This is a genomic window from Nostoc sp. (assembly GCF_036917155.1).
Taxonomy (GTDB): domain Bacteria; phylum Cyanobacteriota; class Cyanobacteriia; order Cyanobacteriales; family Nostocaceae; genus Nostoc.
On the sequence record NZ_JBALDZ010000039.1, the window covers coordinates 1 to 46220 of the forward strand.

Below are 46220 nucleotides of genomic sequence, written 5' to 3' on the forward strand. Positions count from 1 at the left end.
TGAGGGGGATGAGGGGGATGAGGGGGATGAGGGGGATGAGGGGGATGAGGGGGATGAGGGGGATGAGGGGGATGAGGGGGATGAGGGGGATGAGGAGGATGAGGAGGATGAGGGGGATGAGGAGGATGAGGGGGATGAGGAGGATGAGGGGGATGAAGATGGATAAGATATTGCTTCCTTATCTCCCCTATCTCCCCCATCTCCCCCATCTCCCCTATCTCCCCCATCTCCCCTATCTCCCCCATCTCCCCTATCTCCCCTATCTCCCCCATCTCCCCATCCCCCCGTCTGCTTCAACGCCAAAAAACATTTGGCATAAGGGAGCTGTTCACCAAAAATTCTGAGGAAACATTGCACCCGTTGTTCTTTGTGGGGTGCTAGAGACTGAAGTACTTCCTCAACAACTGTAAAAATTAGTTGAGTGTCAACTATTACATCTGATGCGTGTTGCGTTAAAATCATTAGCTCGTCTTTATTGACGGCACACTTAACCTCGAAGACTTCAGCCGTTGAAACTTCTACAAGTAATTGTTCCTGCAAAGTTTTGGCCAAAAGCTGTAAATCTTCCTGCTGGACTGCTACTCTCATAGAGCTTTCCCGCTGAACTTCTATATTGTTTTGATTATTTTTAAGGGGATGGAACGAACTTTCTCGGTTTGTTGAATGCAAATGCACAGTTTAACCAACTACAGCCTGAAAATCTGAACGACCAACTTTCTAACACAAATTCTGACTTTTCACCAAAAATTAAAAAAGCAGTTATTGTTCGCGGCGCTACATTTTCGGGTTCATAGATGAAAAATTAAATAATCTGTCTTCAGATATAAATTACAAATAAAAAATGGGAATAATAGAGTGTTTGAGTATTTTCACTGCATTATTTCGCGACAATTAAATTCATAGGAGCTAGTGTCCTACAAAATTCTAGTTGCAGAGCAGTTGTTACCAAATTATCCAAAGGTTAAGAAAACGATGCTATGTCAGAGGGTTTTGACAGAAATGCTAGTTATCTTCTATGCTGGGAAGCTTGCTGAGGATATTAATTATGTGTTGTAAACGGGTTGGCTATCGAAATTAATGTGCCTCATTTGGTGAATTCGATAAAATTGACCCGTGAAAAATAAATTTTTATAGCTGCCAAAAGCTTCATTCTGCAATAAAGGTGCTGCAAAATATTAAGACAGCAATCAGCAAAAGCTTGGAAAGTGTCAATACAAGGTGTATCAATGGATTTATTAGAGTACCAAGTTAAAGAATGGTTTGGGAAGATAGGCATTCCGGTATTGCCTTCCCAGCGAATTGACCATCCTACAGATTTAAAACGTTTAAAAATTCGCTTTCCAATTGTACTGAAATCTCAAGTACACGGAGCAGAACGAGCAAAAGCTGGTGGAGTCAGGTTTGCTCAAACGACTATCGATGCGATCGCAGCTGCTCAAAATATCTTTAGTTTACCAATATGGGGCGAATTGCCAGAAGTTGTGCTGGCAGAATCCCAATACGACGCTAACCAGGAATTTTATCTAGCGGTGGTTTTAGATACTGCTGTCTGCCGACCGGTACTTTTAGGTTGCAAAGAAGCGGACATCGATTGGGAATCCGCTGGCGAAAAAATGCACCATGTTGTTGTAGAACAAGAATTCTCGCCATTTTATGCCCGACGACTAGCTTTGAAAATGGGTTTGCAAGGAACGCTGATGCAGTCGGTAAGCAACGTTGTGGAGAAGATGTACCACTTATTTGTGCAAAAAGACCTGGATTTAGTTGAAATCAATCCCTTGGCAGTCAGTGCTACTAGTCAAGTTATGGCTCTTAATGGTAAAGTCAGGGTCAACGAACGGGCGATCAAGCGTCATCCCGATCTTGCCGAGATGGCGGCAAAAATTATCAGCCGTCATACCAGTACTGAAATCAACGGTATTTTAGGCGACTGGGATGGTGTAGCAATGCATGGAAAAATCGGTATTTTAGGTAATGGTACTGGTTCGGTGATGGCAACTTTGGATTTAGTCGCTAATGCTGGTGGTAATCCGGGTGTTTGTTTGAATCTACGTCATGCTTTCCTTACAGATACTACACCAACCACCTTCCGCGATCGCCTAGAAATGGGTCTGAAAATGCTGGAGGCTGATAAAAGTATTCAAGTAATATTAATTAACTTTCTAGGTAGCATTCCTCAAATTGAGGAAGTAATTGAAGTGATAGCCAGAGTTGTGCAGCCAGATAATAGCGAACTTCAATCACAAATTATACGTTCTAATGGTAATAAAGTGCGGCGAGAGCTTAATTTTCCATCTTTAGTTGTCCGCCTTGCTGGTTCTGAATTTAGTACTGCAAGAAAATATTTGACAACACTAAAAACCCACAGCGACGCGCTTCTCGTGGTAGAAAATTTAGATGAGGCAGTGGATGCAGCAGTTCGTCTTGCTAAACCAACGGTTAATAAAAAGTAGTGAGCAATAAGTAGATGGGTGTCAATATTTGTCGTTGGGATAAGGCAGGGGGCAGGAGGCAAGAGGCAGGAGTTATTTCTCCTTCATCTCCATCACTCACTACTCAGCACTCACTACTCAGCACTTTCATGTCCCTTTCTTCAAGCCCAGTAGTTCAACTCACTGGCTTGGCAAATCTAAGGTAATTTATTATGAACTTAACGCCAGAAAGTAAAGTCTTAATTCAAGGCTTTTGTGAATTTATATCAAGCACCTATGTTGCTCAAATGAAAGCTTATGGGACGAATTTGGTAGCTGGTGTCAATGCTGGATGCGGCGGACAAGAACTGCATGGACTGCCAGTATTTGATTTAGTAGAGGAGGTAATAGAAAAATTTGGGGCAATTGATACGACAATCATTTGTGTAGATCCTTATGACGTACTAGATGCGGCATTAGAAGCGATCGCATCTAAGATTCGCCAGATTATTATTATCACTGCTGGTGTGCCGCCTTTGGATATGGTGCAATTACTCCGCAAAGCCGAAGCCTGTGAGACTTTGGTAATTGGACCAAATAGTCCGGGGATCATTGTACCGGGAAAAATTCTCTTAGGAACTCAACCCAGCGAATTTTATACCCCTGGGACAGTGGGGATCGTTAGTCGTAGCAGCACCCTCACCTACGAAATCGCCTACGAATTAACAAAAGCAGGTTTGGGGCAGTCGATTAGTGTCAGTATTGGTAGTGATGCGATCGTTGGTTCCTCGTTTCTGCAATGGCTGCAAATTCTTGATGAGGATGAAACCACAGAGGCGATCGTTTTAGTCGGTCAACCTGGTGGTGGTAGTGAAGAAGCAGCAGCCCGATACATTGCTGAGGCAATTGATAAACCAGTAATTGCCTACATTGCAGGTAGACTTGCACCACCAGGAAAAAGTTGGCGTCAAACCGGGACTTTAGCAACGGTTATCGGACGCGATCCCAATTTTGGCACAGCCCAAAGTAAATTAGCTGCTTTAAAAGAAGCAGAAGTTACAGTAGCCGAACGCCCTTCTCAGATTCCAGAATTATTGCGAAAGGAAATTAACTAATTACTAATTCGTATTTTGTAGTTAAGAATTCAATTACGAATTACGAATTATTTAGTCTTGGGAACGATTTTGAGGGAATAGGTAGGCGATCGCAGCGTAACCCGAAAGGCTGAGTAAACTAACCAAAAAAGCGGCCAGAACAAAAGTAGACATAATGTTATACTCTATGCAATTCCAAAATTTTGGTGTCCATCAACAAACAAAAATTTGGGATACTTTCAAATTAGCAATTGGGTATGACACAGCCATGACTACCTTGTGTCAATCCCTCAAACTCAAAGTTTTTTAGCTCAACTCAAGCCAAAGGCAGAAAAAACCGAAACGTACTGCCAACTCCCAATTCGCTTTCTACCTGAATCTTACCACCTTGTAGTTCAATTAAACGGTGGGAAATAGTTAAACCAATACCAGTACCTCCCGAATGGCGATCGCGCGATTGGTCGGCTCGCCAGAAGCGCTCAAACACATGGGGCAGATTTTCTGGAGCGATACCAATGCCCGTATCTATCACCGCAATCCAGAGTTGAGATGCTTCAGTCCCAACATCAATGGTAATTGAACCTTCGTTAGTGTAATATACTGCATTACCTAGCAGATTAACCAACACCTGTTCTGTCCGGTCAATATCTGCCAATACAGGAGGTATCACAGATGGACACTTTAAGAGCAGAACTGGCCCATCTTCCAATAGTTGGTCGGTAAATTTCTCCATTAATGACTCTAACAACGGACGCAAATTTACCCGTTGGATATTAATTGGCAGATAACCGGCTTCTGCCTTAGATAGTTCTTGTAAATCGTTCACCAATCGCTCTAAGCGCCTAGTTTCTTTAGCTAAACGCCGATAGATTTCAGGAGACGCTTCAATTTCTCCATCAGCCAGTTCTTCCAAGTAACCGCGCACCACTGTTAACGGTGTTCGTAGTTCATGGGTCATATCTCCAATTACTTCTCGCCGTCGCGCTTCTACCCCTTCTAAACTGGCTGCCATTCGGTTGAAACTAGCACTCAGTCCACTGAGTTCTGGAATATCAGATACAGGTAGTCGTGCATCCATCTGACCAGCAGCAAATTTTTGGGTGATTTGTTCCATCTCGGTTAACCGCTGCATAATCCGTCTGGACACCCAGTAACTCAATCCTCCGGCGGCGGTAGTGCCGACTAAAACTGACCAAAGAGTGCTTCGCTGCCAAGCAAGTTCAAATCCTGTAACCAATTCAGTACGGACATCGATTAAGTCTAACCCCTCCTTTTCTAATCCTTCCAAATGCAGTACAAACAAGCGTGGGGAAGAGATTTTGCTGATGCTTACCAGACTAGCTACCCCCACGATCATCACTACTAAGTGGGAGAAAAATAGGCGCCCTCTCAGCCCCATCTTCATAATATTTACCCCACCAAAGGATCTTCAAATTTATAGCCAACCCCAACAACAGTTTTAATAAAAGTAGGATTTGCCGGATCGGGTTCAATCTTTTTTCGCAACCGAGCTACATGAGTATCTACCACTCGTTCATCGCCAAAAAAGTTATCTCCCCAAAGTTTATCAATTAGTTGAGTGCGGTTCCAAACTCGACCAGGATTGCTGACAAAGGTGGTAAGCAAGTTAAATTCTAGGGTAGTTAAGTCCAAAATTTCAACTTCTTTGGAATTCATTTGGCGATTGGCAGTGCGCTGGTCTACATCGACGATAAAGTGTTGGGTACGATTAACTTGATGTTGTCCCCCTTGGCGGAGGCTACGCCGTAATAGTGCCCGCACCCTAGCTACCAACTCTCTGGGGCTAAAGGGTTTAACCATATAATCATCAGCACCAGTGGATAGACCAATGACGCGATCGATTTCCTCTCCCTTGGCAGTGAGCATCAAAATGTAAGGATCTTTTGCACCTGGTTTCTGGCGAATTCGGGCACAAACTTCTAACCCATCCAAACCAGGAATCATTAAATCTAGAATGATTAAATCCGGTGGTTGATCCTGAAACATCCGCAAAGCATTCATCCCATCGCGGCTAGTGCGACAAAAAAAACCTTCTTTTTCTAAAGAGATTTCGATTAAATGAGCTATTTCTGGTTCATCTTCAACTATTAAAATATCCATTTAAATATAAGGTTGAGCAAAATTGAACTGGGGATTGGGGAAGGTGGGCCCCCTCTGGGGATAAGGGGTAATGGGGATTGGGAGGGTATGAATAGGGATTTAAACCCCACCCAATCTGATAAACCTTCTACAAGTTTGCAATAGCTGAGTAGAGATTTCGATAGATTTGAAATCGGGTTTTAAAGGTTTGAATTTGATGGCGTGCGATAACTATAGCCAAGATTAGAATCTTTTTGAATGTGTGCTTTAATACTATCGAGGTCAATGAAGCAGTCAGCAACATCAATCAAACTTTCACTGGTCGTTGTTTGCAGACTGACCACTTCCACCCGAACCCCCATTCTGCTGACAGCGTTCACTGCATAAGCTAAATCTCCATCCCCACTAACTAAAACCGCTGTATCATAGTAAGGGGCTAAAGTTATCATATCTACAGCAATTTCTACGTTCAAATTTGATTTTTTGAAATTCTCTGCTGTTAAAACAAGCTCTTTTGCCACTACACGATAGCCATTACGACGCATCCACAATAAAAAACCCTGTTGCTTTTCATTGCTGAGATCAACTCCAGTATAGAAGAAAGCACGCAACAGTCTTGAACCGTTGGTTAAATGACAAAGTAATTTAACATAGTCAATTTCTATACCCAGTTGTAAAGCTGTATGAAATAGGTTTAAGCCATCAATAAAAATAGCAACTCGACCACGATTCAAGCTATTGAAAATCGAACTATCGGGTGCAGTATCTTGTATCTTCTTGATATCTTTACCTTTGACAGCAGTATCACTCAAATTTTGCCCTTGCCAATGGGGTTTAGCTTTAAGTATTTTAGGTTCCTTAAATTCACTTTTTTGTTTGCTAAAATTAGTTATAATCATTGATACCTCTGATTTTAAAGTTGGAAAAAGTTTTGGGTAAATTGTCTATAGTATAGTCTGTGCTGATTTATGAACCTAGCAGGTAATGGTCTTAAGTCACTACATACAGATAAACTTAACTGGCGCTCAAGCTTCGTTCAAAGTAGACAGCCCAAGAGGTTGTAATTTTTCCTAGTGGTTGGTTTAACGAGATATTGCGCCTCTGTCCACAGATATGTTAATCTTTACCCACCAAGACAGCAAGAGTTTGGAGAAAATAAATCCTTTTGTCAGGATAGGGGCAAGAATCCGCAAACGTCATCTATCTATTTTTATTTTACCCCTGTATTTTAATAACCTGACAGTCAGGAAGTTGAGATTTACCGCAGGCTAAGGACGATCAAATACTGATAGAGTTAGAAGCACTAATAATGTAATTTGCGATGCCTGCGGCGGGCTACGCCAACGCACCTCAAAACATAGGTTGTACTAAGTATTTAGGTAATATTTAATTTAATCAGCACTGACGAAAATACTAGTACAACACGGCGTAAATAAATCACCCATTTAAAATAGCCAGAAAGCTTACAAAATAAGCATTCTTTCTTTTTATTTTTGCCTTTTTACTTTTGCCTTCTTGTACTAGATTCCCGACTTCTTGAAAGAAGTCGGGAATCTGGATCTTAGCTTTTAGCTAACTTGTTATTAGATGTGTAGTAAACTTTACTACCAGTATCAGGGACAAAATGGCAGCTGATGCATGAATTCCATACTGACTTCCAAATTGGTTCTTCTGATTTGTGGAAATACTCACCCATTACTGGTTTTATTGCCTCAGTTGCCTTCAACAAATTGTAGTGAGGGATGTTAAGGAATATATGGTGAGCAACATGAGTACCGATATCGTGATGGATATGATTAACCAAACCATAATCACGGTCAATACTAGAAATTGCACCTTTTAAAAAAGTCCAATCTTCTCCACGATACCAGGGAAGTTCTGGCTCAGTATGGTGCAAGAATGTTACCAAATCTAGCCAAATGATGAACACAAGGTAGGGCACAGCATAATATTTTAGCAACCACATCCAACCCCATTGGTAGGTGAGGAAACCGAGCAAACCTACCATACCAATTAAAAGTACAGTGCTAGTGATGACATCCCATTTTTCTGATGGCTTGAAAAGCGAGCTGCTAGGCAAAAAGTGCGAGCCTTCTTTATTAGGAGAACGCTTAAACAGATACACAGGATAAGCCAATAGAAAAACATAATATCTGCCGATCTTTTGGGCTAAAGGCATTTCCTTATATTGTGATTCTGTCACAGGATACCAGCTTTCATCATTATCGATATTGCCAGTATTTTTGTGATGAGTTCTATGGCTGATCCGCCAACCATGATAAGGAACAAGTATTGGTGTGTGAGAAAGATGTCCAATCAAATCATTGAGCCATTTGTGCTTAGAAAAAGATTGGTGTCCGCAGTCGTGTCCGACTACAAACAAAGCCCAAAACATCGTTCCTTGCATTAGCCAGAAAATCGGGAAGAAAAGCCAAGAATCCAGGTAATAAGCAACTGCATAAAGCAGACAGATAATCAGGATGTCACGAAAGAAGTAAAAAAGTGATTTTGTCACATTGGGCTGAAAGCATTCAGCAGGAATTGCAGCTTTTAAATCTTGAAGAGTAAAAGGCAATTTAGCCGTATCCTCAGACGTTTCACCACCAAGAGGATTGTTGAACGTAATGATATTTGATTGCACTGGATTCTTTTGTTGGATATAAATCGGAACTAACAAGGCAAAAGTAAAAAGGTAAAAGGTAAAAGAAAGAAGACATGGTTTGAGAAAAACTAAATTTATTTAGCGAAATTATCTTTTTACTTTTTACTTTTTACTTTTTACTTTTCAACTCTAGGATGCCCACGAAACTAGTGATCGCTAACATAAAAGAGGATAATTTCTGGCAGATTATCTAAAAGCTTAGTCAGTAAAAAATCGCCAGAGTCTATTTAAACACAGCATGATAAACGCTCTCGTTGGTTCAAGAGCGTGAGTGTAATTACAGTGCTATTTATTGCTCTGTATAATGTTCGTCGAAAGTTTTATAGCCAACATCAGTTGTGTACAGTTGACATTGGTCTGTAATCTGCTTCATTAAAGACCAAGAAAACTGACACTCATCATGCAGATGAGGCTCCCAATTTTCTTTGATGCTGCTGTAAGCTAGCCGCAAATTATAAGAAGGAATCGCAGTGGAAATATGATGAGGGACATGAACATTGATATCATGGCACAGAATTTCTACCCAACGCGGATAATCGCAATGAATAGTTCCAGATAACTGTGCTAGAGCTTCGTTCCACTTGTTTGCGGTCGCAAAAGGAACATCTGCGGCAGTATGATGAACAATAGTAAAAGTACTCATCCAGAAATGGTAAATCATCCAGGGTACTAGCCAAAACTTGACAAATCCCCAGATGCCAGTTGTGGCGATGAGAAGCGGGAAAGCGATCGCAGCAAACACAACTACTACAGCCACAGAAAGCTTGATACTTGATTGGTCTTTAGTTTTGAAGTTCCGCCAATCAAAATGCACCACAGCCCAATGTCCAATGGAACCTACCCACCAGAAGCGTTTACGCATGAACAGTTCAAAAGCAGACTGTCGGGTTGTATCCCAATTTTCAAACACTTCTGGTCTAATTGGATGCCAAGCGTTATCCTCATCCAGCTTGTTGGTATGAGTATGGTGATAATTATGCTTAATGCGCCAACTATGAAAGGGGTAAATTAACGGCATCATGAAGAAATGCCCTACCAAATCATTTACCCAACGACGTTTGGCAAAAGACCTGTGTCCACAATCATGGCCAATTACAAAAAATCCTGTTAAAGCAGTACCCGTAAAAATCCAAGCTAGGGGTAAAAGAAACCAAGGAGTGATGACTAGGCTGTAATAGCCCAAGGCGACTGCCAAGACACTCAGCAGTACTTGTATCCACGCTTTGCGACGGTTCTGCTGAAAACATTCCCGTGGCAGGGTTTTGACAATATCTTTGAGCCTAAAGTCGGAATTACCAGGCTCGTCACTTAGTTTCTGGCTGTTAATTATTGATGTAGTCATGGACACCTGAAAAACAACAAACTCCTCCACCAAGTCACCAAAAAGCAACTTGCCGCAAAAACTCTTCACATTAGCGCTTCGGATTATAGCAACCTAACAGACACAAGCGCACCCGTAAATAGACTTTTGAAAAGTTAGGAGTTAGAAGTGGTGAGTGAGGAGTTAGGAGTGAGGAGTTAGGAGTTTAGATTCTTAACTCACGCCTGATGTGAATTAGAAACGCTCCTTGACCCACAAGGATTTCTGGGTCTACCAAAAATCATGGTTTAAGAAAAATCAACAGCAAAATAAAAATTCCAACGCCTGATTCCCATTGAACGTAACTCCAAACTCCAAACTCCTAACTCCTAACTCCAAACTCCAAACTCCTAACTCCAAACTCCAAACTCCTAACTCCTAACTCCTAACTCCAAACTCCAAACTCCTAACTCCAAACTCCAAACTCCTAACTCCTAACTCCTAACTCCAAACTCCTAACTCCTAACTCCTAACTCCTAACTCCAAACTCCTAACTCCAAACTCCTAACTCCTAACTCCAAACTCCTAACTCCTAACTCCTAACTAACTTTCGTTGGGGCCAACTTCACATTAGTAGCCAGACCAACTGCTTGTAGCAATTGAACTGTCATCCAGGTTAAATCGATTTCCCACCATTCCAGTCCGTGACGAGCTGAGTATTGAAAGGCATGATGGTTATTATGCCAGCCTTCACCGAAAACTAGTACAGCTACCCACCAGCAATTAGTCGAGCGATCGCCAGAATCATAGCTCTGATAGCCAAATTTATGAGTAGCGCTGTTTACCAACCAAGTGCAGTGGTAAACCCAAACAATCCGAACAAAAATTCCCCAAATCACAAAGGGCCAGCCACCCAGAAGCAAAAGCAGTACACCCAGAGCAACCTGGATCAAAATGAAATATTTTTCTAAAAACTGATAAACTGGGTCTTCGGCAATGTCTTTGGTGAATCGAGGAACATCAGCGTGAGCGGGACAATAGTGAATCAGCCAATCCATGTGGCTCCACCAGAAGCCTTTATTAGAATCATGGGGATCAGCGTCAGTATCAGAGTATAAATGATGGATACGATGTGTCCCGACCCACTCAATTGGGCCTCCTTGACATGAAAGTGTGCCGAAGAAAACCAAGAGATATTCTAGCCACTTGGGAGTTTGAAAACTGCGGTGGGTGACAAGGCGGTGAAATCCTAGAGTAACTCCTAAGCCACCTGTTACCCAGTACAGCAAGAAACCCACACCAACTGCCGTCCAGCTAAAGTTACCAGGAACAAAGGCAAATAAAGCGCCGATGTGCAGTCCAATGAAAAACAGGGTATTAACCCAGTTAATTTGAGGTTTGGTTGAAGTAGCAATTGTCATGCAGTAACCTGAATTTTAATTTTTCCTGCCGAAGAACAGCGCGATCTGAAAATCCGCATATCTATAATTTTTTTGAACCGAGGAACTGATGAACAGCTTAGAACAGCTGCGGCAAGCAGAACATGCACTGTTAGAAATTTTTTCTGGAATTGACACTCAGGTCAAGCATAATCTAAAACGAGTGCTGGATGCTTTTCGTAATCACCGTGTGGGCGCACACCACTTTGCTGGTGTAAGTGGCTATGGTCATGATGATTTAGGACGAGAAACTTTAGATAAAGTTTTTGCCGAAGTTATGGGTGCTGAAGCTGCGACGGTGCGAGTGCAGTTTGTTTCGGGAACTCATGCGATCGCTTGTGCTTTGTTTGGTGTCCTCCGTCCTGGGGATGAAATGTTAGCGGTGGTTGGTTCTCCCTACGATACGCTTGAAGAAGTCATTGGTTTACGGGGTCAAGGTCAAGGTTCCCTGATCGAGTTTGGCATAAATTACCGCCAATTGGAGCTAACCCCCGCAGGAACTATAGATTGGCAAGCAATAAGAACTAGTGTGGCTGAAAACACTCGTTTAGTGTTAATTCAGCGTTCTTGTGGCTATTCTTGGCGTCCTAGTTTATCAATTGCCGATATTGAAAAAATCGTCCATTTAGTCAAAGAGCAAAACCCGAACACCGTTTGCTTTGTAGATAACTGCTACGGCGAATTTATTGAAACTAAGGAACCCACAGCCGTAGGTGCCGATTTAATGGCGGGGTCATTGATTAAAAATCCTGGTGGCACTATTGTCAGTGCTGGCGGTTATGTCGCTGGTCGCGCTGACTTAGTGGAAGCATCCGCCTGTCGTCTCACTGCTCCCGGTATCGGTAGTTACGGCGGTGCTACTTTTGACCAAAATCGCCTGCTGTTCCAAGGCTTATTTCTCGCGCCGCAGATGGTGGGAGAGGCGATGAAAGGGACTTATCTAACTGGTTATGTATTTGATCAACTCGGTTATCCAGTAAATCCCGCACCTCTAGCTCCCCGTGGGGATGTAATTCAGGCAATTAAACTCGGTTCTGCCGAAAAGCTAATTGCTTTCTGTAAAGCCATACAACAGCATTCTCCGATTGGTTCCTACTTAGACCCTGTTCCAGATGATATGCCGGGGTATGAGAGCCAGGTGGTGATGGCTGGGGGGACGTTTATTGAAGGGAGTACTTTGGAATTATCGGCAGATGGGCCAATGCGATCGCCCTATGTGGTTTATTGCCAGGGGGGGACTCATTGGAGTCATGTAGCGATCGCCCTGGAAGCTGCGATCGATGCAGTTGGCAATTGTCATTGAACGGAAAAAAGTTGTGACTGAGATTAGAGGCTTGAGAACTGAAAGTCAATGTATTTTAAAACATTTGTTCGATAGACAGGAGAAGGGCAAGTAATGAGCGATCGCCATACCACGACTGCTGCAAGTCTCAATGTCTACATCCAAGGTCAAGGATTCCCAATTTTAGCCTTACATGGTCATCCTGGTACTGGTCGTAGTCTTTCTGTCTTTACCAATCATTTATCAAAACGCTACAAAACTTTTGCTCCTGATTTACGTGGATATGGCAAAAGTCGCTACAACAGCAATTTTGAGATGAATGACCATTTGACTGATTTAGAAGCGCTGCTAGACCGCTTAGAGATTGAAAAGTGCCTAGTATTGGGATGGTCACTTGGGGGCATTCTGGCAATGGAGTTGGCATTACGTTTGCCAGAGCGCATTACTGGGCTAATTTTGGTGGCGACAGCCGCAAAACCCCGTGGTAGTCATCCGAGCATTACTTGGCAGGATAATTTATATACTGGCGTTGCTGCCTTGTTGAACTATATAAAACCGAGTTGGCAATGGAATATTGAAACTTTTGGCAAGCGATCGCTTTTTCGCTATCTAATCCAACAACATACATCTACCAGTTACAATTACATCGCCAAGGAAGCAGTACCGGCTTATTTGCAAACCTCCCCTGCTGCGACTCGTGCCCTCTATAGTGCAATTCAATCGGGATACAACCGACTTCCAGATTTGCAACTAATTCAATGTCCTACTTTAGTACTTGCTGGTGAACAAGACCGCCACATAACATCTGATTCCAGCTTACAAACTGCTCAAAACCTCAAAAATTCTCAGTGGCAGTGCTATCCCAACACCGCCCATCTTTTCCCGTGGGAAGTCCCCCAACTAGTGCTGAATGACATTGATCGTTGGCTAGAAGAACATCCGCAGGTAATTAATAGCCAATAGTTTAATGGGCAAAAAATTTTGACGTACCTATTTTAGATTTGAGATTTTAGATGATTTCGGTTCATGCCCCGCCCGAAGTCAAGCGGAACAAATCCAAAATTGTCAATCTCAAATCACCAAGCCCTGTACCCTTGTGGTCAGGGTCAATCCCAAATTGCAAATCTAAAATCCAAAATTGTTTGACTATTGACGAAGAAAAAACAGAGAGAGAAGATATGGTGACGCAATGAGTAAAAAGACGCGGTAATGCCGTAAAAGAATTATCTGTGTCTTTGCGTCTCCACACTGCCCCATCCTGTTCATTCTTTGGCCTAACTTAAATTTGACCGCCAAAGGCAGGCTGTACTTTGCGGTCAAATCTTTCCCCCAAGTCGTCAGCGATCGTTAAGGTATTAGGTTTGCAACGCTTGACACTCACAACAATTCCCGTAGCTCCTTCAAGCTCCAAATCTTCTATGTATCCTTTGCTTGCTAATGTTGCATCGGAAGAACTCAGAAATGGGCCGAAGTAGTACGTGCAGCGGGGATTCTGCGTCACAATCTCTACCCACCAAGCCAAGCCGAGGTTCTCAAATGTGTTAATTAACACTTCCTTGAGGTTATGCCAAATGGTTTTCATGGTTTTCGTCGATTTATAAACGTGCTACAGGGTGTGAAACGATATGCTACTTTATTATCTTTTACATTTCTTTATACTCTGTTACGTTATTTTTTAAAAGAGATTTTGTGCAATTTATCTAAGTGCAGCGTATTTAGCGATCGCTGACGATAAATCTCATAAAGTGCCATACCCGCTGCTACCGAAGCGTTGAGGCTGGGAGTCTTACCCTGTAGAGGAATTGATACTAAAAAATCACAGGAGCGTTGAGTCAACATACCCAGACCTTCACCTTCTGAGCCAATTACCAAAACGATTGGGCCGGTGAAATTGACTGTATGCAGAGGTTCGCTGCCACTTGCAGCAGTGCCGTAAATCCAAAAGCCAGCTTCTTTTAATTCTTCTAAAGAGCGGCTGAGATTGACAACTCTAGCTACAGCAAAATTTTCTAAAGCGCCTGCTGCCACTTTCATCACAGTAGAAGTGATCCCAGATGCCCTTCTTTGGGGAATCACCAATCCTTGAGCGCCGATTGCTTCAGCGGTGCGAATAATTGCTCCCAAGTTGTGGGGATCGGTAATTCCGTCAGCCACGACAATTACGGCATCGGTTACAGATTTGCACTGTTCAATTAAATCGGGCAATTCGGTGTAGGCATAGGGAGCGATTTGTGCTGCCACACCTTGGTGATTAGCGCCGTTGGTGAGATAGTCTAAGCGCTTGGGTTCAACCTCATCAATAACTGTGCCATTTTCCTTTGCTTGCAAGAGAAAATGGTGAAAGCTGGGATCGTAGCGCAGACGGGTAGTAATCCAGAGACGGTTGAGATTGCGCTGATTTTGCAATGCACTCAATACTGGGTGACGACCGTAGATGAGATCGCTATCTTCTTCTATCGGTTGTGTAGATGTAGATGGCTGGGAGAAGTTATTATTTCGTTGTCGGGAGTTCCCATAGCTGGGGTTGCTATCTATTTTCCTGGGATTGCGAGTCGGATTCGCAACAGAAATGGGATTGCCATCTACTTTTCTGGGATTGCGAGTCGGATTCGCCACAGAAATGGGATTGCCATCTACTTTTCTGGGATTGCGAGTCGGATTCGCCACAGAAATTGGGTTGCTATCTATTTTCCTGGGATTGCGAGTTGGATTCGCCACAGAAATTGGGTTGCTATCTATTTTCCTGGGATTGCGAGTCGGATTCGTAACAACACGCTTACCTTTAATTTTTACGGGTTGCCCACGATTGGGTTCGCTAGAAGTCCTGATTTTTCTCGGTTTATTCTGCATTTTAGTTATGGATATAGCGTATGGTTGATCGTTCCGATTGTCTCAATTTCTTGAACCTAATCTAGTGTTACGGCAACTGTGAAATTGAGTTTTCACTCTTTTTCTATATGAAGTATTTGCAATAGTTCGGTTAGACGCTGGTAATCGGTGAGATATAAGTAGCCAATTAAGGTTTCTAGACTAGTAGCCTGTTGATAAATTTCGGGATTAAGTCGCTTAGGGCGTCCTGTTGCGGCGTTTCTACCCCGTCGGACAATTTCTAATTCGGTATCCCTGAGATGAGGAATCAGCGATCGCAAATGTAGCGCTTGTGTTTCCGCTCTTACCTGCTCCACTACCAGACTATGGTAAATCCCTGACCGCTGCAATGGCAGCAGATAGAAAATTCTAACATACAATTCATAGATTGCATCCCCTAAATACGCTAAAGCAGTAGGAGAAATTTGTTGCACTTGTGAAAGGGAAATCTGTTGGAATGGCGCTGTGGTTGCCAAGAGTGCTTGATCCCAAGATAAACTCTGTTTGGGAGTTTTATCTTGTCCATCTAATAGCTCTTCCTCCTGTGACTTCACAAATAAATCATTCCTTGACTGGCTCTATTTGGCAGGCATTCTTCGCAAAGATTGATTTTTCTGAAGTATGCCATGATAGTATACTTAGCATAATCAATACTATCAAAATTACTTCCTAATTTCATCTTTTTGATTGAGAGTTGGCATTTTAAATCACCCTGATGTCAACATCTGTAAACCAAATTTCGCCTACTTATTGTGGTCTGTGCCGAAGATACGGTAAAATCTGAACATCAAATTTACGCTTTGGCTCGATCGCATTTTCGTGCTTACTTAGTAACTGACAATTTTTAACTATACAGGATCAAGTCTACTTATCGACAAACATGCTGGCTTGATGTTTCTTACAAATTTCTCAGATTTGATTATTCATCAGATATTATAGCCAGGGATTACATACTCAAGAACTGGGTGTTTATATCTTTAAGTTATTGCTTAACTTTAAATATAGTAGCTCAACTGGCTTTATGCCTCTCCCACAAGGAGAGAGGTTTTTTGCCAGAAGTTTTAAAAATTAAGCTATCTGATATTGAATCTAGATAGCTAAATTGAACTCTCAGGTCTAGCAATCAAGACTACTTGACGTTTTCTAGAGCGTCTTCAACTGATTTTTGCAGGGAGAGAAACTTCTCTAGGCGAACAAGCTTGACCGTTTGAGTTACACGGGCATTCGTAACAATTTGCAAAGTGCCATCAGCAGTTTGAGCCTGCTTGGCTAGCTGCACCAGAGCGCCCAAGCCAGAGCTATCTACAAAGTCAATTTGTGAGAGATCCAAAATAATATGCTTAGGGCCCTCGTCAATCTTGCTGCCAAGTGTCTTGCGAAATGTCGGCTCAGAAAAAGCATCTAACAAACCTGTGAGGCGGAATAGCTGACAGTTATCCCGGACTTCACGAGTGCCCCTCAGGCTAACGGTTAGATTTAGTGGCTCAGCAATAATTCCCTCCTCATGAGTTAAAGTGAACGCTCAAGTATAGATGGTTTTTGAGCAAGTTGTCTACAATCTGTTGGAATAGGGCGTTGGGCATTGGGCATTGGAAAACTTTTCCCTAGTCCCCAATGCCCCATTTGCATTTTGCTATTTTTATTTAATCCCAAATGCGACAACTTGACTCTTGCTTTTTGCTCCAATTCAAAATTAAAAATGCTTAGTTCAAAAATAAATCTTTCATTTTGAATTTTGAATTTTTAATTTTGAATTCCCCGGAGGGGTTGACGTGCTGTTCGCATGGATTGAACAAATTGCTCAAACAAGTAATCAGCATCATGGGGGCCAGGACTGGCTTCTGGGTGATACTGTACGGAAAATACAGGTAGAGATTTGTGACGTACCCCGGCAATGGTGCGATCGTTTAAGTTCAGGTGGCTGATTTCCACAACTGCCGTAGGTAAAGAATCTGGATCAATTGCAAAACTATGGTTTTGGCTAGTAATTTCTACCCGTTGTTGTAAGCCGGCAGGCTGATTCAAACCACGATGACCAAATTTGAGTTTATAGGTTTCTGCGCCTAGTGCATGACCTAAAATTTGGTGTCCCATACAAATACCAAAAATTGGTTTTTGACTTAACAGGAGTGCTTTGGCAGTTGCAATCCCTTCGGTAACGGCAGCCGGATCGCCAGGGCCGTTAGAAAGAAACACACCATCTGGATTGTAGTTGAGGATTTCCTCTGGTGGTGTATCAGCAGGTACAACAATCACCTTACAACCGTAAGTTGCTAGGCGACGCAAGATATTACGTTTTATGCCAAAGTCGAGGGCAACAACGGTAAAGGCTTCCCCAAGATTTTCGGCAGCTTCAGAGTTGAATTCCCAAGCTGGAATTGTCGGATCTGCCCATTCATAAGCCGTTGGGGTGGTGACTTCACGAACCAGATTCAATCCTGCCATGTTGGGAGCCGCTATTACCTGCTCTAGCAATTCTGCCTCATCAAGAATGGTTGTAGAAATGCCACCGTTCATCGCTCCAAACATCCGAATTTTGCGGGTGAGGGCGCGGGTATCGATGCCGTAGATCCCCGGTACTTGGTTATGCTTGAGGTAGTCAGGTAAAGATTGTGTCGATCGCCAGTTACTTGGACGCTGACAAATATTTCGGGCGATCGCACCCCGCACTTGGGGCCCATCTGATTCTTCATCTTCAGGATTGACGCCAGTATTCCCCAATTCAGGATAGGTAAAAATAACTATCTGACCGCAGTAACTAGGGTCAGTCAGGACTTCTTGATAACCGGTCATGCCAGTGTTGAATACCACTTCTCCGATCGCGGTTCCCGTCGCACCGAAAGACCAACCGCGATAAGTGGTTCCATCTGCTAGGACAAGTAAAGCTGGGATTGCTGCGTCAGTCAGGGGCATAGTAGATTGGGGATTGGGGATTGGGGATTGGGTACTGGGGATTGGGTACTGGGGATTGGGTACTGGGGATTGGGGATTGGGGATTGGGTACTGGGGATTGGGGATTGGGGATTGGGGATTGGGGACTGGGGATTGGGGATTGGGTACTGGGGATTGGGGATTGGGTACTGGGGATTGGGGATTGGTATAGAGAGGTACAGGGCGGGGAAAACTCTACTCCCTTGCTCCCTACTCCTTTGCTTCTTCCCCAGTCTCTAATTCCCAGTCCCCAGTCCCCAGTCCCCAGTCCCCAGTCACCAGTCCCCAGTCCCCAGTCCCCAATACTGCGATTGTTAATTATCCCATAAGTTGAGTAATTGGGAGTTTTTAAGATAGTTAATTAAAATTAAAAGGGAATTAAATTAGCGGGAGTGGATTTGGCAAAGCTTGGGCAGTTAAAATTAATTATGCTTCAGTCTTTTTTATCCCGTGCAACCCTAATTTTTGTATCAAGCGTTCTAGCGATTTTATGTGTTGCCTGTAGTGAAGACAAACAAAACACCGCGACTGGTGGCAATGACCAACCCACACCTGTTGGGGATCTGGCATCAGTACAGCCTACTGTCGAACCAGTAACACCCGCAGCTACCCCAAAAGCGCAGCCGCTAGAGCCGTCTGAATCTGAAAGTGAACCAAGTCTTTTTGAAATGGGGCGAGACAAAGCTGTTGGCGCTTGGAGTATTAGCCAATCGGCTCAATCTCCAGATGACTGGAATTTGGTGGCGAGTCAGTACCAGGATGCGATCGCGCTGATGCGAAGAGTGCGGCCACAAAGCCCAGAATTTGCGATCGCTCAAACCAAAATCAGAGAATATCGCCGCCAAGTTAAATACGCCCAGCAGCAAGCTAATCCTCGCCCTGTTGCAGTTAGAGAACCTCAGAAAATAGTCGTTGTTGTTCCCCAGAGAGAAACCGCACCAAAGTTTACTTTACCTCCTATAGAAGCAAAACCGTTATCACCTGAGCCAGGTTTGCCCTCATCAGCAGTGGTGATTCCAGATCAAGCAGTATTTACAGCCCCAATTAAAAGGCGAATTGGTGGCACGCCAATTGTGGAAGTCACCTTCAATGGCCAGCAAAAATTTGAGATGATTGTGGATACGGGAGCGAGTGGTACTGTCATTACCCAACAGATGGCCAATGCTTTGGGAATCGTGACAGTGGGGAAAGCTAAGGCAAATACCGCAAGTTCCAGAGCGGTAGAATTTCCTGTGGGCTATGTTAATTCGATGGCAGTTGGCGGGGTAATAGTGAATAAAATACCAGTAGCGATCGCAGGTGCGGAACTAGAAACTGGACTTTTAGGACATGACTTTTTTGGTAACTATGATGTCACCATTAAGCGTAATGTCGTAGAATTTCGCCCGCAATTGCGATCGCAAATCAATTCCCCAGAAACTCAACTAACTGCTCCAATTTCGTCCAAGCCGCTCCACTCTGTAGGATATCCTTAGCGATTTTAATACCCTCGGCGTGATCGAGGAAGGCGATCGTACCTGCGACTTGTAGCGCCAAGGAAGCATTTAAAGCAACTGCGTCCTGTTGCGCCTGAGTTCCCTTACCTTGGAGTACCGCCTTGAGAATCTCCGCATTCTCTTGGACATCTCCACCCCGAAGCATACCTATGGTAGCAGGCGTTAAATCCAAATCTAGGGGATTAATGGTAGTTAACTGCACTTCTCCGTCTGATAACACCGCTAAATCAGTTTCATCTCCTAACCCAGCCTCATCAAGTTTTTCTCGCCCGTGCAGCACAATCGCCTTTTCCTTACCCAAATTTTGTAAAGCTTCGGCAACAGTTGCCAAAAGTTTGGGAGTGAATAAGCCCACCACTTGCCCAGTTGGGCGCAAGGGATTTACTAACGGCCCGAGCAAATTAAACACCGTTCGCACCCTGAGAGTCCGCCGCAATTGGGCAACCGCCTTGAGTGCTGGATGCCAACCAGCGGCAAACAAGAAAGTGATCCCCACTTCTTGTAGTGCTGCTTGCACTTTTTCACTAGAGGCACTCAAATTTACACCCAAGGCTTCCAATACATCTGCACTTCCTGTGAGACTTGAAGCTGAACGATTGCCGTGTTTGGCGACGCGTATACCGTAGGCTGCGGCAACAAAAGCAACAGCTGTAGAAATATTGAAAGTTGATGAACCATCTCCACCAGTACCACAGGTATCTATTAGGGGGATTGGGGATTGGGGATTAGGGATTGGGGATTGGGTAGATTCTTGACCAGTCCCCAGTCCCCAGTCCCCAGTCCCCAGTTTTGATTGAGATTGTAAGACTTCAGCCATGCCGGTTAACTCATCGGCAGAAATGCCTCTAAAGTTCAGCGCTGTTAAAATTGCTCCCGATAACTCTGGGGGAACTTCTTCACTGAGCCAACCCTTCATCAATTCAGCAGATTGAGTACGAGATAATGATTGTCCATCTATTAATTGTTGCAGCAGGATATACCAGCTAGCAGAGGATTCTTGAGCAGGGATTGGGGAAGTTGTCATAGCTAAGGTTTATATGTTGTAGCTATATTAAGAGCTATGGGATTTATCCTACCGGAAAATTGGAAGCTATCAAAGTTAGGTTTAAATCTCAAGGCTTAATTGCAAAGCTGGATTAGCGAGGTTTTGATTTGGTGCTTTATTTTCCAAATAAAGTTTAACTTCGTAATTAGTAATGAATAACTCTTTTCCTTTAGCCGCACCACTCTGCTTATAATTATTCATCCCATACTGTAATTCCCACTCGGAAATATTAGCCCATTGAAAATTTTCTCTAATTTGCTTTGAGTTGTCATAGGTAATTAGCCAGGGATGATGACATTGTTGCAAAAGTTCAGCAAATCTCTGATGTTCAAACGAAGTGTGCAAGTTACCATCTTTACCATATAGTTTTGATTTTGTAGCACTAAAATATGGTGGATCTAAAAATAAAAATACATTTTTTCCTTCTGGTTTTAATAGATAGCTGTAATCTAAATTAGTAATTTGGACGTTTTTTGATAATATATTTTCTAACTTTTCAAGTCGTTCTATTGAAGAATCAGTAAATCTTTTATGAAAAGCTTCTTGGGAAAAACCACCGGATTCTACAGTTCCAGAAAAAGTAATTCTGTTAAGGACGAAAAAACGAACGGCTCTTTCTAAATCAGATAAATTATTTACATCTACACTAGTCAATTTTGAAAACAATAATTTGCCATCTGTATATTTGACTTTAATATGCCGAATTTCTTTAACTAACTGAGCTATATCAGATTGGGCAAATTTCCAGAATAAAAAGAGTTCGCGGTTTAGATCGTTAATCCAAATTTTGATATCGGGAAACTTTTGTCTTAAATAAATGAATACAGAACCACCACCCACAAAAGGCTCTCGAAATTCCGAAAAGCTCTCTGGCAAGTATTCGACTATCTGATTAATTGCTTTTGACTTACCACCAGGATATCGTAGAGGACTTTTGAGCATAACTCGTAGAAATGTCACTGTATGCTTTAACTAAATCAGCATCAATACTTTCATTGTCTGCTCCTGTAGCATAACCAAGGTTAATGCTTCCAGCATGACTTCGGAAACGTTGACGAGTGACTTCTTTCTCTGTTTCAGCTTGCGACTTTTCACGTCTTGGAGAACCATACTGCTGTTCTATGGAAGTAGCTACCAATTCTCCAAGAGATACGCCTGCAACCTCAGCTTGTTGCTGCAATGCCGCGTAGACTTCATCACTTAATTCCAAGCTTAAAACCCGACTCACCGCACTACACCTCAGCTACTATATGTAATTATGGATGTCATACTAGCTTAGTTTATTGACAACGTATAACCTTTTAATTCTAACCATCGTCGGGATATTGACCAAGCCCCTTCGGGGCGGGAACAGGGAAGAGGGAACAGGGAACAGTGCAAGAATTAGCCCCGAAGATTTAGGGTACAAGCCCCTAAATTTATTTATGAAAGAAATAAAAACATTTTTTAAGGGGACGCGTAGCGCAAGAAAAAATACGTCCTTGTACAAATCCCCTAATTTTAATTATGGGGATTTCCCTGTTCCCTGTTGCCCGTTCCCTGTTCCCTTTTAAACAAAATTACGTATTCTTAATATAAGCTAGCTAAATAAATTTCATTTTTGAGCCAATTAATTAAACGTTGCAATTTCGTAAAAGTCTGTTACATTACTTTACAGGCAGTTATAACTGTTACAACATAAAAGCTCGGAGTATTATTTATGGCAGACGTTAAGAAGACTACGCCTTTGGTTTCAGAAGATCCTAATGCTTTGCGCTGGGGCTTCACTCCTCAGAGCGAAAACTGGAACGGTCGTTTTGCAATGATTGGTTTTTTATCCGCCGTTGCACTTGAAGTATTTTCTGGTCAAGGGATTTTACACTTCTGGGGCATCCTTTAGATTTAAACGTTTTTACCTTCATTAGATTATGAGGCAAGGCGGGGATTAGTAAAATTCTCTGTCTTGCCTCGTAATCTCAAGAATAAAAAAAGTTGCTAGCAACTAGCGTGATGAGCGAAATATTACACGCCCTGGAGATTCTTCTTGATTAATTCGTGTGTATACCCGAAGACAAGTTAACACTTCACCAGGAATACCACCACAGTCTAGTTGTAAGTCATCCTTAGATAAAGCACAGATATCTGCATAAAGTCCCGATAATTGGCGAATTCGCACTTCATTACCCGCATTAATAGCTTCATCAGCGACTTTCTTCAGGATACGCCGTGATTCATGTTGTAGCTTTCCCCACCAAGAATAGCGTTCAGCCGGTGGTACGAATACTAGGGAATGTATAGCTTCGTCCATATCAATCCAGGCACGCAGAATTGATAGAGGATCAGTATTTTTCTCTGCTTTTTGGATGCGTTGGAAGCGATCGCTTAAAGCCTCAATGTATTGATCGCGCTGTTCTGGTTTGGAGTGTAAAGAAATGACATCGAAGCTAAAAACGCTCTTTAAAGCATGATGTAAATCTGGGTCTATTTCGATAAAATTCATATATAAAAATAGAAACGCTGCTGGTAAATCGGATGTATTACCTTGGGGAATTTTAGAATTTGAAAGTGCTTGTTGATACAAGCTTAATCCCTGAGTTTGAACAGTACCACTAAGTCCGGGGTAGATAATTTCGTCGCGGATAAAGGGAAGCTGAAAGAGATTAGATTTATCTGCGATCGCACCAACTTCTTGAGCCAGATCCAAGGTACGCTGTTGCCAAGATGTAGCTAAATCCTCTGGAAGTCGTAGCAGTTTGCGTTGAATCTCATTCCACAAATCTGAATCTGTTTGGCTTTGCAGTTGGGAATTACCCAGATAATAACTGAGTTCTGAGTCAGAATTAAAAGCTTCTCGCAGGTGATTTAGTTTTAACTCATCTGGCGGATTTTCCCAACCAGTATTTTGCTGTGGCGGTGCAGGTTGCAACAGGTTATGAAGTTCTTGCAGCACATCATCGCATATTTTAGATCCTGGATCTAGTGGTAATTCTGCGCGAGCCTGATTCAAAGTAGCCTCCAGTCCATATAGACTAAACCGCAGTAATTGGGCTAACTCTGAGTTTTCTATCTCTAATAATTGACGCAAGTGCTGCATAAATATCACCTCCAAATATACTTGGCAAACCTCTGCGCCCCTACCCTGCGGCGTTCGCGTAGCGTCTCGTAGAGAAGCGCCTATGCGTTTACTCTGCGCCCCTCTGCGTTGAAAAATATTAATATTTTTCAACGCAGAGGAACACAAAGGTTAGCGCAGAGAAACGCAGAGGTTTAATGTATGCCGCAAAAGGGATCGCGTTCTTTATCAACTTCATTAGGTTGTAACTCTAATTCAGCACGATAAATACATCCTTCTTCTTTCAAGCATTCTTGATTTTGTGATGTCCAGTAAGGGACTTCACCAGCGTGCATCCTTAGAATACCTCGATCGTCGAGAGTTACACGATATTGGCAAGGGTAATCGGTAGTTACATCTGGTTTACTGAGTGCGCCAATTCTTATCCATTTTTTGCTGTTGGTTTCGGCATCTGTTTGATAAACATAGAAGGTGTGCTGTCCAGTTTGTGGGAAGGGAGGTAAGGGATTACTAATTAACCCAATTCCTGGTTGCGTCACTCCATCGCGGAGATAGTGAAATTTGTGAAACGTTCTACTACCATCATTTCCTACTTCAAATACAAGATGATAGGCATCTGGTTGATCTACGGTTGCTGACTCAATAACATTGACGGCAATATCACCATCATTCAAGTCTTTATTGAAGCGTTCTACAGCAATATTCCAGTTTAATTTACCATCAGCAAATAGCGCTGATGTTTCTGAAACTACCGATTCTAAATCAATCCCAGAAATATCAATTAAATAATGGGGATTTCCCTGACAAAGCAACACATTAAATTCGAGAGTTTGGTCAATCTCAAACTGGACTTTTATTTTTTTCAGAAACTCTGCTTCTTGCATTTCCAGTTGATTCATGAGGTTTTTACCGTCAAAGCTTCCCCAAAGCCGTAAATCTCCCTCTTCGTAATCTTGACGGTAGATAATGTTAGTTAATTGTATGCCTTGCCAATGAGTACGAACTTTGGCAACAGTTTCCCAAGGTGCGAGTTGATAGAGTTCTTGTCCGGCTTTGAATATAGTTAGTAAATCGTTGCTTTGGGTTTTGCGTTTGAAGTTGCAGGGCAAATAATAAAACAGGTTTTTAACATCAATTTCTAGCTGGTTGGCTCCCTTACGCAACAAGCTTTTGGACTCTTCTGGATCGAATCTTAATCTTCGTAGCTTTTCGGCATAACAAGCACCGGCGGAGGTGGCTAGTTTGGTAAATTCCAACACAAAAGTAATCCGTTCTGGATTCCAGACAAAATATGGAGACTTACTAAATTCTTGGTAGATTTGGCGCTGTACTATGTCTAAATTACAAGTTTTACCAGACAAAATTAACCAATCAACTTTTTGGGAATTCCAAGAATCTTTGGTGAGATCATCGGGACGCAAACGACTTTCCATTAATCCTTTGGCAATTCCGATCGCTTCTTTAATTCCAGATGCGGCGGCTCGTTCAAATTGCTGGTTATCTAGGGTGATGCAGATGTTATTTGGATCTGTAACTTGCAATTTAACAGCGCTTTGGGTAAGCAGTTCGGAAATTTGCTGCTCTGAAAGTGTGAAGGTTAATAGAGAATTTTCTGCTGGTGGCTTTTGCCCAAGTTTAAGTTTAGCTGCTTCTGCATAATCCCAGAGAATATAAAAGGATTGCAGGCGTTGGGGTGCTTGTTGCCAACGGGTGGGCAATACTTTCTCGGCAGTATCTAAGGCATCTTTGTAAGCAATATCACCTTCTGGATTTTCTCTATCCAGACATTTTAAAAGACTGCCAGTTTTGAATTTGCCTTGTTCTAAAAAGCGCTCGTTTAACTCGGAGTTAATTAAATCTTCTAGCTTTTCGTTTTCAATACCACCTGTTGTTACTGCTGTCAATAAAAAATCTGCGATCGCAACTTTTAATAATCTAAAAATTCGCAGTGTAATTAACTCACCGCCTAACTGTAAATGACCAGATGAGCCTAATAGTTTGGGGGTAAGTTTATAGTAACGTCCTCCTAAACCTCGGTCTTCATAATCAGCAAAAGCTGGGGTTTTGTCTTCTAATGTCAGTTCAATTAAAGCTAAGTCTGTGGTTCCGCCGCCGATATCCAAGACAAGGACATTTTGTGACCATTTGTTTCCTGCTTGGCGACAACGGGTTTTGAATGACTCGATACCAATGTTGAGATTACCGCCAAATTCTCGCCATAAAAAGAATATTGCTACAGAAACGGCTTCATCATAAGCAGTTTGTACATCATCGATCCCCAACTGCTCAACTAATTCCCTAACTTCCTTACGAACAACAGGTGGGGCGACTGTTGGGTAAGTGACAACTGCTGTTAAAAAATTCCCTTCTGAAAATCTGCGTCGTGCGTGTTGGCGGTAGTCTTCAGTTAACTCGATTAAATGCGCCCAAGCAGATTGTATTAACTGGTTAGCGGTAATTGTTTCTTCTTCACCATCTAAAATAACCGAAAACGATCGCTCCTGACCAAAATAGCGTTTGGGTGAATGGTGAAACCTGCTGATAATTTCCTTTAAAGAACCGCTTGTACCTTGAGCGATCGCTTTTTTTCGGTTATCTCTAGCTTCCCTACCCATCCGCAGTTTTAAATCCCCTAAGTGCGAAATTTCCGACTCGCTGGGAATTTCCGTATCGCGGCGATCGATATCCAGCACAACTGGGATCAGATTTTGCGACTCTAGGGTAGGGACGCGGAACACCTCATGATAGATTTGGTAAAGTTTTTTGCTGACAGCCCGGCGGAATCTCTCGCTGTTTCCTAAAGAAAGTTCAATTTGGCGAATTGCTTCCAAAAATCGCTCTTTATTATCACTTTCAAAAACTTCACTCAATCGGTTGGGTTCTATCTCCAGGTTTTTGCTAATTTCTGTGATAAACTTTGCCCAATCATCAGCGCTGACATCCGGTAAAGCTATAGAGGCGGGAGAACTTAGCCATTGCGATAAGCGATCGCGCAACCGCATCTCTTGTTCTTTGGGTAAAATTTCTGCGATCGGTACTTCAATTGGATCGAAAAGTGTGACTGTCGAATTCGACGTGCCAAAATCTAAAGCAAACCATCCCGGAAATCTTTTTTGTTGTTTCTCGCTTGGTTCGCGATCGCTATAGTTATTCAATTGGAAAGGGTTCATTATAGTATCACTTTCTGTTGTTTATTTTATAGCTGGCTAAAAACTGTAATATTGCATTATAAAATTACAAATTCAGAGAATCCTTATGGTAAAAACTTTTAATTTTTGCTCCTGTACCACTGATTCTGTTTAGCACTGGCTTTTTTATTTAGCGCGATATCTACGCCTACGCTTTTATATAGGACGTAGGCGTAGCCCAAACTAGACATCGTTATGAAAATTACGGTAGTTACAAAGTTGATGTTAAAGATTCTTGCTCAGTTACAAGTCTTATTTTTTCGACTTGTTCGATAGTTAAATCAAGTAACTGGGCAACCTCTTCTATAGAGATACCATAATCTAAGAACCGAGGTATAAGTTCAAGTTTTGCTTGTTCTCGTCCTTTTTCTAGTGCTTCTTGTCGCCCTTCTTCTTTAGCTTCTCGATAAACCCTAGTTTCTTGTAACTTAATTTCAAACATCGCCTCTACCTCTTCACTACTTAAGTTTGCAAATTTATAACCAGTAATTGTTGTGATTACTCAGCTGCAAGTCTTACTTGTTCGATGGTTAAATTAAGTGATTGGGCAACCTCTTCCATCGACATACCAAGGGCTAAGAACTGAGGTACAACTTCAAGTTTTGCTTGTTCTCGTCCTTGTTCTCGCCCTAGTTCTAGTCCTAGTTCTATCCCCTCTTGTTTAGCTTCTTGATAAACCCTAGTTTCTTCTAACTTAACTCCTAACATAGCCTCTACCTCTTCACGACTTAAGTTGGCAAATTTATAAACTACAATTGTTGTGATTACATCTATTATCTCCTTCTTAGCCAAGACAGTTATCTGTTCTTGTTGCACCCGCTCAATTAAACGTTTCGCTTCTTGCACCATTTGACTCTCTGAGGCAATAGTCAACTGCATCAAACTGATACCTACTTTTTGCTCATCAGGACTACCTAACTCATCTAAATAAATTCGTTGTACTTGAGAACTGTTCAGTAATGATCTGTGAATAGTAGTCTTTTCCGGTTCCAAGCTGCGAGATTCATATCTCGACGCGATCGCGTCATCTCAAATCCAAATCATCTGAGTAAGAAACAGCCGCAGTTTCGGAAATAATCTGCAACCAAGTAGGAATTTGGATCTCAGATGGCAATTCCCCAGCGGCCAAATATCTTAGCAAAGTTTCTTTTTTTGAAAGGTTTTGCAGACTAGGAATAATTTGATCCAAAATACCTTCTAGTTCGGAATTAATTTGCTGATTAACTTCGCTAACATACTGCACGAGATGGAGGCTAGCGCTAGCAGTAATTTCATCTCGCAGTCGCAGTACTAAAAGTTGGTGATTGCTCGATCTGGGTAAGCCTTGGCTTTTCTCTGGTGCCCAATCAAAGATTTGACCAACGTTGTGTTTGTCGTCTTGACGTGCTAATGGAAAGATAATTTCGGGTGCAACGGTTTTGTCTTTACTACTGATTTCAGCGATAATTGCTTCTTTCCATTCGTTAGGGTCGCATCCTAGTAATAATTTGTAAAAAAGATCGGCATCTTCAAAACCAAATTTTTCTTCGATTTCTTGTTCCATTTCTGGGTGGAAAAATGCCTGCAATTGTTCGCGTTCTGGGGCGATATGATTTGACAATTGGTTTAATAAATCTACCACGGCTTGCTGGATGCGATCGCGGGCAAAATCTTCTACTTCTTTAACGGTTTTCTCAAATACTGGATAAAAATCATCACTCTTAGTCGGAAGGGCAGTATTTACACGGTTTCCCCGATCGAATAATTTCCCAGCTGCACCTTTAGATTCTGCCAGAGCGATCGCTCCATTATTGGCTTTGTTGAAGAGTAAAGTCCACTGGTTCCAATTAAGGATTCTAAAGGTGAGTTCGTCTTTTACTACATCGCTGACAACAACACCGCGTCGGTCTTTAAGTGGTTCTTTGCCGATATCTTTTTGAAAATTTCTGTAAATTTTATCTAAGCTTTCGACCACAAAGCGCAATTCGATAAAAGCGGGACTATCGCCTGTGGGGATACCTTGCTCGTGAATTTCATCTATGATGTCTTTCAAGTGATCTTGTTGCTGACTCACCACATCAGCAGCTCTTTTGGTATCTTCATGTAGTTGCTTCAGACCATGAGTAGCTACATGGGTTTGAATCAATTCGCGCAGCTTACTAAGTCCGCCATCTTGACTAAAGTAACCTAGCTGTCTGCCTAAATAGCTACGGGTATTAGATTCTATCAGCCGTTCACTTAATAGCTCCCATTTCTGTTGTAGCCGTTTAGACCTGTCTAGGTAATCAGGATAGTCTAGGTTAGCTAAAAACTCTGGTGAGCCTGCTTTGACTTTACTAGAACGCTTTGCCAATTCAGCCAATCCCAACAGTGGCGACAGTAAAACGATGCGGTCTTTTTGGCTTGTAAATGCTGCTGCACCGTCAATGGTAGTTTGCAGAACTTTGAGTTTTTGGAGAACCGTTTCCTCTTCTAAATGGCTATCTTCAATCAGATGGTCAAGTTCTCTTTCGCCACCCTCGCTATCTAGAGGTAGTTGATCGAAGCGACCCACACCGACGAGAATTAAATCTTTCAGGTCTTGTCCAGGTCGCTGCTGTTGCATCATCGTGAAGATTTTATTGGCGCGATCGCTTCCAGGAGATTTACCATTTAGCAATACCAAAATTGTCTGTACTTCTGCCAGTTCTCGCAATGACAAAAAGGTATCCCTAGCCCCCGAATTAGCAGCCCCCAATCCCGGAAAGTCGATAAGAATAAATTTAGCTGCATCTGCAAAATCCCAAATTTCCCGTGAGATTTTCACATCGATATCGACGCGGCGGATCAGTGGGAAACTGTTTTGCAATAACTTTGTTGGTAGCCTCTGGGGTGGACTCGGTAATCTGATGTGCGCTGGGGGTAGATCCTCAAATGTCAGAGTTTGGATTGCCATTGGCTGTTCGACCAGCTGTAGACCCTCACGGGCAGTCACCGCATCAATTTGGTAGTGCCCACCACACATAACTTCCCCATAAGCTTGATAAGCCCGCAGGAATAATACCAACTCTCGGAGTAAATAACGTAGCTCTAAATTGTTACTGCTATTCCATGCTTCTTCACACCAGCCAATAATATCTGTCCCAGAGTTGAGTTTCGATACTGGTATCGGAGGAAGCCCCGCTGCTGTTGTTCGTTTATTGGCTTCCCCTAGCATGAAGCGTAGACACTCATGTACTCCCTCATGAGAAAGATACTCTACCGTAAAGTTACTTAGTTGTGTCGTTGCGAAATCGTCTTGCGGGATAATATGGATGGCAGTAACATTACCAGTAGTGGGGTTTTCACTGACAGGCAAAGCATCTGCATATCCAATTAGACTGCCTAAAAGTAAAGTTTTTCCACTACTGAATTCCCCCATCACCCCAATTTTTACAGGCGAAGTTGCCAGGTCTACAGTTTTCTGGGCAGCTGAACGCAAACGAAGAAGACAGTCATCAAGACTAGCTGGAACCCAATCTTCTTGTTTAGAAGGGTACTGGGGCACAGAATCTATCTTTCGGAGGATGAATTCGCCGTACTCCTTAAAACGGCCAAGTTTATCTGGTTCCATAAAGTAGTTTCCGCCTAACATTAATTTCTGTGAGCTTTATAACATAAAAAATGCGATTATCAGCCATTGTTGCAACGTGTTGATATCACATTTAGCATTTCTCTCATTTAATTTGCGATTTTGCTAAGCTGCCACGCATCTAGTTTTTTAGCTGACTCTAGGCTATGGAAGGGTTTTAGACCCAATATTATACAATTTAAATGCACGACAGCTTATAGCAATCCTAAATCATTAGTGAGATTTGTGAATTCTATTTTTGTTCTCTTTTCCTTGGCAGTTCGTCATCACCCAGATTTCTGATAACTCAGATAGGATTGCTATATAAGGAATTTTGAATAGTCAAGACAATTTTGAAAATTGGGTTTTGTTGAGAACAATAAAAAAGAATACATTCGTCATCATCCAGGATTACGAATAAAGTTGGGTTTTATACCACTACTTAACTGAAGACTGCTTAGTATATATGTAGTTTTCAAACTCTTTTATACCCCTGATTTTAAGGATAGCTAGATCCATCAGCCAGATTCTAATTCATGCTGAATTCTTCTTGATGAAAAATCAATATTTATTTTGGATAAAATTCTTGATGATTGTAAATTTCTGATAAAGATGTAAACACTCCACAGAAAATCATATAGCTTCTGTAAAGCTCAATCAGGTTTTTGAGCAATTCAATTACATAGCTAAGATGAATTTCTCAGTGATTTAAAGAAGAAAGAAAGTCAAACAAGTTCTCTGATATATAGATAGTTTAAATTTCACAAAAAATGCCGAAGTTAATCTTAATGATAACTTCAGAATTTTTTCAATTTATTTACAGTAAAAGAGGAATTCGCGCATATATAAAAATGAATAAAGTATTAAGATCGTTAGCATGTTGGCATGAAAAAGATTATATCCATGTATTAACAAATCATATTTTCAGACTATTACCTTAATAATTTAGGCAGAGCAGGCAGGCAAAAGTGTTTTCTAAAAAGGTGCAGAGCTACGTTAACCAAATCATCGTTGAAGAGGAAGAAAGACAACAGAATGAAAAAGTATTTTGTCAGCAAGCGGATACTACTCCTCTGATGATTTGGATGTCTGGATGCAATGCACTTTACTGTTACTTCAATTCCAATTGGCTGAAATTTACTGGAACACATCTAACAACAGCCACGTCTGCATCTGCGCGAGAAGAGGAGATAGGCAATATTTGGACTTGCAGTGTTCATCCAGAAGATAGACAGCGATGTGAAGATATATACCTGAGAGCATTTGCGACACATAATTCCTTCCAGAGGAAATATCGCCTGCGTGGTACTGATGGCGAATATCGCTGGATTTTAGATACAGCTGCGCCACGATTTGCAGCAGATGGTAGCTTTGTTGGTTACATCGGTTATTGTATCGATCTAACAGGAGTGCTGATAGCGGAAAGCTACTCACTATCTACAAATTCTTCTCGTCACCTACGTAAAATTACAGATAAAAACCGGGCAACAGAGTTAGCAAAAGCATTAGAGCAACTGCAAGCTGAAATTACGAAACGCCAAGCAGTTGAAGCACAGTTGCGCCAAAAAACATCAGAATTTGCAGCGATTTTGCAAGTGCTTCCTGATTTGTACTTTCGGCTTGAGGCTGATGGAAGTATTCTGGATTACAAGCAAGGATTGATGCAGAGTATGTATATTCCATCAGGAGATTATCAGGGCAAGAGTTTGCGAGAATGCTTACCGACTGGTGTAGGCGATCGCTTCTACCAAGCAATAACTCAAGTACTTGAAACTCAATATGAAGTCAGTTTTGAATATACCTTACCGCTACCAGAAGGGAAAAATCATTTTGAAGCTAGGTTATTACCATTACCAGACCAGCAAATTATCGTTCTTGTCCGCGACACCAGCGAGAATATCCAAGCAGCATTGATCGAAAGTGATGCCAAGTTCCGCAGCATTGTGGAAAACGCCAACAACGTTATTTTTGCGTTGACACTTGAAGGAATATTTTCCTACATTTCTCCTAACTGGACTGAAATTTTTGGGCATGAGATTGCAGAGGTTGAAGGCAAATCCTTTATTCCCTTTATACATCCTGACGATGTGCATATCTGTACCGATTATTTCCAAAGAATTTTGACAACAGGCGAGAAACAAAAAGCAATTGAATATCGAATCAAACACAAAAATGGTAGTTGGCGATGGCATACAAGCAACTCATCTGCGATTAGAGACGCCAATGGTAATGTTTTGTACTTCGTTGGTATTTGCTATGACACCACTGACCGCAAAGAAGCAGAAGTAGCTCTAGCAGAACGAGCGCAGTTAGCAAATTTTCGTGCTGATGTAGATGCGGCATTGACCCAGAGTGACAGCTTACAGAACATGATGCGCTGCTGCACTGACGCTTTAGTTGAACATCTTGATGCAGCCTTTGCTCGCATCTGGACGCTGAACAAACAAAATAATGTATTGGAGTTGCAAGTCAGTTCGGGGATGTACACCCATATCAATGGGCCCCATAAATATGTGCCAGTCGGTCAATTCAAAATTGGTTTGATTGCTGAAGAGGGCAAACCTCACTTAACTAATTCTGTGGAGACAGATCCCCGCGTCGGTAACAAAGAATGGGCACAGCAAGAGGGTATGGTCGCCTTTGCTGGCTATCCCTTAATTGTTGAAGATGAAACTGTAGGGGTGATTGCGATGTTTGCCCGCCAAACAGTGACAGAATCGGCTTTCACAGCATTAGAATTTGCTGCCCAGGAGATTGCCATTGGCATCAAGCGCAAACAAGCAGAAATTGCACTCAGAGAAAGCGCCCAGCGAGAAGCGCTACTTAATCGTCTTTCTAATCAGATTCGAGCTTCTTTGGATCTCAATTACATTGTGGAAACCGCAGTGCAAGAAATTCACAACTTATTCGAGATCGATCGCTGCGTCTTCTTTTGGTATCGGCAAGATGCTGATGTACCCTACTGGGAAAAAGTATATGAGGCGAAAAGTTCCTTTTTACCCTGTCTGCTTAACCAACAAGAAGCAACTAATGGAGAAATCAAACTAATTGCAGCCAAAACCTTGAACGGAGAAATCATCCGTATTAATGATGCTGAAACTGTGAGCGATTCCATAGCACAGAAGTTTTTGCAGGATTTTGGTTTCACTGCTTTTATGTCGTTGCCTGTACATACCCAGTCTGGCGAAATTGGTGCATTTAGCTGTGGTTATTGTAGTGGCTTTCGCCCTTGGTTGAACAACGAAGTAGAATTACTACAAGCAGTTACAGTTCAACTAGCGATCGCCATTGACCAAGCTAAACTTTATACCCAAAGTCGCATCACTGCCCAAACTGCCCAAGATAAAGCCCAGCAACTAGAAGCAGCACTGCTAGAACTTCAACAGACTCAAGCGCAACTGATTCAAACTGAAAAAATGTCCAGTTTAGGACAATTGGTTGCAGGTATTGCCCACGAAATTAATAATCCCGTCAATTTCATCTACGGCAATATTAACCACGCCAGAGAATATACTAAGGATTTGCTGCACTTAGTAGAACTTTATCAACAGAGTTACTGCCCACCAACACCAGAGATTAACCAACAAATCAATACCATTGATTTAGACTTTCTCCGGCAAGATTTACCCAAAATCCTGGAGTCTATGAAAATGGGAGCCGAACGCATTCGGCAGATTGTCCTATCTTTACGCAATTTTTCTCGTCTTGATGAAGACGGTACAAAAGCAGTAGATATTCATGAAGGTATGAATAACACCTTGCTGTTGTTGCAAAATCGTCTAAAAGCTAAACCAGGACATCCCGAAATCCAAGTAATCCGAGACTACGGCAACCTACCACCAGTAGTGTGCCATGCTGGACAGATGAATCAGGTGTTTATGAATCTGTTGACAAATGCGATCGATGTTTTAGAAGAGTCATTTGTCATTAGTCATACCCTGCGGGAAGGCGTACCCCTACGGGGAAGCAAGCTACGCGTAGCGTCTCCAAGAGTTGCGCCTATGTCATTAGTAAATAACACTGAACAAAGGACAAATGACCAAGGACAAATGACTTTTCCACAAATTCGCATTCGCACTCTCATCCAAGAAGACTATGTAATCATTAGCATTGCCGATAATGGCCTAGGTATGACTGAGGAAGTACGCAAACGCCTATTTGACCCCTTCTTTACGACAAAAGCTGTGGGTAAAGGCACAGGTATGGGACTATCAATTAGCTACCAAATTATCGTTCAAAAACACAGTGGAAAGATCGATTGTAGTTCAGCACCAGGAGAAGGTGCTGAGTTTGTTGTGATGATTCCACTAAAGCAAGAACCCTCAACGTAGACATCACACAATGACATGAAGAGTGCTGAGTTCCAAGTGCTGAGTGCTGAGATGAAAGACCGCCCACAAGGGGCGGGGTATCAACCTCCAAACGAATTGTTGATTCCGCTTGACTTCGGGCGGGGCTTTTACCATAGTGCAAAAGTACTGAGTATTCAATCGTCTTTACTCAGCACTCAGCACTCAGCACTCAGTACTGAGTATGGTAAATGCAGCTACTAATATTCGAGATGAAGGGATGCGTTTACTAGTGTTAGGGACTAGCGCTACTGCCAGTGGAGAGAGTGTAAGACCAAAACGGGGTCGCAAGACATCTGTAGAGGTGACTGTCTATGAAGTTGGAAGCCCACACTATAGCGTTTCCCATTCAGATGGGGTACAACGTTATATTGCAAGGTGTAGGGGCACAGCATGCCGTGCCCCTATGGGTGTACCTCACGTAAATGAGAACCGCTATATATTGCTCTTAGCAATTAGTGTTGGGTAGTTCACAAACGTTCTAATTGTAGTACTATCTTTTCGTAGGTGTAGCCCAAACCAGGCATCGCACCTGATTAAAAAAATCCCTGAGTACAAATAAAATAGAAGGCTGGGATGATACAACCCCAAAGTCAAAATAGTATCACCTACACACGCGTTATCCACCTAAGTCATGTCATTGACGTAGATATTCCCCAATGGTCTGGAGATCCCACAGTAGAGTTTGAAACTGTGGCTGAACTAAATAATGATGGCTATTACCTGCGGCGTTTCTCCTTGGGGGAACATAGCGCTACCCATATCAACGCTCCTAATAGTTTTCATAGTTCTGCTCTGGGAATTGACCAATACCCCGCCCAGTCTTTAGTTGTACCTGCGGTGGTCATAAATATTTGCCAAGCCACAGCAGATAATTCTGATTATGCCCTAACTATTGCTGATGTTTTGGCTTGGGAAGAAGAACACGGTGAAATTTCTCCTGGTTGCGTAGTTTTACTGAATACTGGTTGGGAAAAAAAGTGGTTTGATAAAAGTGCATTCCTCAATCATGATGCTCAAGGGATTCCCCACTTTCCAGGATTTGGCAGCGATGCAACTCAATTTTTACTTGATGAACGGCAAATAATTGGGATAGGAATTGATACTCATGGTGTAGATCCTGGACAGGATAACAGTTTTGCGATTAACCGCCTGGTATTAGAACAACCGCGCATTGTGTTGGAGAATCTGACGAATTTGGATCAATTGCCACCTAAAGGTACTACTCTAGCGATCGCAGTTCTGAGATTACGTGGTGGTTCTGGTTCTCCTGTTGGAGTATTGGCGTTAGTGCCTTAATTTTTATATCGATATTTGCTTATCGCGCCAATTTCCTAAACTTGAGGATAACCTAGAAAGCAAGCAAAGTTAATACACAAGTTTCAGTGGATCATCGGAGATTTTCAAAATGACAACTCCGCTATCTTGCCGCAATTATATAGACGGTCAATGGTTGAGTGCAGTAGGAGAAGCAACCCTAGAAAGTCGCAACCCTGCTGACAAAACCGAAGTGGTGGCCACATTTCCCCGTTCCCAAGTTAAAGATGTAGACACAGCAGTAGCCGCCGCCCGTAAAGCTTACCGCAGTTGGCGCACAGTCCCCGCCCCAGCTAGGGCAGAATACATCTTTCGCGTCGGGGAAATATTACTCCAGCATAAAGAAGAACTTGCCCAATTAATCAGTCGAGAAATGGGTAAACCCTTGACGGAAGCCAGGGGAGATGTCCAAGAAGGTATTGACTGTGCCTTTTACAGTGCTGGCGAAGGACGGCGACTATTTGGGCAAACCACACCCTCAGAAATGTCCAATAAATTCGCCATGACTGTGCGAATGCCCATCGGAGTCTGTGCCTTAATTACTCCTTGGAATTTCCCTGTGGCAATTCCTTGCTGGAAAGCTATGCCAGCCTTGGTATGTGGCAATACAGTTATTCTTAAACCTGCTGAAGATACTTCCGCCTGTGCAACTAAATTGATTGAGATTTTTCAACAAGCAGGTTTACCACCAGGAGTAATTAACTTGGTGCATGGTGTGGGAGAGGAGGCGGGGAAAGCTTTAGTTGAGCATCCCCATGTGGATTTGGTATCCTTTACCGGTTCTTCAGAAACGGGTGCTTTTGTCGGCGCAACTTGCGGACGCACTCACAAGCGTGTCTGTTTGGAAATGGGTGGTAAAAACGCTCAAGTGGTGATGGAAGATGCCGATTTAGAACTTGCTCTCGATGGTGCAGTGTGGGGAGCATTTGGGACAACTGGGCAACGGTGTACGGCTACCAGTCGGCTGATTTTGCATCGTGATATCAAAGAAAAATTCACCACTATGCTTTATGAACGTACCAGTAAATTACGCTTGGGTGCTGGCACTGACCCGAACACAGATATTGGCCCGATTGTCAATGAAAAGCAACTCCAGCAGGTGAGCAAGTATTTGGATATCGCCCGTGAAGAAGGAGCAAAGATTTTAATTGGTGGAGAAATTGCTAGTGAAGGCTCACTGAAAAACGGTTACTTCTTTCAACCAACTATTTTGGATGATGTAACTCCTGATATGCGAGTTGCCCGTGAAGAGATATTTGGGCCAGTGGTGGTATTGATTGAGGTTAGCTCCTTTGAAGATGCGATCGCAATTCTCAACGATAGCAATTATGGTCTTTCTTCTTCAGTTTACACCCGCGATATCAATCGGGCTTTTACTGCCATGCGCGACATTGAAGCAGGTATCACCTATATTAACGGCCCCACTATTGGCGCAGAGGTACACTTGCCCTTTGGTGGTGTGAAACAAACCGGTAACGGACACCGCGAAGCTGGAACTACTGCTTTAGATGTTTTTACAGAGTGGAAAAGTGTCTATGTTGACTTTTCTGGAAGTTTGCAACGCGCTCAGATAGATAACCGCAGTTAATTATCTGCAAATACACTTGGGTTAAGGCTTGATTATCCCTAACTCTCCTGAAATTGGAATCCGCTTTGCTGCTTTAAACCGTTGCAAACTCAGTGTATTTCCTCACTTCTGGAGGCTGAAAAGCCAAGACAATATAACTGGCAGGAACACCTAAACTAGTGATGAACCAAGCTTAATACGAAAATCTCAATCGTATTTCGCCTTATTCCAATTTTTTGCAGATTTGACTTGCTCAGGAGTCAGGTTTTTGACACTGCCAAAAACATCAGATTTAAAATTGGCATCGCTGAGGTCAGCACCGCTGAAGTTGGTGCCCTTTAGGTCGGCACCTTTGAAGTTAGCATCGCTAAGGTCAGCACCATTGAAGTTGGTGCCCTTTAGGTCGGCACTCTGAAATTTAGCACCGCGAAGGTTAGCAAGCCTGAAGTTAGTACCGCTGAGATTAGCACCGGTAAGGTTAGCACCGCTGAGGTTAACACCGCTGAGGTTAACACCACTAAGGTTAACACCGCTAAGGTTAACACCGCTAAGGTTAACACCGCTAAGGTTAACACCGCTAAGGTTAGCACCGCTAAGGTTAACACCGCTAAGGTTAACACCGCTAAGGTTAACACCGCTAAGGTTAACACCGCTAAGGTTGGCACCGCTGAGGTTAACACCGCTGAGGTTAACACCGCTGAGGTTAACACCGCTGAGGTTAACACCGCTGAGGTTAACACCGCTGAGGTTAGCACCGTTGAGGTTGGCACCGCTGAGGTCGGCACTGCTGAGGTCGGCACTGCTGAGGTCGGCACCGCTGAGGTCGGCACCGCTGAGGTTAACACCGCTGAGGTTAACACCGCTGAGCTTGGCTTTAGAACCAATCATATACATTTGTTTGTCAGCAGGATTTATCTTCTGAGGAAACTTAGTTTCCTTGGTGTAAACTGCATAACTAAGGTCGGTACTGCTGAGGTTGGCACTGCTGAGGTCGGCATGGCTGAGGTTGACACGTTTGAGGTTGGCATTGCTGAGGTTGGCATTGCTGAGGTTGGCATTGCTGAGGTTGGCACGGCTGAGATTGGCACTACTGAGGTCAGCATCGGTGAGGTTAGCACCGATGAGGTTGGCATTGCTAATGTTAATACTGCCAAGATTAGCACCCCTAAGATAAGCACCATTGAGGTAAGCGTCACTTAGGTTGGCATTACTAAGGTCAGCATCGGTGAGGTTAGCACCGATGAGGTTGGCACGAGTAAGGTTAGCACTGATGAGAAAAGCACCACTGAGTTTAATATTGCTAAGGTAAGCACGGCTGAGGTTGCCATTACTGAGGTCGGCACCGTTGAGTTCAGCACTGCTAAAATCTTTGTTAGATAAGCTCTCACCAGCTTCTACCAACTTTTCAAGAGCTTTAATTTTTGCTCTGACATACTTTTTTCCCTTAGCATCATCAACGGTTCGCCAAAGATTTATTATCCTTAACTGTTTTTCAACTGCAAAACTCAGATATACAGATAAAACCAGCGCTATGAAGAAAAAAACTATTGATTTAAAGCGATTAGTCTGTTTGTATCTGATACTTGTCTGAATCAATTCAATAGCCAAGTTTGATAATCTCAAGTTGTTAGCTTGTGCCTTCTGGAAAAGCTTGGCATCTGTCAAACGTTTTCCCTGAAACAGATAATCTTTCACCTTTCCTCTATCTCGCCATTCAACAGCCGCCGCTTCAATTTTCCGCTTTTGTCGCAGTATATCCCGACTTTCTTCAATCCATTTGCATAATAGCGACCAATGTCGAATCAGTGCTTCATGAGCCACATCAACCACAGCAATTTGGCCAGAACCTGACCCTTTTTCAATTAAAGTACTAGTGACAACTAAATTCTCATCAGCTAAACGTTGAATTAAGTTATTAATCAAGCTTTTTGGATGCTGTGAGCTAACTAAATCCTGTTGAAAAACTTGTCTGCGCGTATCTGCTGTTCCTTCTCCTAACTGCGTTAGTTCTAGAAAAATGCGCTTTGTTGCTTGCTGTTCTTCTGGTGATAATGATTCATAAACTTCTGTCGCGCGTTTTTGTAATGTTCCCCTGACTCCACCCAATCGGGTATACGCGTTAAGTGTTAACTGTTCTGCGGTCTTTTGCTTCCATAGTTCTGTTAACGTGTATTGCAATAACGGTAAACTCCCTGGTGAACCTTCTATATCTAAAATCATTTGAGAAACTAATTCCGGTTCGACATTTAAGTTTACCTGTTCCGCAGGTTTGATAATTGCCGTTTCTAATTCCTCTCGATTCATCGGTGTTACTGTTACTAAATGCTCTTGAATTTTCTTAGCAAGTCCGCCATACTCTTGTTCTAAGCATTTACCAAAGAAATCGGCTCGCATTATGATTACTAAGCAGAGTTTATTGTCATCGCGTTGTAAAGCACTTAACAAAGATTCAAAAAACTTTTGTCGTTCTGTAATGTCTTGACACAGGGTAAAAGTTTCTTCAAATTGGTCTACTACTAACACAAGGTGCTGAGTTTGGATAACTGTAATCAATTGTCCTAAACCAACTGCGCCTTTAGCAATTAATTCTTCAGCTTGAGCCAACTGTGAGGCTCGTTCAATATCTGATAATTCTGATTCTACAAATGCCAGTGCTAAATTTTGTAAGGGGTTAATCCCTGGTCGAAATATTTTCAACTGCCAAGTATCGCTACCTGATAATCTACGTCCTAACTTTAATTGATAAAATAAACCTGCTCTGACAACACTAGATTTGCCACTTCCTGATGCTCCCAACACAGCCAGGAAATTACCCGATCGCACTTTTTCTAATAATTCATCAGTTAACGCTGTTCTGCCATAAAATAAGTTGGCATCTGCTTCTGTACAATCAAAATAAGACAATCCTTTGTAAGGACAAATAGCTGATACTTTTACTGTGGAGTTAAGAGGAGAGGAATTCCATTTGCGGGTGAGATTAATTGCTTCACCAGAGTTAGCAAAAATTGGACGCTGGGGAAACGGGTGATGTTCTTGATTGAGCAAGTCTACTAAAGTGTAGTTACTCACCCAACGGTCTTGTTTTGGTTCCAAACCTTTGAGCAGTGCGGCGGTAAGAACGCTGTGTTGGCTGTTAATATCTTCAAAAGCAACTTCAAAATCACGAGAAGCCGCAATAAAACACCTGTCTCTACCTTTACCGCGATCGCCTGGATCTGCCTCTGCAAAATTTAGCACTTCTCCGCTATAGCAGCAATCCAAAATCACAATTTGTTGTCTTACTTCACTTTCTTGCAGCAGTCGCCGCAGCCATTGCAAAGATAATCCCCAATTACCCGCGTCAGGGTTGACTTCACTTGTCGCTAAAAAACCTTCCTGAATCCCTAGATTTTTCCGCAATCCATGACCAGAAAAATACAGCAGTGCTGTGTCTGGCGGCTTCCCATCTGGCTTAAACAATTGGACGATCGCTCTTTCTAACTGAGTTAAACTAACTTTAGTTTGCTTACCAATGCGAATTGTCTCATTTTCCTTGTCTTTGACTGCTGGTAGCCGCGTTACCCGAAATTCACCATATTGTTGTAAGATTTGAGCGATCGCTTCACCATCGGCAGCTGGTGCGTTGAGACATTTTAAGCGGTCATACGTATTAATTCCCACCACCAAAGCGTCTCGACTCATCCTGCAAAGCCCTATGATAGTTGTGCCGAATTATTTCCAGCTTCTACAAGAAATTTACCGCATTTTCCGTAAAATTTTGTAGATAAGCACAGCTAGACTACCCTAAACGCAATTCTTTTAGGCGAGATTTTATCCCATGACTCAACTCACACCTATTCAGTTAGAAGATGGCACGATTATTTACATTGAAGCCACAAATAACGTAGATGCACCACCAGTCAGCATCGAAGTTTCCCCGGAGGGAGAAGAAGAAGCGCTAATTGATAAGGGATGGGATGCTGATGCTGCACAAAAACAGATAGTGCAAAATTTCCAAGCAATTGAAGGTACAATTCGGGCTTACACTGTTTATTCACTCAATGCTTTTAAGAAAATCCCTGTTGCTAATATTGATAAAGTCACTCTTGAATTTGGCATCAAAGTTGGCGGTGAAGCAGGTATACCTTACGTGACTAAAGGCACGGCTGAAAGCAATCTGAAGGTAACGGTAGAGTGTTCATTTCCTGACCAACCGGAAAAGAAAACACCGCAATCATGAGTGAGAGTATTGACGCAGCCAAAATTTCGATTATTATTCCGGCTATTAATGAAGCGGTCAATATTAAAGAAGCAATTACAACCACCCAACCTAGTACAAATATAGAAGTCATAGTAGTAGATGGTGGCTCAAAGGATAACACGGTAGAAATAGCTCAGTCTTTAAATGTCAAAGTTATCTCATCATCTCCCGGTCGTGCTGTGCAAATGAACACGGGTGCTGTAGCGGCTAGCGGTGAAATTCTGTTATTTCTTCATGCAGATACTCGTTTGCCAACGGGGTTTGATGACATGATTCGCACAGCACTACAACAGCCGGGAATTGTGGCTGGTGCTTTTAAGTTGCGGATTGATGCCTCACTTTTCAGTTTACGATGGGTAGAGTGGGGGGTAAATGTGCGATCGCATTTTTACCAAATGCCTTATGGCGACCAGGCAATTTTTTTAACCAAGGAAGTATTTCAGCAAATAGGCGGCTTTCCCGAATTAGTTATCATGGAAGACTTTGAACTCATGCGTCGTTTAAAACGCATCGGACGCATTGTAATTATCCCTACACCAGTTGTCACCTCAGCCCGTAGATGGTTACAAAAGGGAGTATTCAAAACGACGCTACTTAATCAAATAGTAATTACTGCTTATTTACTCGGCGTTTCACCTGAGCGAATTCGTCGCTGGTATCGCCGAGAAAAATTTAAGAAGGTTTAAGAGGATGTTAGAACTAGCCCAGAATCCCCCGAATTTAGCGATGCACATTCGGGGAATTATGTCAATTTCCTTCACCTTTTTCTTGAAGAAGCGATCGCCAATCTTCAATCGCCTTCTCCGTCCACAACCAATTTTTAGCTAATTTATCTACCTGGAAATTTTCTCGATCGGACTTGAGAACCATTTGCCGCAACTTCATCGCTTCATTGAGATACTGTGTCTGCTTACCACTAGATTGACTAAGTGCAGATTTATACAATCCCAGAGCTAACCCAGCATAAGAAGTTAAAGCGTCTTGAGGCACTACCGTCTTTGTGGATGTTGAGTCTGTGTTCTGTTCTTTGAGAGCCAAATTCAAAGCCTTGAACCAAGAATCATTGGCGCGATTCAGATTGCCTTCTGTGTAGTAGGCAAATCCCAAAGCGTTATTATACAAAAGCGATTCAGGTTTAGCTTTGGCAGCAATTTCCCAGTAACGACGGGCATCATCGACACTATAATTATTGTCTCCAGTTTGGATGGACTGCCACGCCAATCGTCCCCTGTAAAAGTTTACAGATGGATCGTCAGCTTGCTTACTGGGAATTAGTTTCAGAGCAGTTTCAGCCGCAGCCAGTGCGCCCCGATTAAGTAGTTCTTCTACAGCCAATAACCCACCTTGCAAGTCACCCTGGCTCAATTTTTCCGTAGCAGTAGCGGTGACAATCCCAGTCGCTTCTATTCCTAAATCAATGTTCGGCTGTTTTTGAATCGGTCGAGAATCAGGTAGAGACTGGGTGGGAATTGCTGGTATATTAGGCAGGGTTGCTTGGGGTCGATTTTGCCACCACCAATTGAAACCGATCACAACTGCTAACGCACTGATTCCCACAACACCCACAATCGGCCACAGCCTGCGGCGACGGGTACGATTTTTTGGTGAAAGTGGTTGCGGCAAAAAATTAGAATTTTGCCAATTTCCTTCCAGGTTCCCAGCAGTTGCAGGTGGCGGCGGTGGAACTTCTCCCCACAAATCTGCTTCCTCTTGCAAAGAAGTCATTTCCTCTGAAATCTGGCTTTGGTGAAGACCATTTTCGCGAATTTTTTGATCCGGTTCAATTGCAGCTTTTTGGTTATCTAGCTGACGAAACAAATCCGAAACGATCGCAGAATCTTCTTCATAACTTGGATCATCATACTCAATTTCATCAACCAGATCGCCCCAAGTATCTTCACCCAGCCAGTCCAACCCAGAAGAGTCACGCGTCAAACCAGAAGGAATCATGTCTTCTATTCCTAAAGATATCTCGCTATCATCAGCCATAGCAGAGTACATCGTCGAAGTTGCCCCTAAAGGCGAACTATACTGATTCAGCGACTCCGTACTTGCGGATAACTCAGTTTCCTGACTCAGAAAACCGTCAAATTCTGGCTGGAGATATAAAATCGGTAATGCCCAGTACATCTGGTGAGAACCATAAGCAGAAATTAATCCTTGGCGCACCCGACTGACGCACAAATCTACTGGATATCCCTGACTCAAGTTGCGGTAAAACAATTGTGTGAGTGTCAACGCCACTTCATCAGGAATTCGTTCTGACATCGCCAAAACGCTTCTAATTCCCCGCTTCACCAGACTTTCTGCTAGGTTACGTTCGCCAGTATCTCCAGAAGGATTGGACGCAGGGGTATATGCCCCCAAGCAGGAATTAAACACTGCCATTTGAATGTTATTGTTGACGAGCAAACCTGCTAAATCGTCCCCAGTCAAGATTTCGGTTAAGCCAGTTCTGCGACTAACAAGATAAATTTCTCCACCATTGGAGCCTAAGTTACTATGACCAGAGTAGTGTAGAACGTGGTATCTGCCTTGTTCTAGCGCTTGTGTCAGTTCTTCCCGTCCTGGTTGGTCTAATACAGTCAGTTCAATTTCTGGCAAACGCTTGCTACCTTCAGGCAGTCGTGATGTTTGGCGCTGAAGTTCCGCCTGTAATTTAATCGCTTCCTGTTTCTGTAAATCAAGACGGACTTGATCTGAGGGAGAAGCAATTACCATCAATACTTTGACACCACCTTGTTCTAGCGGTGTGGGCATATTTTGCGCTCGCAAAGGAGAAGCCCCTGAAATTCCACTTTGGAAGCGAGAAAAAGCCACATAAGGCCCAGTAGCCAGAGGGCGATCGCCTGCGTGCATCACTTCCCAAGGCAAACGAGCTAACCTAGTGTCTTTTAGCCCCAAACGTAAGCGTAGTACTTGTTGGTGATTCTGGGCAATACCTTGGGCAGTAATCCAACTATCTCTGAGAGTACCTTGAAATAAGGCGTTATAGAATTGTTGACCCAATGCCACCAAATTAACAGAGTTCCTGGCGATATCGCTTTCATGCCCGCCAGAAGTGAATGGATCTCCTTGTAACACCGACTTCAACGGGTCATTCATCAAATGTCCAGCAGCCATCAACCAATCAGCTATGGGCCAAGTCACCAATTCTTCTGCCAATGGTACCCCAGGCGCGACTTGTTCCGTCCGCACCAAGTAGTCATTCTGCCCTACCGGGGTTACGGAAATATGGAATTCCTGGGTCACAACTTCTCCTGCTTGCCTCCTAAATCTGGTTTGAAACGCGAAAGTTTCAAGTCGATTTTTCGCTCCCTCTAATAACTTAGATGCATCCTGCCCCTGAATGTTTCTAATTCAGTGCCGTTTTGGTTTTTCTGCCCTGACAACTTTATCCGGATCGGATTACTTGGGTCTAGAACACTTAATTGGTAGATGCACCTTGATCTTCAACTCCCCTAGTTGGCTAACACCCACTGGGGGTTTTTTTATTTTGGCAAACAACAGCAACTTCTGACGCAGATATTCTCTACCAGAAAATAGTGCTTAATCCTAGAATACTTGATTAGTACATGGATGTCCCTTGATCTTTAACTCCCCTAATTTAGTTAATATTCACTCTTGTTTTTTTTGACACATGACAAGAATCAATTTTCTAATAAATTTATCCGGAGTATGGTAGTTAAACCTAGAACATTTAAGTGGTAGATGCACCCTGATAACTAGCTCCCCTGGTTGGCTAACGCCCACTGGGGGTTTTTTTATGAAGATAGAGTGCTATTGGTTAACCTGTTGCGTGCCCTGATACACCCATTTTTTAAGGTAGCGCACCGATATTTAATTGGTAGGTCTGTCCTGATAACTAACCCTTCTGAGGTTTTCTCTGACCGCCAAATAGTAAAAACTTCAACCTCTGCTAATTTATCCGGTAGCGACCCATTTACTTTAGAAAAGATTATTGGTAGATGCACCCTGATAACTCACTCCCCTGTAGGTTAACACCAACTGGGGTTTTTTTATTTAAAAAAATAACTGACCTTGATAACTAACTCACCTGGTTGGCTAACACCCACTTGAGGTTCTTTCTCGTTTCGTAAGTGTAGCCGATCCTAGACATCACCATCAATCCTAATTTAGTTCATTTTCTCCGGAAGATACTAGCTGCCCCTAGAAAAGATTATTGGTAGATGCACCCTGATAACTCACTCCCCTAGTAGGTTAACACCAACTGGGGTTTTTTTATTTAAAAAAATAACTGACCTTGATAACTAACTCACCTGGTTGGCTAACACCCACTTGAGGTTCTTT

At 42.7% G+C, this 46220-nt stretch carries 35 protein-coding genes and 1 pseudogene; 13 read left to right on the forward strand and 23 right to left on the reverse strand.

The window, feature by feature from the left end; all coding sequences use genetic code 11:
• Positions 1-588: pseudogene (locus V7K67_RS06530) on the reverse strand (hypothetical protein); the annotation flags it as partial.
• Between the two features lie 638 nt (positions 589-1226).
• Here V7K67_RS06530 and V7K67_RS06535 point away from each other — a divergent pair.
• Positions 1227-2453: a succinate--CoA ligase subunit beta gene (locus tag V7K67_RS06535; protein ID WP_334732758.1), complete on the forward strand. Its 1227-nt coding sequence runs from the start codon at positions 1227-1229 to the stop codon at positions 2451-2453.
• A gap of 191 nt (positions 2454-2644) precedes the next feature.
• Positions 2645-3526 carry a succinate--CoA ligase subunit alpha gene (locus tag V7K67_RS06540; protein ID WP_334711726.1) on the forward strand — a complete coding sequence of 294 codons (882 nt, stop codon included), beginning with the start codon at positions 2645-2647 and terminating at the stop codon, positions 3524-3526.
• A 295-nt stretch (positions 3527-3821) separates the two neighbouring features.
• Here the strand turns inward: V7K67_RS06540 and V7K67_RS06545 are convergent, their stop codons facing one another.
• The 6 genes from V7K67_RS06545 to V7K67_RS06570 all read right to left on the reverse strand — a co-directional run bounded on the left by V7K67_RS06545 (position 3822) and on the right by V7K67_RS06570 (position 10988).
• Entirely contained in the window at positions 3822-4910 is a 1089-nt protein-coding gene (locus tag V7K67_RS06545; protein WP_334711727.1) for a sensor histidine kinase, read from the reverse strand.
• A 5-nt stretch (positions 4911-4915) separates the two neighbouring features.
• Positions 4916-5626, reverse strand: a complete 711-nt coding sequence (locus V7K67_RS06550; RefSeq protein WP_334711728.1) for a response regulator transcription factor — start codon at positions 5624-5626, stop codon at positions 4916-4918.
• 179 nt (positions 5627-5805) lie between these two features.
• Positions 5806-6504, reverse strand: a complete 699-nt coding sequence (locus V7K67_RS06555; RefSeq protein WP_335165712.1) for a LabA-like NYN domain-containing protein — start codon at positions 6502-6504, stop codon at positions 5806-5808.
• Positions 6505-7166: 662 nt separating this feature from the next.
• Positions 7167-8246 carry a fatty acid desaturase gene (locus tag V7K67_RS06560; RefSeq protein ID WP_335165714.1) on the reverse strand — a complete coding sequence of 360 codons (1080 nt, stop codon included), beginning with the start codon at positions 8244-8246 and terminating at the stop codon, positions 7167-7169.
• A gap of 310 nt (positions 8247-8556) precedes the next feature.
• Positions 8557-9609, reverse strand: a complete 1053-nt coding sequence (locus V7K67_RS06565; protein ID WP_334732759.1) for a fatty acid desaturase — start codon at positions 9607-9609, stop codon at positions 8557-8559.
• Positions 9610-10166: 557 nt separating this feature from the next.
• On the reverse strand, positions 10167-10988 hold the full coding sequence (locus tag V7K67_RS06570; protein WP_179067519.1) for an acyl-CoA desaturase: 822 nt from the start codon (positions 10986-10988) through the stop codon (positions 10167-10169).
• A gap of 88 nt (positions 10989-11076) precedes the next feature.
• Here V7K67_RS06570 and V7K67_RS06575 point away from each other — a divergent pair, with 88 nt between their 5' ends.
• Positions 11077-12309, forward strand: a complete 1233-nt coding sequence (locus V7K67_RS06575; RefSeq protein WP_334732760.1) for a methionine gamma-lyase family protein — start codon at positions 11077-11079, stop codon at positions 12307-12309.
• A 93-nt stretch (positions 12310-12402) separates the two neighbouring features.
• Positions 12403-13251, forward strand: coding sequence for an alpha/beta fold hydrolase (locus V7K67_RS06580; RefSeq protein ID WP_334732761.1), 849 nt, complete (start codon positions 12403-12405; stop codon positions 13249-13251).
• Between the two features lie 316 nt (positions 13252-13567).
• Here the strand turns inward: V7K67_RS06580 and V7K67_RS06585 are convergent, their stop codons facing one another.
• The 5 genes from V7K67_RS06585 to carA all read right to left on the reverse strand — a co-directional run bounded on the left by V7K67_RS06585 (position 13568) and on the right by carA (position 18069).
• Positions 13568-13870 (reverse strand): DUF1816 domain-containing protein, encoded by a 303-nt coding sequence (locus V7K67_RS06585; protein ID WP_179067515.1) that lies wholly within the window; start codon positions 13868-13870, stop codon positions 13568-13570.
• A gap of 86 nt (positions 13871-13956) precedes the next feature.
• Positions 13957-15138, reverse strand: a complete 1182-nt coding sequence (rlmB, locus tag V7K67_RS06590) for a 23S rRNA (guanosine(2251)-2'-O)-methyltransferase RlmB (RefSeq protein WP_335165718.1) — start codon at positions 15136-15138, stop codon at positions 13957-13959.
• 92 nt (positions 15139-15230) lie between these two features.
• Positions 15231-15710 carry a Mini-ribonuclease 3 gene (locus V7K67_RS06595; RefSeq protein ID WP_292854009.1) on the reverse strand — a complete coding sequence of 160 codons (480 nt, stop codon included), beginning with the start codon at positions 15708-15710 and terminating at the stop codon, positions 15231-15233.
• A 575-nt stretch (positions 15711-16285) separates the two neighbouring features.
• Positions 16286-16651 (reverse strand): STAS domain-containing protein, encoded by a 366-nt coding sequence (locus V7K67_RS06600; RefSeq protein ID WP_084227153.1) that lies wholly within the window; start codon positions 16649-16651, stop codon positions 16286-16288.
• Between the two features lie 248 nt (positions 16652-16899).
• Positions 16900-18069: a glutamine-hydrolyzing carbamoyl-phosphate synthase small subunit gene (gene carA, locus V7K67_RS06605; RefSeq protein ID WP_334711736.1), complete on the reverse strand. Its 1170-nt coding sequence runs from the start codon at positions 18067-18069 to the stop codon at positions 16900-16902.
• 13 nt (positions 18070-18082) lie between these two features.
• On the opposite strand from carA, the gene V7K67_RS06610 reads away from it, so the two are divergent.
• Together V7K67_RS06610 and V7K67_RS06615 are read left to right on the forward strand one after the other, a co-directional pair.
• Positions 18083-18259, forward strand: coding sequence for a hypothetical protein (locus V7K67_RS06610; protein WP_335165721.1), 177 nt, complete (start codon positions 18083-18085; stop codon positions 18257-18259).
• Positions 18260-18515: 256 nt separating this feature from the next.
• The gene (locus tag V7K67_RS06615; protein ID WP_334732764.1) at positions 18516-19562 is read left to right on the forward strand and encodes a retropepsin-like aspartic protease family protein; all 1047 of its coding nucleotides are present in this window, start codon (positions 18516-18518) and stop codon (positions 19560-19562) included.
• Here the strand turns inward: V7K67_RS06615 and trpD are convergent.
• The 3 genes from trpD to V7K67_RS06630 all read right to left on the reverse strand — a co-directional run bounded on the left by trpD (position 19492) and on the right by V7K67_RS06630 (position 21856).
• Positions 19492-20607 (reverse strand): anthranilate phosphoribosyltransferase, encoded by a 1116-nt coding sequence (gene trpD / locus V7K67_RS06620; RefSeq protein WP_334732765.1) that lies wholly within the window; start codon positions 20605-20607, stop codon positions 19492-19494. The genes V7K67_RS06615 and trpD overlap by 71 nt on opposite strands.
• Positions 20608-20688: 81 nt before the next feature.
• A complete protein-coding gene (locus tag V7K67_RS06625; protein WP_335165723.1) occupies positions 20689-21570 on the reverse strand; it encodes a DNA adenine methylase in 882 nt (293 codons plus the stop codon).
• Entirely contained in the window at positions 21536-21856 is a 321-nt protein-coding gene (locus V7K67_RS06630) for a hypothetical protein (protein WP_335165725.1), read from the reverse strand. The genes V7K67_RS06625 and V7K67_RS06630 overlap by 35 nt, the downstream gene beginning before the upstream one ends.
• A 471-nt stretch (positions 21857-22327) precedes the next feature.
• Here V7K67_RS06630 and V7K67_RS06635 point away from each other — a divergent pair, with 471 nt between their 5' ends.
• Entirely contained in the window at positions 22328-22507 is a 180-nt protein-coding gene (locus V7K67_RS06635; protein WP_229471559.1) for a high light inducible protein, read from the forward strand.
• 102 nt (positions 22508-22609) lie between these two features.
• Here V7K67_RS06635 and V7K67_RS06640 read toward each other — a convergent pair whose 3' ends face one another.
• The 5 genes from V7K67_RS06640 to V7K67_RS06660 all read right to left on the reverse strand — a co-directional run bounded on the left by V7K67_RS06640 (position 22610) and on the right by V7K67_RS06660 (position 30439).
• The gene (locus tag V7K67_RS06640) at positions 22610-23701 is read right to left on the reverse strand and encodes a hypothetical protein (protein WP_334732768.1); all 1092 of its coding nucleotides are present in this window, start codon (positions 23699-23701) and stop codon (positions 22610-22612) included.
• Positions 23702-23874: 173 nt separating this feature from the next.
• Positions 23875-26850 carry a molecular chaperone gene (locus tag V7K67_RS06645; RefSeq protein WP_335165727.1) on the reverse strand — a complete coding sequence of 992 codons (2976 nt, stop codon included), beginning with the start codon at positions 26848-26850 and terminating at the stop codon, positions 23875-23877.
• A gap of 229 nt (positions 26851-27079) precedes the next feature.
• Entirely contained in the window at positions 27080-27367 is a 288-nt protein-coding gene (locus tag V7K67_RS06650; RefSeq protein WP_334732781.1) for an Rpn family recombination-promoting nuclease/putative transposase, read from the reverse strand.
• Positions 27367-27888, reverse strand: coding sequence for an Rpn family recombination-promoting nuclease/putative transposase (locus V7K67_RS06655; protein ID WP_335165738.1), 522 nt, complete (start codon positions 27886-27888; stop codon positions 27367-27369). Before V7K67_RS06655 ends, V7K67_RS06650 begins: the two co-directional genes overlap by 1 nt.
• Before the next feature lie 4 nt (positions 27889-27892).
• Entirely contained in the window at positions 27893-30439 is a 2547-nt protein-coding gene (locus tag V7K67_RS06660) for a proteasome protein (RefSeq protein ID WP_334732771.1), read from the reverse strand.
• A 965-nt stretch (positions 30440-31404) separates the two neighbouring features.
• Here V7K67_RS06660 and V7K67_RS06665 point away from each other — a divergent pair.
• The 4 genes from V7K67_RS06665 to V7K67_RS06680 all read left to right on the forward strand — a co-directional run bounded on the left by V7K67_RS06665 (position 31405) and on the right by V7K67_RS06680 (position 37690).
• Positions 31405-34767, forward strand: coding sequence for a PAS domain S-box protein (locus tag V7K67_RS06665; protein WP_334732772.1), 3363 nt, complete (start codon positions 31405-31407; stop codon positions 34765-34767).
• Positions 34768-34818: 51 nt separating this feature from the next.
• Entirely contained in the window at positions 34819-34989 is a 171-nt protein-coding gene (locus V7K67_RS06670; protein WP_335165729.1) for a hypothetical protein, read from the forward strand.
• Between the two features lie 372 nt (positions 34990-35361).
• Positions 35362-36084 (forward strand): cyclase family protein, encoded by a 723-nt coding sequence (locus V7K67_RS06675; RefSeq protein ID WP_334732774.1) that lies wholly within the window; start codon positions 35362-35364, stop codon positions 36082-36084.
• Positions 36085-36193: 109 nt separating this feature from the next.
• On the forward strand, positions 36194-37690 hold the full coding sequence (locus V7K67_RS06680) for an aldehyde dehydrogenase family protein (RefSeq protein ID WP_334732775.1): 1497 nt from the start codon (positions 36194-36196) through the stop codon (positions 37688-37690).
• Positions 37691-37763: 73 nt separating this feature from the next.
• On the opposite strand, the gene V7K67_RS06685 is transcribed toward V7K67_RS06680, so the two are convergent.
• Both V7K67_RS06685 and V7K67_RS06690 read right to left on the reverse strand, forming a co-directional pair.
• Positions 37764-37853: an element excision factor XisI family protein gene (locus V7K67_RS06685; RefSeq protein WP_335165740.1), complete on the reverse strand. Its 90-nt coding sequence runs from the start codon at positions 37851-37853 to the stop codon at positions 37764-37766.
• 23 nt (positions 37854-37876) lie between these two features.
• Positions 37877-41350: an nSTAND1 domain-containing NTPase gene (locus V7K67_RS06690; RefSeq protein WP_334732777.1), complete on the reverse strand. Its 3474-nt coding sequence runs from the start codon at positions 41348-41350 to the stop codon at positions 37877-37879.
• A gap of 136 nt (positions 41351-41486) precedes the next feature.
• Here V7K67_RS06690 and V7K67_RS06695 point away from each other — a divergent pair, with 136 nt between their 5' ends.
• Together V7K67_RS06695 and V7K67_RS06700 are read left to right on the forward strand one after the other, a co-directional pair.
• Positions 41487-41888, forward strand: coding sequence for a CU044_2847 family protein (locus tag V7K67_RS06695; RefSeq protein WP_335165732.1), 402 nt, complete (start codon positions 41487-41489; stop codon positions 41886-41888).
• Complete coding sequence (locus V7K67_RS06700; RefSeq protein ID WP_335165734.1) at positions 41885-42595, forward strand: TIGR04283 family arsenosugar biosynthesis glycosyltransferase; 711 nt, start codon at positions 41885-41887, stop codon at positions 42593-42595. Before V7K67_RS06695 ends, V7K67_RS06700 begins: the two co-directional genes overlap by 4 nt.
• A gap of 61 nt (positions 42596-42656) precedes the next feature.
• On the opposite strand, the gene hetF is transcribed toward V7K67_RS06700, so the two are convergent.
• Entirely contained in the window at positions 42657-45161 is a 2505-nt protein-coding gene (gene hetF / locus V7K67_RS06705) for a cell division protein HetF (protein ID WP_335165736.1), read from the reverse strand.
• Positions 45162-46220 lie beyond the last annotated feature (1059 nt).

What these genes read in the sequence shown, in the direction of transcription:
- V7K67_RS06535 (WP_334732758.1), top strand. Translation starts at nt 1,227, where the DNA reads ATGGATTTATTAGAGTACCAAGTTAAAGAATGGTTTGGGAAGATAGGC.
- V7K67_RS06540 (WP_334711726.1), top strand. Translation starts at nt 2,645, where the DNA reads ATGAACTTAACGCCAGAAAGTAAAGTCTTAATTCAAGGCTTTTGTGAA.
- V7K67_RS06545 (WP_334711727.1), bottom strand. Translation starts at nt 4,910, where the DNA reads ATGAAGATGGGGCTGAGAGGGCGCCTATTTTTCTCCCACTTAGTAGTG.
- V7K67_RS06550 (WP_334711728.1), bottom strand. Translation starts at nt 5,626, where the DNA reads ATGGATATTTTAATAGTTGAAGATGAACCAGAAATAGCTCATTTAATC.
- V7K67_RS06555 (WP_335165712.1), bottom strand. Translation starts at nt 6,504, where the DNA reads ATGATTATAACTAATTTTAGCAAACAAAAAAGTGAATTTAAGGAACCT.
- V7K67_RS06565 (WP_334732759.1), bottom strand. Translation starts at nt 9,609, where the DNA reads ATGACTACATCAATAATTAACAGCCAGAAACTAAGTGACGAGCCTGGT.
- V7K67_RS06570 (WP_179067519.1), bottom strand. Translation starts at nt 10,988, where the DNA reads ATGACAATTGCTACTTCAACCAAACCTCAAATTAACTGGGTTAATACC.
- V7K67_RS06575 (WP_334732760.1), top strand. Translation starts at nt 11,077, where the DNA reads ATGAACAGCTTAGAACAGCTGCGGCAAGCAGAACATGCACTGTTAGAA.
- V7K67_RS06580 (WP_334732761.1), top strand. Translation starts at nt 12,403, where the DNA reads ATGAGCGATCGCCATACCACGACTGCTGCAAGTCTCAATGTCTACATC.
- V7K67_RS06585 (WP_179067515.1), bottom strand. Translation starts at nt 13,870, where the DNA reads ATGAAAACCATTTGGCATAACCTCAAGGAAGTGTTAATTAACACATTT.
- rlmB (WP_335165718.1), bottom strand. Translation starts at nt 15,138, where the DNA reads ATGCAGAATAAACCGAGAAAAATCAGGACTTCTAGCGAACCCAATCGT.
- carA (WP_334711736.1), bottom strand. Translation starts at nt 18,069, where the DNA reads ATGCCCCTGACTGACGCAGCAATCCCAGCTTTACTTGTCCTAGCAGAT.
- V7K67_RS06615 (WP_334732764.1), top strand. Translation starts at nt 18,516, where the DNA reads ATGCTTCAGTCTTTTTTATCCCGTGCAACCCTAATTTTTGTATCAAGC.
- trpD (WP_334732765.1), bottom strand. Translation starts at nt 20,607, where the DNA reads ATGACAACTTCCCCAATCCCTGCTCAAGAATCCTCTGCTAGCTGGTAT.
- V7K67_RS06625 (WP_335165723.1), bottom strand. Translation starts at nt 21,570, where the DNA reads ATGCTCAAAAGTCCTCTACGATATCCTGGTGGTAAGTCAAAAGCAATT.
- V7K67_RS06635 (WP_229471559.1), top strand. Translation starts at nt 22,328, where the DNA reads ATGGCAGACGTTAAGAAGACTACGCCTTTGGTTTCAGAAGATCCTAAT.
- V7K67_RS06640 (WP_334732768.1), bottom strand. Translation starts at nt 23,701, where the DNA reads ATGCAGCACTTGCGTCAATTATTAGAGATAGAAAACTCAGAGTTAGCC.
- V7K67_RS06645 (WP_335165727.1), bottom strand. Translation starts at nt 26,850, where the DNA reads ATGAACCCTTTCCAATTGAATAACTATAGCGATCGCGAACCAAGCGAG.
- V7K67_RS06660 (WP_334732771.1), bottom strand. Translation starts at nt 30,439, where the DNA reads ATGGAACCAGATAAACTTGGCCGTTTTAAGGAGTACGGCGAATTCATC.
- V7K67_RS06670 (WP_335165729.1), top strand. Translation starts at nt 34,819, where the DNA reads ATGAAAGACCGCCCACAAGGGGCGGGGTATCAACCTCCAAACGAATTG.
- V7K67_RS06675 (WP_334732774.1), top strand. Translation starts at nt 35,362, where the DNA reads ATGATACAACCCCAAAGTCAAAATAGTATCACCTACACACGCGTTATC.
- V7K67_RS06680 (WP_334732775.1), top strand. Translation starts at nt 36,194, where the DNA reads ATGACAACTCCGCTATCTTGCCGCAATTATATAGACGGTCAATGGTTG.
- V7K67_RS06690 (WP_334732777.1), bottom strand. Translation starts at nt 41,350, where the DNA reads ATGAGTCGAGACGCTTTGGTGGTGGGAATTAATACGTATGACCGCTTA.
- V7K67_RS06695 (WP_335165732.1), top strand. Translation starts at nt 41,487, where the DNA reads ATGACTCAACTCACACCTATTCAGTTAGAAGATGGCACGATTATTTAC.
- V7K67_RS06700 (WP_335165734.1), top strand. Translation starts at nt 41,885, where the DNA reads ATGAGTGAGAGTATTGACGCAGCCAAAATTTCGATTATTATTCCGGCT.